Below are 55,763 nucleotides of genomic sequence, written 5' to 3'. Positions count from 1 at the left end.
TCTCAGTCATAGGTTGCGTCCGCAAGTTGTAGTTGCGGACGCAAGCCTGCGCTCGTTCAGCTTCCGATTCTAGGTGCGCTTAAATTCGCGCTTACCATTGGTCTGCTCATTTCGTCCCCCTCCTTTTATCGGGTCTGCCCCATTGTAAAAACCCGATATCGATAAGCGATAATCAAAAATGAGCCAGTGAAGTGATAGAAATTGCCGATCATGCGCCTATCGTTGCAGCAGCTCGAAACGTTCTATTGGGCAGCCCGCCTCGGCGGTTTTCACGCGGCGGCGCGGCATCAGCATCTGACCCAACCCACCATTTCCGCGCGCATCCAGGAGTTGGAAGAGCAACTGGGGGTGCGTTTGTTCGAGCGCGAGCACGGACGGTGCGAGCTGACCATCGATGGGCAGGACGCCCTCGTGCATGCGGAGCGGATGCTTCAGCTGGCCGACGAATTTGGGCGCCTTGGCCAGCGGCGCGACCCCATGCGCGGGCTTTTGCGCCTAGGCGCCAATGAATCGACGGCACTGGCCGGGCTTGCCGAGCTGTTGAGTCGCCTCAAGAGCATGTACGATGAATTGAGGATCGAGCTCACCGTCGACATCGGTGCGGCGTTGAGCCGCAAGATGGCTGCGCGAGAACTCGATGTAGCGATCCTCAATGATTCAGCCAATGCACGGCATGTGATCGAACGGACGATGGGGGTGTCCAATTTGCATTGGGTGGCAGCGCCGTCGCTCGTCGGCGAGCGGAAGGTGACCCCGGAAATGTTGGCATCGTTGCCCGTTATCACCGTTTCGCAGCCGTCCTCGAACCACAAGCTCGTGATGAAATGGTTTCGTTCGGCCGGCGTCGAACCGCAATACGTGAGTTCGTGCAATTCACTTGCAACGATATTGCAGCTCGTGGCCGCCGGTCACGGCGTAGCCGTCATGTCACCGGCGATCATGCGCGCGGAGATTGAGTCGGGTGCCATTCAGACGCTGATCGTGAAGCCGGATCTAGAACAGGAGAAGTATCTAGTTGCGTATCAAGTTGAGCGACGGGGAGAGGGGCTCGAGACCGTCGTTCGGATGGCCGCCGAGATACTGGCGCGCAATGAGGTAGTCATCCCGCCCGCCGTATACGGCGGGCGCTGAAGGCATCGCGGTTGCCTTGCATGGGCGGCCTCCTGTCTTCGCCCTTGACCGCCCGCAGACATATCTTGCCCAAGTCACGGTTGAACAACGTCTCGGAGCAAACCCATCAGCGACCGCGCACTACGCTGGCCTTGGTCTTCCCACCGTTTGAAGGATGACAATTGCCAAGGAGCTCGACCAGCCGTGTCTCGCATTCGGAAAACGAGTACCCGCGCCGGTGCGAGATCATGAACGTGAGGGCGCGCATGTGCCATGCGCGTCGCTGGAGTTCGACGAGTGTTCCCTTCGCGAGATCTTCCTCTACCATATGGCGCGGCATGTGCCCCCAGCACAAGCCTCCCCTGAGCAGATCATGCTTCGCGCCGAGGTCGTTCACCCACCACTGGCGTTCGCTGGCAACCCCCTGTTGTGTCTTTTCGGCATCGGGCTGATTGTCGGTTACGACGAGCTGGATGTGCCGGCCAAATTCTTCCCGCGGGATCTGCCCCGCAATTGCGGCCAGCGGATGCGATGCCGCACAGACGGTCACCATGTGAGCGTCACATAAATGCTGCCTTTCGATAGTGCCTGGGCTCACCTCCGGCACGTCAGTGATTGTCACCGCCAATGCGCAAGTGCCTTCGAGAACCAAACGCTCTCCGCCCTGCATGGTCGTCATGCGCAGATTGCTTGTGACCGTTGGAAAGCCCGCCTGCACGTTGCGCAGGCATTCAATCAGGTGCGCGCGCGGGAAATAGGTATCCACGGCAAGCGAAACTTGCGGAACCCCGGCTTCAGCAATCGCAACCGCGCGCATCTTCATTTCCTCGGTTCGCGAGATCACCCCGCGCGCGTCAGGCAGGAGGCTGCGACCCGCGGCCGTGAGCGTCGCTTTGCGGGTGTTGCGCTCGAACAGCACCACGTCGAATGCGCTCTCGAGTGAGTTAATCGCGTGGCTGATCGCCGACTGTGCACGCCTCAGCTCCCGTGCAGCCCCGGAAAAGCTTCCCCGGTCACACACGGCGACGAAGGCCCGCAGTTGATTGATGGTGACGTTGTCCAGCATATATATCTATAAAGTAGATGGTACTTATAGATATTCAGTCAATTGGCTTCATGAATCAAGAGGCCCAGAATCGTGTTTGTCGCTTTTGTTTCGAAGGATGCACGACATGAACAGACTGAATAGAAGGACCGCCGTGATCACTGGTGGCGGCACCGGTATCGGCCGCGCCGCAGCTAAGCGCTTCATAGAGGAGGGCGCCTTCGTCTTCATCTTCGGCCGCCGCCAGGAAGCGCTCGACGCCGGAGTGGCCGACCTTGGGCCGAATGCCCGCGCGGTGAACGGCTCGGTCTCCAACCTGGCCGACCTCGACCGGCTCTACGCGGCGGTGAAGGCGGAGCGCGGAACCCTCGACATCGTCTTCGCCAACGCTGGGGCGGGAAGCCCGCTTCCGCTAGGCCAGATCACCGCCGAGCACATTGACGACACGTTCGACACCAATGTGAAGGGGACGATCTTTACGGTCCAGAAGGCGCTGCCGCTGATGGGCGCAGGCGGTTCGATCATCCTGACCGGATCGAGCGCCGGCACCACCGGAGCCCCAGGATTCACGGCCTACAGCGCGAGCAAGGCAGCGGTGCGCAACCTCGCCCGCACGTGGGCGGAGGAACTGAAGGGCACCGGCATCCGGGCAAACGTGCTGTCGCCCGGGGCGACGGCGACCGAACTAGCCAAAGAGGCGCTGGGCGAAGAGGGCCAGAAGGCCTACGGTGCGATGACGCCGCTCCAGCGCATGGCCAATCCGGCGGAGATCGGGGCGGTGGCCGCCTTTCTTGCGTCATCGGACAGCAGCTTCATGACCGCCAGCGAGGTAGCCGTTGACGGTGGCTTGGCACAACTCTGATGAGTGAACGCGCCGAGAAACGAAGGAGAAAACATATGAGTTACGCCATCATTGGCTTCGGCAAGATCGGCCATGCACTTGCCAAGGCGTTCGCCCGCAACGGCATCGAAGTGGCCGTTGCAACGACGCGCGACCCCGAAAGCATTGCAGCCGATGCGGCCGCGATCGGACCCACGATTATTCCCCAAACCCTGGCGGAAGCCCTCAAGGCGGACATCATCGTTTTGGCAGTCCGTTTTGAGTCGCATTCGGATGTCGCAAAAGCACTGCCCAACTGGAAGGGGAAGACCGTCATCGACGCGATGAACACGCAAGCCCCGCTTGAGGAACTGGGCGGTCTCCCGTCCTCTGCTTTCATCGCAAAGGTGTTCACCGGCGCCAGGGTGGTGAAAGGCTTCAACCATCTGGTCGCTGCCGTCCTTGACCAGGACCCGGCCGTACACGGTGGCAGGAGGGTCGTGTTCCTCGCGAGCGACGATGACGACGCTGCAGCGGAGATTGGTGCGCTTGCAGAGGACCTCGGTTTCGCGCCCATCCAACTCGGCGGGCTTTCTGAAGGCGGACTCCTTGTGCATGCGCGCGGGAAAAGGTGGGGTCACCTGATCTTCAAGGACTTGATCGCGTGCGACCGATGAACAACCGTTTCCGGTAGTAGAAGCGCCCGGGGTGACGCTCATGCCTGCGCCCACGTCGAGGTGCCATGACGAAGCACCAGGCTATGTAGCCATTGCGAGGCCTCTTCGCAGTCGCCCACGTCGATCACGAACTCCTGCCCCTTGCAAACCGTTTGCACGATGGCACATTCGTCGTCGATACGCCATCGGGCAGGATCGCGGTGGTAGCTGAGAGTCGGCTGCTCCGGGTTTTTCAGCAGCCAGCGTGGCACACGCCAGACGGAACGGGAACAACCGGGCGCAGTAAGCTGCAGCTCAGCCCCCCAGCCTCGAAATGCGCCGGCCGCCGGTACTCGATGGCGCGGACCCACCAGACGCTCGCCGGCGACATAAATCGTGTTGTCCATGCCGATGTGGGCGGCGTGCTGCACGTGCGGATGATCTTCAAGCCACGCCGGGCATCCAGCTGCATCTGCCTTGTGTACGTGTCCGACCTGAAGCCAGCCGAAGAGGGCGTGGACGTTCGGCGCACCGGGTACGTACCGCCACCGCCCCTCGAAGCGCTCAGCTTGACGGAACCACCCGAAGAACAGGAAAACGTCCCCTGGCCCCACGCCCTGTTTGGCGAGGTGCGTCTGCGCTGATCCGACCTGCCCGAGCGACGCACGCCATCCAGGTCGGCGCGCCACACTGCCATCACTCAGATCAGGATCGAGATGAACAGAAGTGCGCGCAGTGATCGCGCCTTCCGTCAAGTCGCTGGCGAGATTGTGCAAAGGACCCATAGGGCCCCTGATGTCGCCGAGCGGCCGGCCGTAACGCGATGGAATGGGCAAGGTCTGAAGCGACCCGTCCGAGAGGATCGGGCTCGGCACCCCGCCATACTGGGAATCAAATCCTTTGCGGCTAAAGATGATTTTCAAACGTCGCTCCAGCCAGTCGCTCGCACTATGCTGGCGCCGCGAGCGGCCATTAAATATACCTGAAGCGAGACGCGCAAGATGTCCAGTTGGCGCTCGTTGCGGAAGCGCCCAAGCGGCTACCTCAGGCAAGTCGCTACGTCGAACCTTTGTGCAATTCATTGGCGCCCGATGTGTGTCTGCTCACCCGCGGCGCCGCTCACGCCGGGAGCTCCTACTTGATCTCCCACGCGACCGTATGATGGTTGACCAGTCCTCTCGCTCCGCCTGGTAGATCGTGAAGCCGGGTGCGCGTAATGCTGCCGTGCCCGCTGATCCCTTTGTATTTGCCGATGCCGGCGACCAGCTCGAAATTAGTAGCCTCAAAAACGTCAAATATGCTGTCGCCGTCGGGGTCCGTCAGCACGCAGCTGCCCACAATTCGGAACTGCTCAGCGATCGTCGTCCAGTTTTGCAGGCACCGCACGACCATGTTGTTGAATGGTCCATCGCCCTTCACATTTTGTATAACGCCGCTGTAGTCCCATACGCCGCCCGTTCCCGCGCCGCTGTCGATGCTACCGAGCGTGCGCACGGTCGCATAGGTGTCGAACTCGGCCTCGCCGCGTTTCGGAAAATCGGCCGCAGCCGCGCAGAACGAGACTGAGGTCATCGCGACCAGTACCGCCGCGTGGAGTCCATATACCCCGTTACTGTCCATGACTGAATCTCCTGAATGGATGGAGCCAATTTCGCTCCAGTACCCAACGGTAGCCGACGCACCGAAAGCGATGGAATCCCGCGAAGATGGAAATCCATCCCGCGAAGACGGGACACGCTTGCGCATGGTGCGTGGTTCCACGTTGACAGAGCGTGGTGATTATTCAGGAAACCGGCAGCAGCAGGTTGAGAGTTGTGCCCGCCGCGGACGACTGGATATCTAGGCGGCCGCCGATGAGATTTGCGCGGTGCTTCATGCTGGCAATACCGCGGCCAGTGCGTTGTCCGCAGAAGCCGACGCCGTTGTCGCGCACCTGGATGTAGATGTGCTTGCCCGTCGCATCCAATCCAGTCTCCACATGTATGCCGGTCGCGTGAGCGTGTTTAATGATATTGCTGAACGCCTCCTGCAGGATGCGTAGGACGTGCAGCACGTTCTGCGGAGTCAGACAGGAAATCTCGGGTACTTCACTCACTTGCCAGTCGAGGTCAATACCTTGTTTGCGCAGACGTTCGTCAAGCCGATAGCGCAGATTCCCCATCACAGGGAGGAGGTCGTTTTCAGTCGGCTCCAGCGAGTCGATGGTTAGTCGAAGGTCGTCGATGCATTCGCGCAAGGCGGCCGCGACATCCGTGCCCGAATACTCCCCGTGCTCGACCAGGTTCAAGGTCGAGATCAGCTGCGCGCCGATGCCGTCGTGCATGTCGCGCATGATCCGGCTGCGCTCTTCCACGACGGCTTGATTGCGTTCCATGGCCTGCATGCGCTCGTATGTGCAAGCCAACTCAGCATGCTTGTCTGCGACGCGCCTCTCCAGTTGTGCGTTTAGCTTTTCGAATTCGTTGAGCGATCTCGCGAAACGGTCCACGAGCATCCATCCAATCACAAGAAACATCGGCAGGTAGGCATAGGGTTGGTAGTGCGGCAGATCGATCGGATAGGGCAAGAGATATTCATTGGCGGAGATGACGAACTTGAAGGATCCGGCAAGAGCCAGGCACAGCGTTTCCACGGTTTTTTTTTGCCAGGCAATGATCCAGAAGATTGCGACATAGAAGACGGTGACCGCAAAGGTCATGAGCCACCATTCCTGGATCGGCCATCCTCCGACTCCGAGAAGGGCGGCGCCGTCAAGCACTGGCGAGACGATCACGTAACCCCATAGCAGTCGCTCCAGGCGCGGTCGGCGCCAGCCGCCATATCGCAGTGCAAAGAAGCACATCAGGACGATGTAGCATTCGAGGGTGCCCCGGACGGCCAAGTCCCAGTACGGAAACGGTAGGACAGGTTCGCTGATCACAAATCTGCCAGCCACGAACAAGGCGAATGCGACCGCGGACAAGCCGGCGTAGCCGTACGTGCTCTCCCGGCGGCGGCGCATCCAAAGCAATCCGATGAAGAGACCCAGAACGCACGAAAGGATAATGACGATGCGGGGGCCGGTGACCACGACGAGGACGCGCCGCTGATAGGCGGCGCGCACTGCCGGCCGCGGTCCAACCGCGATCGTCGATAGTGCTCCACGCGTGCCGCGTTTGACCCATAGTTGCAGATATATGGTGTTGGCGCCTGCGCGCAGAAGGTCAGGTGGTATCGAAACAAGCCGGGGTGGAAAGCCGACAAAGGCCGGCGGAGCCTTCGGCATAGATGGTGCGAGCCGGCCCATGGCGGGCGCGACCGGCGCGACCGCTCCAATTCGGCCGACGAAAGCCCCGTTGACATAAAGCGCTCCCGAGCTCTCCAGCAAAGGCATGTAAGCGGCATAGAACTCGTCAGGCGCGATCGGCAGGTTGAACTGCATCCGGTACCAGCCAGAGCCCGAGTCTCCGGGATGCGAAACACGCCAGTTGTCCGGAAGAGCCTGAGGCCGCCACGCTGCCGAATCTGGCGGCGGCTTAGGCGAGTCGCTCAGGATGAAATCGGCTTGATGGAGCTCAAGCAATGGATGGCCTACGGCCGCGAAGCTCTGAACCGGATGCCCCAAGGCGGTAATGGAGAGCGTAAGAACAACGGCGGTCGACAATACACATATTTTGAGCAATTGCGGCCCAATCGCTCGGGCGATCAAGCTAGATAAGCCCCATCTTGCCGGCCTCATAGACCGCCTCCCCGCGGGAATGCACCGCGAGCTTTTGATAGATCTTCTTCACATGGGAAACAACGGTATGTTGCGAGATGCCGAGCAGCCCAGCGATCTCGCCAAAGCTGAAGCCTTTAGCAATGAAGCTGAGGATTTCCGACTCCCGCACCGAGAGAGGCGGTTCCTCTGAAAGACCGACGGCCGCAGGGCCGCGCGGCCTGAGACGTTTCAGCAGTTGCCTGGCGATTATCGGGCTGATAGGAGACCCGCCCGCGCGCATCTGTTTGATCAGATCTAGGAACTGCTGGGGTAGGCTGTCTTTGAGAATATACCCTGTTGCACCGGCCTCGATGCTCGCAAGCACATGCTCTTCGTCACCGAAAACGGTGATGACCATGATATCCATGTCCGGGTGCCGACGCGCTGTCTCACGGATCAGGTCGATGCCGCTGCCGTCGGGGAGCCCGAGATCCGCCAGCAATACGTCAGGCGTGGCCGTGCTCATCGCCTGCCGCGCAGAAGCGATGTCGCCCACTGCGGCGAACAGCCCAAGTTCGGGGTCGCAGGCCACAATCGCGCAAAAGCGGGTGAGAAACGCAGGATCGTCCTCGACCACCATTACCGTCGTCACGATATCCTCTCAAGTAACGACCGCAGCTTACGAGGATAGCGGTTCATTTACCTTTGAGCATACCGCGAACACGGGATGGCCGGCCAGCGACCCGTAGAACATTAATATAAAACTGCCACTGTCCCTGATAGCAGGGACACAGCAAGCGCGAATGCATTGACGCTTATTTCGCGACCTTCGGTGCTTGTGTTGCGCCCGCGGCAGTCGGTAAAACTTCAGCGTTTCGCCGATGTTCGTTTCCGCCCAATCCACGGAGCTGCAGAGTCGCCACCTGGGGCTGGGACACTGCGGGCTACCACTCGAACTTGCGAGGTGGTAGCCCCGGGACAACCGCATCTAGCAGCTCCGGGGCCGGCTGCGCGAGCGCGAGCGGGCCGCGCGAGACGGGAGCGTCGCTACTGACTCTTGAAATCCTCGAGCAGGATGCGAGCGTCAAGGATTGCCACCCCGCTGGAATAGGCAAGCACAGGATTGAGGTCCAGCTCGACGATTTCCGGAAATGCCGAGCAAAGCGCCGAGATGCCCATCATTAGTTTGACCAGCGCATCCTTATCCGTCGGGGCGGCTCCGCGTACTCCGTTCAGAATCGCACTGGCCCGAATCTCGGCGAGCATCCGGTGCGCATCGTCCTCGGAGAGGGGGAGCGAGCGGAACACGACGTCTTTGAGTACTTCGACCAGGATACCGCCGAGGCCAAACATCATGACTGGCCCGTAAGTCGCGTCACGTACGACTCCAATGATGATCTCGACGCCACCTTTCGGTGCCATTGGTGTCACGAGGACGCCGGTAATGTCGGGGTCTTGTACATGTTTCCGGCTGTTGGCCACGATACTTTCGAAAGCGTGCCTAACCTCATCGTAGCTTCCAACGTTGAGCTTGACCCCACCGGCGTCCGATTTGTGGATGATGTCGCGCGACACGATTTTCATGGCGACTGGCACGGAACCGAGGCGCTCGAACGCACCAAACGCCTCATCCAGCGACGTAGCCAGAATCGCGGGAGCCGGCATCGGGACGCCTGCATCCGCGAGCGCCTGCCGGGCCTCGTGCTCGAGCACAACCGTCCGGTGTTCGCTGCGACAGCACGACAGGACCTTCTCGAATGCCGGAGAGCGCACCGGGCGGTCCTCTGCTTCAGCAGGTGGTCGTCTCTGTGCCTCACCGAATTCCGCGAGGCCCTGCATGCAGCGGACTGCCAGCTCCAGCGAGTCGTACACCGGTACACCGGCTTCACGGATACACGTCAGAGGGGCCGGCCGCAGGTCCGAATACAAGCTCCCATAGAGGCTGTGCACAATGATTGGCTTGCCGCGCGCTTCGAGCATCGCGGCAATGCGCATCGACGTCTGCATCTCAATGGGCGTCAGCGACTGCGAAAACCTCACGCCATATCCGCCATAGAGCCCCGTGATGAGTAGCCCATCCACCTGAGGGTCATCGAGCAGAATGCGGGCACAATCGGCAAATACCGCCGGGTTGGAATCCGTTCCCCCTGCAACGTCCACGGGGTTCACAATCGTGGCCGACGGCGGCAGGATCGCTGATAGGCGCTGGCGCGTTTCATGGCTCAGAGGAGCCAGCGTCAGACCATGTTCACTCAAGGCGTCCGCAGCAATCGTCGCGTGCCCGCCACCATCAGCGAGCACCGCCACGCGGCGCGACGCGAGCGGCTGAAGCAGCGAAAGCGCTTCGGCGAGCGAGAGAATCTCGTCGGACTTGCGAGCGAGCACTGCACCCGCCTGACGCAGAACGCCCTCGCTCACTGCGTAGTCTCCGGCCAACGCGCCCGTGTGCGACTTCGCTGAACTACGTCCAGCACTGGTGCGGCCTGACTTGTAGAGTACGACAGGCTTCCTACGTGTGATGCGACGCAGTGCGTCCAGGAACACCTGCCCATTTTTCATCCCCTCGACATACGCGACAACGGCCTTGGTGTTCTCGTCTTCCGCAAAATAGTCGAGGTACTCGTTGAACTGAATGTCCGATTCATTGCCAATGCCCACGTACGTTGACAGCCCGATGTGTCCGTTGGCCTCGGCCTCCGTCACGAGAGAAAGCGCCATGTTTCCGGACTGGGACAGCAATCCGATACCGCCTTTCTTCAGATTGCTAAAGCCGACAATATTGCAAGCCTTGTGGGTATTGAACACGCCGGACGTGTTCGGCCCGACGATACGGACGTTATAGGCCCGAGCGACTCGCACCATTTCGTCCTGCAGGCGCCGCCCGTCATCGCCCGCTTCGGCAAATCCGCCCGCCAGGACGACCGCGCCTTTCGCGCCTTTTTTTCCACATTGCTCGATGACCTGCGGTAGGGTCGTTGCCGGTGTGCAGACCAGAGCGAGGTCGATGTTGCCGGGTATGTCGCCAAGACTCGCATAACACTTTAGCCCGAGGATTTCAGGTTCTTTCAGGTTTATGGGGTATATCGCCCCGGCGTATCCGTCCTCCAGCAGCTTTTGAATCGAACGGAAACCCCGCTTGGTCTGGTCTTTTGACGCGCCAACGACGGCAATCGAGTCAGGATAGAAAAGGTCGCGAATAGATTGTCCGCTCATCCTTATTCTCCCTTGAACACCGGTTCGCGCTTCTCGGCGAAGGCGTCGATGCCTTCCTGCCAGTCTTTCGTCGTTGAACAGAACATCATGCCTTCCAGCTCTGCAGTCAGCGCCGCGTCAAGGGTTCTCTCGCCAGCGAAGTTCAATTGTTCCTTCGCCAGCTGCATCGAGAACGGAGCCTTGCTGGCGACCTTCTGTGCGAACGCCCGTGCGCTCTGAAGAAAACCCTCATCGGGATACACGCGGTTTGCGAGCCCAATGCGAACAGCTTCTTGCCCATCAATCCGCTCACCAAGGAAAACGAGCTCGCGGGCCTTTGCCAGGCCGACCAACCGAGGGAGGAGATACGTGATTCCGCCGCCGAGAAAATTGCCGATGCTTATTTCGGGCAATCCAATCTTCGCGCTCTCGGCCATCACGACGAAGTCGGAGGCTATCGCGATTTCCGCACCGGCTCCGAGCGCGAAGCCGTTGACAGCCGCGATCACAGGCTTGCCGAGCGTCAGCAGTCGCTTGCACACCACCTGCTCGCCCCGCAGGTATTCGCGGCGCTCGAAGGCCGTGCGGCCCGTCTTGTGTTCCTTTAGGTCCGCTCCGACGCAGAATGCGCGTCCCTCTCCCGTGACGAGTACTACCCGCGCGGCTCGGTCCGCCTCAGCGAGGCTCAATGCTTCGCTGAACTCATCGTAAAGCTGCCGGACGACAGCGTTCAGCCGGTGCGGTCTGTTGAGCCTGACCTCGGCGATCCCGTCCCGCACATCGTAAATTATCGTTTCGAAAACCATGAACGTCTCCGTCATTGCACCTTGATGGGCTCGCTTACGGGGTGGGGGCGTACATCACGGGGCGTGGCGTCTCGGGCAAACATCTCGGACAAACACAAATACAGCCATAAACGTATGTTGCATTGACTGTACATGAGAGCAACATTTGTTGCAATGAGGCGTTTACCCGCAATCGCGCCTTTACCGTGTCAGCGTCACCCGCACTCGCAGGCCATCACCTCTTCGGTCGAATCCGCACTTCGCGCAGGATTCACGCCCCCAATCACCGGCAGCCGACCGGCGGGCCTTGCCTATTTGGATGCGGCTCCGTAACATTTGTTGTCGTCTCATCGAGATCCGCGCTGTGACTCCCAGTTTTGAAGACCTAGCAGCTCTCATTCGCGCCAAATTTCCGGAGCTGAGTCCCCAGTTTCAGGCAGGGGCGGCCTACTTGTTGAATTTCCCGGATGAGGTTGCGGTATCGTCAATGCGGAAGGTCGCCGAAAACGCAAAAGTACAACCGGCGGCCCTCGTGCGCCTCTCTCAACAACTGGGTTTCCCGGGCTGGAACGAGTTTCGGGAAATCTTTGTCGCCCGTCTTCGAACACGCCCGGAACCGCTGAGCAGCAAGGCGCGAACGCTCGTGAAAGGCGGTCACCAAGAAGCCCTCGCCCACGACATGGAGGCGGCGCAGCAACACAATCTCGCAACCGCTTTTGCGCAGAATGGCGCTCGCATCGTGGATGTGGCGAAACTGCTCAGAAAGGCTCCGCATGTTCATATAGCCGGCTTCCGTTCGTGCTTCCCCATTGCGTTCAGTCTTCTGTACGGGTACCGGCTCTTCCGCTCCTCGGTGAGCCTCGTCTCCGGGGAAGCGGGCACGCTCGAAATGCAGTTGCGCAGCATCGCGAAGGGGCATGCCACCGTCGTTATCAGCTTCGCACCGTATTCCCGCGAAGCCGCACGAGTCGCGGAAGCCGCCAAGGAACAGGGCGGCAAGCTCGTCGCCATCACCGACAGCGCGGTTTCTCCCATTGCGCTGAGCGCCGATGAGGTGCTGCTCTTTACGCACGACAGTCCGTCGTTTTTTCCTTCCCTCGTCGCGGCTTCCGCGATCGCCGAGTCGCTGGTCGCGCATTTGCTCGCGCTGGAGGGAAATGCGGCCATCCAGCAATTGTCCGAGGCGGAAGAGGCGCTGCATGCGAAGGGTGCATACGTAAGCTGATTTCGGTCAGTAGCGCCGCCATCTGTCACGTAGTCCCGCCGCCGGGACTACGTGTTTTCCCTCCCGCAATTTTTATTGACGTTCCTTTTTGGCCAAGCACTATTCGCATTGACAACAAACGTTGCGTGCGTTTTATCTGATACATCGCATGTTGCTCCGCACGTAGTGTTGCTGTCATTGGTCCCTCCCCACGTCGTGGAGGTGACGTCGCCAATCACTGCGGAGAGAATCATGGGTCGCCGTTCCTTCCTGAAGTCCGTCATTGCTGTTGCGATGCTCGGCGCGAGCATCGCGCACGCGCAGAACAAAGAACTCGTCGTCGGCACCGACACTTCCTTCATGCCGTTCGAATTCAAGCAGGGGAACAAGTACGTCGGCTTCGACCTTGACCTGTGGGCGGAAATCGCGAAGGACCAAGGCTGGAAGTACAAGATTCAGCCGATGGACTTCGCTGGTCTGATTCCGGCTCTCCAAACCCAAAACATCGATGTCGCGCTTTCCGGCATGACGATCAAGGAAGAGCGCAAGAAGGCTATCGATTTCTCGGACCCGTATTACGACAGCGGACTCGCGGCGATGGTCCAAGTCGGGAACACGAGCATCAAGTCCATTGACGACCTCAACGGCAAGGTCATCGGCGCAAAAACCGGCACGGCCACGATCGACTGGATCAAGGCACACCTCAAGCCGAAGGAAATCCGCCAGTTCCCCAACATCGACGAGGCCTATCTGGCCCTGGAAGCCGGCCGCGTCGACGCGGCCATGCACGACACGCCGAACGTCCTGTATTTCGTCAGCACGGAAGGCAAAGGCAAGGTGAAGGTTGCCGGCGCCCCTGTGAGCGGCGACAAGTACGGCATCGGATTTCCGAAGGGAAGTCCGCTGGTACCCAAGGTCAACGAAGAGTTGACGAAAATCAAGGCGGATGGACGCTACGCCAAGCTGTACAAAAAGTGGTTCGGCTCAGAGCCGCCGAAGTCGTAATCGCTCGGAAATGAGTGCGCGGCGGTGACGACCATCGCGCGGGCTACGAAACAACCAGGAGCGGTCTGTGGAATTCGATTGGTCAGCTATTGCGGCGGCGCTTCCGGACTTGCTCGACGGCGTGAAGCTCACGGTCTTCATTGCATTCGTCGGGCTCGTCGGCGGTTTCATCGTCGGCATGATTACCGGGATGTTCCGAGCGTACGGACCTACGGTGCTAAACGTTCTGGCTCAGGTCTACATCGAACTGATCCGGGGTACGCCAATTGTCGTGCAGGTCATGTTTCTATACTTCGCGCTGCCGGTGCTTGCGCATCTCCGGATCGATGGCCTGACAGCCGCGATCATTGCTATCACGATCAATTCGGGCGCCTACCTTGCGGAAGTGGTGCGCGGCGCACTGTTGTCCATCTCCAAGGGCCTCACCGAAGCCGGTCTTGCGATGGGTCTCTCGATGCCACGTGTCCTCGCGAAAATCGTCGGGCCGCTCGCCTTTCGCCGGCTGATTCCGCCGCTCGGCAACCAGTGCATCGTGAGCCTGAAGGATACGTCGCTATTCATTGTCATCGGGGTGGGCGAACTGACACGAAAGGGGCAAGAAATCATCGCGGGAAATTTTCGCGCCGTCGAGATCTGGACTGCGGTTGCCATCATCTATCTGATTTTGACCGGCGTGATGACGCTCACACTGCGTCTCGTTGAAAAGAGGATGAGCATTCTATGAACATGGTCGAATTCAAGGGGGTTTCGAAGAGCTTCGGCCATGTGCCCGTGCTCAAGGACATCACCCTGCGCATCGAAAGTGGGGAAGTCGTGGTTGTCGTCGGTCCGTCAGGCTCGGGAAAGTCCACGATGCTTCGATGTATCAACGTATTGGAAAAGATCTCGGGCGGGGACTTGCTGGTCGACGGGCAAAGCGTCAGAGGCAGCGCATCCGTCATTCGGAACATCCGCCTCGAGGCCGGCATGGTCTTCCAGCAGTTCAACCTGTTCCCCCAGATGACAGCGCTGGAGAATGTCATGTTCGGCCCGATCCAGGTGCGCGGAGCCTCGAGAGCCGAAGCACGCGACCAGGCAATGGCATTGCTGGACAAGGTGGGCCTCGAAGCGCGCGCCAATCATTACCCGTCCGAGCTGTCCGGAGGGCAACAGCAGCGTGTCGCGATTGCTCGTGCCTTGGCCATCAAGCCAAAGTTGATGCTGTTTGACGAGCCTACTTCGGCGCTGGACCCGGAACTCCGTCACGAAGTCCTCAAGGTCATGCGGGATCTTGCCAACGAGGGGATGACGATGATTGTCGTAACGCATGAAATCGGGTTCGCAAAGCATGTCGGCACGCGCCTGTTGTTCATGGACCAGGGCTGCATCGCCGAGGACGGCCACCCGGCCGCGCTTATCCACACACCGCCGACTCAGCGACTGAAAGACTTCTTGCAGCACGTGTCTTGAGCGAGGTCATGTTTTTATGCAGGTTCTAACTCCCTCTGTCATTTGCGGCTCTGCATACGACATCGGATATGAGCTCGGTTCGCTGGCCAGACCCGTGATGAGTGCATATATGGGTCAGAGCGCGGCGTGGCAAGCAGTCAGCAGATGGCGCGGACACTCATTTGTTCAAGAGCTGCGCCAAGCTGCCCAAACTGTATTCCCCGACTATGTAGCGGAGATCGAAGGCATGGCGGCCGGTATGGGATGGCCCGCCGAGGACATCTTCCTGTGGAACTGCCGGGGGGAGCTGATTCACAACGCGCCGGACGGTTGCACGACGCTCGCTGCCAAGTCAGCTAATGAGCGGCTCATTGCGCACAATGAAGATGGCGACCCCTATCTGCGCGGCCAATGCGCAATCGTGGACGTTCGCCCAACCGGAAAGCCCGGATTCGTGAGCTTCTACTACCCAGGCTCTCTGCCGGGGCATACTTTCGCGGTGAACCGCGCCGGACTGGTGCAGGCTATCAACAACCTGCGAATCAGGCATCCTGCGGTCGGGGTGCCCCGCATGGTGCTCGCCCGCGCGGTGCTCGACGCCGCTTCACTCGATGCCGCGCTCGAGGTTCTCAACGGCGTACCGCGCGCAAGCGGCTTTCACCATACACTAGGTTGTGCAGGGGACCCGCGGCTCTTCAGCATCGAAGCAACGGTACGTCGCTGCTCGGTTATGGAGGTGACCCGCCTGTCCGGGCACGCCAATCACCTGATCCACGATGGCTGTGGCGGTGAGGAGCAGATTGTCACCGCATCGTCCCGCGACCGGCAGAACCGACTCGACGAGCTTCTTCCGGGTCTCCCTGGCGTTAGGGAGTCGAATCTCTTGCACGTACTCTTCGATCAGGCGTCGAAAGGTCTGCCGATTTACCGCGATGAGCCTGCGGACCCGGACGACGAGAACACACTCGCGACTGCGCTGTTCCTCATTCAGGAAACCGGCGTGGAATTCGAAGTGCGCCAGCAAGGCGAACTTCGATTCAAGAGATTTGTGCCGCAAGAATCACACGCACCGGAAGGTGAGGCGAGTTAGGCCTCGTACCACCGTGGCGTATAGATCCACTCGCCATGCGGCCCACCGGGTATGCCCCGTGTCGTCGACGAGCCGACGATGACCATCGTTCGCATATCGACTTGGTCCGACCGCAGTGTGCCGAGCGTCGTGGTGACGAGCGACGCACCAGCCCGGCCGATGTCGCGCCCGAGCACGACGCGAGTCTCCGACTTTCGGTACTCGCGGACGATCTGGAGCGCCTTGTCGAGTTGCCACGGACGCGCGCGCGATATCGGGTTGTAGAAGGCCATGACGAGATCGGCTTCCGCCGCATGGCGCAGACGTTTCTCTATGATGCTCCACGGCTTCAGATTGTCAGAAAGCGACAGCACGCAGAAGTCGTGACCGAGAGGCGCACCTGCTACCGCGGCCGTCGCCATTGCCGCCGATACGCCGGGCACGATGCGCAGCTCTACGGTGGCCCAACGCGGGTCGTGGGCGGTATCGAGTGCTTCGAGCACCGCGGCAGCCATCGCGAACACGCCGGGGTCTCCCGACGAGACAACGGCGACATTCCGCCCTTCACCCGCGAGTTCGAAGGCATGTCGCGATCGCTGCAACTCCTCACGATTGTCGCTGCCGTGCACGCACTGGTCATCGCGAAACGGGCCGGCCATTCTGAGGTAAATCTCATAGCCGAGTATGTCGCTCGCTTCGCTTAGCGCCGTGCGCGCGGCCGGCACCATCAACTCAGCGCAACCAGGGCCGAGGCCCACGACAGTCAGCCGGCCGCGCCCCCGACCGAGGGCGGAAACATCGATTGGCGTCGACGCGAGGCCGAGTGCAATGCGGCTACGATCGAGCAATACATCATGACTGACGCGCAGTGCGACGCTCAGCAATTGCGCCGCGCCACTTTGATCGGCATCGATGAAACGTAGAGGAACGCCAAGCGTTCGCGCGGCCTCTTCGAGACCGCGTTCTCCGATTCGATCAGCGCGCGCGAGCAACGCTGCAAGCGAAAGCTGCGCCAACCGATGCTCGCGCAATGCTCCGAGAATCTCGTCTGCCGATGGCGAGGCGTCGTCCCCGATGGCCGCCACCACACAGCGTGGATGGATCACCAGTTCGTCTTCACGTTCCTCTGACTCCTGAGCTGTCACGCGAATCGTCAGGCGTGACGAGGAGGCGAGGGGAACGTCCACATCGTCGAGCCAGGGAGCATCCCCTTCGATGCGTGCCGTTTCGCCTGCCAGCAGGTCGGACACGAAGCGCTTACCTTGCGCGAGGCTCGCGAGCGCATAACCGTCCGGGGGATCGAGCAGGCAGGTGCCGAAGCGTAACTCGCCGCTCGTCGTAATCGCGGGTGCTACTTCGAGCACCCGCGCGATGTCGCGCGCTATCGCGTTCACGCCGGCTAAGCCCCCAAGCAGCGGCACCACTGCGCTACCGTCCTCCGCGACGGCGAGCACCGGTGGTTCGACGCCTTTGTTCGCGAGCATCGGCGCGACGCATCGAATCACGATGCCCGCGGCGCAAAGCGCGACGATCGGTGTACCTTGACCGTAGAGATCGCGCAGATGCGGACCGAGTTCAGTGTAGGCGACATCGGCGTCAACGCGCGCACGCAGACCATGCACTTGCGAGCCTGGATAGCATTGCTGCACGCGGCGCGCTGTCGCAAGCGCACTTTGCCCGAGCACGACGATGGCGGGCGCGGCGGTCATCCTCGCCATTTTTCCCCCGGCACGACCAACAGAGAAAAGTAGGGCGACGCCATCGGGTCGACTTCGTCGAGCGGCACGATCAGCTGATTGGTCATCGTCGCACGTTCGACGTAAAGGGCTCGCTGGGCGAGGCCGAGGTCGTCGAGCACGCGCCGCACTTTGTCGAAGTTGCGGCCGAGCTTCATCACCACGGCGGCGTCCGCGTCGGCGAGCCGCCGACGCAGTTCGTCCTCCGGCAGTACGCCCGAAAGCACCGATAGTGTCTGGTTGCGATAAACGAGAGGCGCGCCGAGCACGGCCGTGCCGCCCAGCATCGAGCAGACGCCGGGTACGACATCGACGTCGAAACGCGGCGAAAGGCGGTCGTGCAGGTACATGTACGAGCCGTAGAAAAAAGGATCGCCCTCGCAAATGACGGCCACGTCGCGGCCCGCGCCGAGATGCTCGGCGATCAGCGCGGAAGCCGTGTCATAGAAGTCGGCGATGATCGTCTCATATGAGAGGGGCGGCTCGAGCGCCTCGGTTGTCACCGGGTAGACGAGAGGCAGCCGTGTTTGCCCGTCGGACAAATGCGTCTCGACTATGCTGAAGGCATTGCCTTTCTTCCCCTTGGCGACGAAATAGGCGACGACGTGTGCGGCCTTCAGCAGTCGCAAGGCCTTGAGCGTCAGCAGTTCGGGATCGCCCGGGCCGACGCCGATCCCAAAGAGACGCCCTTGGCTACCGATCATCGTGCCTCCTGTGCGGCAGGCTATGAGGCCACGAAATTATGCGAGCGCGGGAGTTCGGGTTATTCATTCTTTCTCTGTGGCGAGTGCATTGACGGCGGCTGCAGCCATCGCGCTGCCGCCTCGCCGGCCATCGACGACGACGAACGGCACGTCGAAGCTGCCGCTCGCGAGCATCGCCTTGGACTCGGCCGCGCCGATGAATCCGACGGGAAAGCCGAGGATCAGCGCAGGCCGAGGCGCCCCGTCGGCGAGCATTTCGAGCAAATGGAAAAGCGCGGTCGGTGCGTTGCCGATGGCGACGACGCTTGAATCGAGGTACGGTCGCCAAAGCTCGACCGCCGCTGCCGAGCGCGTGTTGCCTAGCTCGCGAGCGCGTTCGGGGACGCTCGGCTCTCCTAGCGTGCAGATGACACGATTACCGGCAGACAGCCGCGCCCGGGTGATACCGTCGGCGACCATACGGGAGTCGCAGAGAATGGGCGCACCACTCGCGAGCGCGCGTCGGCCAGCTTCACCGGCCCCGGCTGAAAAGCGCAGGTCGTCGACGATGTCGGTCATCCCGCAGGCATGGATGACACGTACCGCGAGCTTCTCGAGATCGGCCGGAATTCGGGAGAGATCGGCTTCGGCGCGAATCGTCGCGAAAGATTCACGGTAGATGGCCTGGCCGTCGCGGACGTAGTCAAGCATGAGTTTGGCTCCGGGCCGCCGCCTCGCCGAGCAGGCGGGCGGCTTGTTCGATGGTCAGGCGAGCGGCAATGCGCTCGCCGAATCGCTGTGAGGCAACGTCTTTCTCTTGGGGCTCAGCGATTGCAGCGACCTGACCGATGCAATTGTCGCTGCACTCCGACGCGTGATCCGATGCGGTGGTTTTCCGACCCGATACGGCGGATTGCCGATAAAGGTCATAGCAGCCCGGCTCGACGGCGAGAAGCGTGTAGGGCATGCAATGAGCGGCTGCGCACGAGCGCATGCAGCCGCTCAGATGGACTTCGACACCCACCGGCAACCGCTGTGCGAGCACAGTCGCATCCGCTTTGGTATCGGCAACGCCCTTGGCGCAACCAGCCGAGCCCGCGCACGCGACTAATCGCGCGAACGGCTCCCTGGCATCGCGAACAAGACCTAGCGCATCGAGGCCAGCTTCGACGCTTGGTATTGAGGACTCCCTAACATCGGTCAGCAGCACGCTTTGCCACGGTGTCACCGTCAGTAAACCATTGCCATGCCCCAGCGCGAGTTGCGCGAGGCCGCGCAGTGCCGAGCTATCGATGCGGCCGAGCGGCGGTTGGCCGCCGACATGCCACAAGCCGATATCCCGCTGCCTATGCGCACCGAATCGCAATGTCGGATCCGCATTCGCCCGGCGCCATGCCTCAACATCGGCTCCACGTCGCAGCGGGAAATCGAGGCGAGCCGTAATGCGCTCAAGGACCGCTTCCTCGCCGTATGCCGCGAGCAAGTGACGCATCCGTGTATCGTCAGCGCGGGCGAGATCGAGGAACGTGTCGAGCGAGGCGCGCACGAATGCGGCTGCGTTTTCGTGCCTGACCGCGGCGAGCGCGCAGGGGTACGCCGAGGACGGACTGCCTGCGAGACCAAATGCGAACCAACCGTCGTCGCCTTGAGGCGGCATCGCCGACAGCCAGATGTCGTGAGGATGATCGATCACCGCGAGGCGTTCGCCGCCGTCGAGTAGCAACGCGAATTTCGGCGAGAGCGCGGAGAACCGGGGTTCGTTTTGCAGCAGTGAGAGAATCTCTTCGGCAAGCGGCCTCGTATCGCATAACGCCTGCATGTCGCGGCCGGCGGCCGGGCTGATCATCAAATTGCGCACGTCATCGGTTGCGGCCGCCCGCGCTCGCTGAGCGGCGGCCTCAGCGGCCTCAGCGGCCGCCGCGCTCGGCGACGATGGCGGCGCCGCCATCGGATCGAAAGGCGTCTGCGGCGGCCCGAGCCTGGCCTGCATCAGTCGCTGGATCAATGCAGTTTCGTGGCCCGCGCGCACGCCGCGCAGTTGCAAATTGGCTCGATTCGTCAGCTCTATGACACCCGAGGCATGATGATCGATTGCCTCGGCCATGGCGAGCGCCTGCTCGGCGCGCAATTGGCCGCCGGGCAGCTTGATGCGGCACAGGCCGCCGTCGCGCGCGGCGACGATGCGCGAAAGCGATGGACAGGCCGAGGGCCGAAGCGAGGAAGACGGATCGTGGCTCAAGGCTCGACGGAGTTAGGCATCGCGGCGGCGAGGAGCACCGGCGAAGCGGTATTATGCCGCTTTTCGTAGCGACCACGAAGCCGCGGACTGGCCGACGGCGAGGGTTTGGAAGTTCTAGCAAGCGGAGATCGATGGAAGGGGATGCCATGCCGGCTTGGCTGACCGTGGTGGGAATTGGCGAAGACGGATTTGCCGGTCTTGGACGGGCCGCACGGCGCGCGCTCATCGACGCCTCGATCATCATCGGCGGCGATCGTCATCTGGCTTTGCTGCCGGGCCGCATCCGCGCGCGGCGCGAGCCGTGGCCGAGGCCGTTCGACGTCGCTCATGTTCTCGCGCATCGAGGCGAGCCGGTCTGCGTTCTGGCAAGCGGCGACCCGATGTGGTTCGGCGTCGGCGCGACGCTGGCGCGCGAGGTACCGGCTGATGAGTGGCGCGTGCTGCCCGCGCCGTCATCATTGTCTCTCGCCGCTTCGCGGCTTGGCTGGGCTCTCCACGAGGTCGCCGTGGTGTCGCTCGTCGGTCGTTCGCTCGCTACGCTCAATCGCCATCTTTATGACGGCGCCCGCGTTCTCGTCTTGAGCGGCAACGCAGAGACGCCCGCGGCGATCGCGGCGTCGCTGCGCGAGCGAGGATTCGGCGCAACGAGAATGACTGTGCTTGAACACCTCGGCGGTGAGCGGGAACGGCGCATCGAAACGAGCGCGAACGCCTGGGGGGCCGCCGAGGTCGCTGCCTTGAACGTCGTCGCGCTCGAGTGTCGAGCACAAGGCGGCTTCTCGTGGCCACTGACATTCGGACTGCCCGACGAGGCTTTCGTCAGCGACGGCCAACTCACCAAACGCGACGTTCGTGCCATCACGCTCTCGCGTCTCGCGCCTCGGCCGGGGGAACTGCTATGGGATGTGGGCGCGGGTTCCGGTTCGATCGGTATCGAATGGATGCGCGCCCATCCGGCCTGCCGCGCCATCGCGATCGAAGCGAATCGAGAGCGGCAGCGCTTTATCGAGCTCAACCGCGACGCGCTCGGTGTGCCGGGCCTGCAATTGGTCGCGGGGCGCGCGCCCGAGGCGTTGGGCGACTTGCCCATGCCCGACGCAATCTTCATCGGCGGCGGCGCGACCGTCCCGGGCGTGCTCGAAACGTGCTGGACGCGGTTGCGCCCCGGCGGTCGGCTCGTCGCCAATGCGGTGACGTTGCAGGGCGAAGCGGCGCTCATGGCCTGGCGCGAGCGATGCGGCGGCGCGCTTACACGCATCGCGCTCGGCGTTGCGGAGCCGCTCGGCGGATTCGATACGTGGCGGCAGGCGCTGCCGATCACGATACTCGAAGCAGCGAAGCCTCGTGACGACGAAGCTCGCCTGGGCGCGGATGACGGTGACCGATGATGCGCGAGGAAACGCCGGAAACGCAGCGGCCGTTGCGTAGCGGCTATACCACCGGAAGCTGTGCGACGGCGACGTCGCTTGCGGCGGCGCGGCTGTTGCTCGGCGGCATCGCGAGCGAGGTTGCGGAAATCGTATTGCCGAAGGGACAGCATGTTCCGATGCAGCTCGTCTATTGCCGCTTCGTGAACGGCTATGACGGCACGCTGGGTACGGAGGCAGGTACGGTCAAGGACGCGGGCGACGATCCCGATGTCACGCATGGGGCTGTCGTATTCGCGCGCGTACGGCTGAGCGCCGATCCGGGCGTACGCTTTCACGCGGGCGCGGGGGTCGGCATCGTGACGCGCGCCGGTCTCGTCGTGCCGGTCGGCGAACCGGCGATCAATCCGGTGCCGCGCCAGATGATGCGCGAGCACCTTGCCCAACTGGCCGCCGAATACGGTTACGAAGGCGGATTCGAAGTCGAAATCGGCGTCGAGGGCGGCGAAGCGCTCGCGCTGAAGACAATGAATCCGCGCCTCGGCATCGTCGGCGGGTTGTCGATTCTCGGTACGACCGGCATCGTTCGGCCGTTTTCGTGCTCGGCCTATATTGCGTCGATTCATCAGGGCATCGACGTGGCGCGCGCAAACGGCTATCGGCATGTCGCCGCTTGCACGGGCAACGCGAGCGAGGACGCGATGCGCGCGCGCTATGGGCTGCCCGAAATCGCGCTGATCGAAATGGGCGACTTCGCCGGCGCCGTTCTCAAACACTTGCGTCGCGCGCCCGTCGAACGTCTCAGCATTTGCGGCGGGTTCGGCAAGCTGAGCAAGCTTGCCGCTGGCCACCTCGATCTGCATAGCAGCCGATCGAGCATCGATCTGGAACTGCTGGCTCGGTGGGCAGGCGATCACGGCGCTGACGCTGCGCTGCAGGCCGCGATCCGCGCGGCGAATACGAGCCAGCAGGCGCTCGTTCTCGCCAAACAGCAGGACATACCGCTTGGCGACGTCGTTTGCCGGCATGCGCTCGAGGTCGCGCGTCACGTCGCGCCACCGGAAGTCGCCGTCGAAACGTTCGCGATCGATCGCCAAGGCAATTTTGTCGGGGAAGCACGATGACGCGAATCTTGCTGCTCGGTGGTACCGGTGACGCGCTGCGGATCGCACGTGGGCTGCGTCCAGAGCATGTCTATAGTCTCGCGGGGCTCGGGAAACTGCCGCACGAACCCGCATGTGTGATACGTGTCGGCGGTTTTGGCGGAAGCGTGGGACTCGCGCGATATGTCGACGCCGAACGCATCAGCCTCATCGTCGACGCCACGCATCCGTACGCCGCGAGAATCAGCGCGAATGCATTCGCTGCTAGTCGCGCCACGGGTGTGCCGTATTGGGCACTGCATCGTCCCGCCTGGCAACCGCGGCCAAGTGACGATTGGCGCCTGGTCGACGATTGGAGCGATCTCGTGACGGGGCTATCCGGCTTCGCTCGGCCTCTCTTCACGCTGGGACGCGAGCCGCTCTCGCATCTCGATGAAATCCCTGCGCATCAATACTGGACGGTGCGATGTCTCGATGCGCAGGCTGGCAATGAGCGCTGCGTTGTGATCGGCGCGCGCGGACCGTTCACGGTCGAAGGCGAGCGCGCACTGTTCGACGCGTGCGGAACCGACGTGGTCGTCAGCAAGAATAGCGGCGGCAAGGCGACGGAAGCGAAGCTCGACGTCGCGCGCGAGCGCGGCTTGCCGGTGATCATGCTGCGCCGTCCCTCGCTGCCCGAGGGCGATCGCACGTTCGAGGAAGTTTCGGCACTGATGAGTGCGCTCGACGAGCTCGGTGTGATGTCGAGCGAGAGCGGCACTAGTGCAGTCAGAGCCGCCCCATAACGGAGTACAGGATGACAGTGTTTTTTATCGGCGCCGGACCCGGCGATCCCGAGCTCATTACCGTGAAGGGGCAACGGCTCGTGCGGACTTGTCCCGTCATTCTTTATGCAGGGTCGCTCGTTCCTCCCGCGGTGCTCGAGGGCAACGTCGCCGAGCGCGTGGTGAATACGGCAGAACTCGATCTCGACGAAATCGTCACCTTGATCGTCGAAGCGCATCGCGAAGGGCAGGACGTCGCGCGCTTACATTCCGGGGACCCGTCGCTTTATGGAGCGATCGGCGAACAGATTCGCCGCATCCGCTTAGTTGGCATTCCTTACGAAATCGTGCCCGGCGTCACGGCGACGGCCGCCTGTGCCGCCGCGCTCGGCTGCGAGCTGACGTTGCCCGACGTCTCGCAAACGCTGATTCTCACGCGCTTCGCAACCAAGACGCCAATGCCGGAGGGCGAACGGCTCGGCGATCTCGCACGCCATCGCGCGACGATGGCGATTCACCTCGGCGTGCGGCACCTCGCACGCATCGTAGAGGAGATTCGCCCGCATTACGGCGACGATTGTCCCATTGCCGTCATCTATCGTGCCAGTTGGCCCGATGAGGAGCGTGTGCTCGGAACAGTGGCCGATATCGTCGACAAGGTCCGGCAGACCGACATCGAACGGACCGCGCTGATCCTCGTCGGCCGTGTGCTCGCGGCCGAAGGGTTCGCCGATTCATCGCTCTATGCGAAGGCGAGCGGCGAGGCAGAGCCGCGCTGAAGTACGCCTCATTCGCAGCTTTGCCGGCCGGCGATCTGCGGCAAGCCATCCGCAATTTCGTAATAGTCGCCCTTTTTAGCAACGCACACGTGCCGCGTGAGCCGTAGCCCGGTCGGCTCATCGATCGTCCCCGCGGCGATTGCAATCCGCCGCTTGTCGCTGCTTTCCGAAAACAACTGCGCGCCGCATCGAGAGCAGAAGCCTCGTCGTGCAACAGGCGAGGAGCGGTACCAACGCAGCTTGCCCGTGCCGACGATCTCGATGTCGGCCGAATCGCATTCGGTATAGGCCGCGAAGTGGCTGTGCAGGCGGCGGCAGAGCGGGCAGTGGCAAGCGATGACATCGCGCAACTCGCCCCGAACCGTGTATCGCACTGAGCCGCAAAGACAGCCCCCCGTGGCTCGAATCGGTCTTTCCGTGGCCTCTGGCATGCAGGTTCTCCTTGCATTCGTCGATGATTGGACTATAGTTCTGGAACTATCGTTCAATCAAGGTTCGATCATGTTTGACTGGGTCCGTGACATTTTCGATAATCTGGCCGCGGAGCGTCGGCGTCGCGCAAATTTGCGATTGTTCGGCAGCTTGAGCGACGACGTTTTGCGCGACATAGGGCTTGAACCCGGTCGGGTCGAAGCAGGTTTCACCTCGCTTCGCTCTCGGTCTCGGCCTCGGCGCGACAATGACACCGTTCGTTCTCGCCAGGCTACGCGGCTGCTCCGTGGTTGAACGATGGAACCCTTGCCAAATTGACGGATATCGCCTTCGACGTCGCCGCGCGGTGCATGGCCGAGCTCGGTCATCCGCACCGCTTACAGATCTTCCAGCTTCTTGTGAAAGCGGGAGAGGGCGGCCTTGCGGTGGGCGAAATTCAAAAGCAAGTCGGCATTCCGAAGTCGACACTTGCGCACCATATTGCTCAGCTCGTCGCGACAGGACTCATGACGCAGGAGCGTCAGGGCAGGATACAGCGATGCCGCATTGCGCCCGAGCGGGCACGCGCGCTCGTGACGTTTTTCGTCAACGACTGTTGCGAGGGACTGCCGGGGATCGAAGGGTTGTTCGATTGACCCCGGCGAGCCCGGCGATCGTGAGTCAACCGGAAGCGTGCCGAGGAAAGAAAGGCTCAGTGTGACGACGAGCCCGGCATCAGCACGAGTCGATGCACGGCCGGACCAGGCAAGAACGGGCTCGCATTGCCGTGCACCCAGTTCTCGTGGCCCGCTAGAAAATAGGGCGACGCTGGATTCCCCGATTCGCCACCCGGCATTTCGAAGATCGCTTGGGCTTCATGTCCCGGCGATATCACCATGCGCTCCGAGGCACCGAACGAGGGCGACTGGATTCGCGGCATGTTGATGTCGCCCGGCAGCGGATCGCGCGGCGCTTCCAGACGGGACTCGATTATCGGAACCCACGATGGAATCATCCGGGCGAAGGGGTGCTTGATCGATGCGCGATTGCGATCGCCCCAGCGCGCCTCGTCGAGCGTCGTGCCGTTTTGCGTCACTGACTCGATGGCTCGATCGATGCGGTCGAGCGCGAACGCATGCCAGCCGTCGAAACGCCACGGCACCCAGGCTCGATGCTGGGCCAGCGCCTCCATGACGGCGAGCGAGCGCGAGGTGGCGTGGCGATAGTTGAGATCGGGCTGCGTCTTTGCCAGCTCCGCGTCGAGGCCGCCGAACCACGCCTCGTAGAATGCGGAGTAAAACGCGCGCACCAACGTGTAGCCGACCGCATCGGCGTCCGCGCGACCGTTCCATTGTTCGATGAGACGCCGGAATTTCGCACGCTGCGGATGCCCCTCGAGTGTGGCTTCGTCGAGCGTTTCGAGCGCTAGCTTCCGCCAAGGCTCGATCCAAAGCGCGCGATCGTCCGTTTGCAGGGCGAGCATATCGTGCTCGCTGAAACGATCGCGCGCGAACAGCGCATCGCGGATTTGCGTGGCACGCGCACCGACGTCGCTGCCGCTGTCGCCGATTTTTGCTTGCTCCACTCCGGCGAGCTGTCGGTTGTTCGCCGTCCATATCCGTCCACCCGGAGGGCCGACGAGTCGGGGGTATTCGGGCGGGTTCAGATAGCCGTTCCAGCCGCGATATTCGTTGCTTCGCACGGGGAAATCAGTCAACGCCGTCGTCGACGCATGCGTCGGTAGCCGGCGAGGCAGCGGGCCGGCGACGGTCCAGCCGATATTGCCTTGCGCATCGACGACGGTCAGGTTTTGCGTAGGAATGCCGCAACTCGCGCCGATCGTCAAAGCGCTCGCAACATTGTCCGCGTCGGCGAGCCGGGCCAATCCGAGGTTGACTGCCCGCGCGTCGTGCGCCACCCAACGTATCGCGTAAGTGTGCGCGCCCGTTTTCAGCATTGGCCCCCATTGAGTATCGGCAACGTCGAATTCGACCGGGGCTGCTCCGCTGACGGCGATTCGCTCGCGATGTACCGATGCGCGCGCCCAGTGCCCGTCGGGCGTTCGATAGCGCAGCGGGTCTTGCGGATCGACCTCGAGGTCGATGACGTCGAGGAAATTGCCGTAGCTGTTCGTGAAGCCCCAGGCGATTTTGCCGTTGCTGCCCGCGACGATTGCCGGCGTACCGGGCAGACTCACGCCGGTGATGCGTCGGCTCTTGCCCTGAGGATCCTTCGTGTCGACGGAAAGCCGGTACCAGATGTTCGGCAGCGATAAGCCCAGATGCATATCGCTCGCGAAAATGGCGGCACCGCTTGCGCCGTGCGCGCCATCGACTGCCCAGTTGTTACTCCCGACCATTGCCGCAGGCGCGGCCGCCATGTCCTCTCCTTCAGATGCTTGCGCATGAACGGGCGGCGCGCTCACCCAATCGGGGGTGGAGGGAGGAACGGGGTAGCTTTCGACGGTTGCTGCGTGGGTTTTGTTCGCGGTGCGGGACGGCACGCGATCGAGCGGCGCATCCCAATGGCTCGACGTCGGCAAGAGGAACGGCAGCAATCGGGCCGGCACGCTCTCGCGCAGTGCCGCGCGCGAGAGCGTGTGCTGCAATTCTTCGTACTGCAGATCGAAGTACATGGCGTAGATCACGAGCAGCGTGTCTTCCGCGGTCCAAGGCTCGGGGCGGCTTTTCAGCAGCCAATATTCGAACGGCCTTGCACTGAGCGAGGCCAAACCGTCGTTGACTCCGGCCGTGTACCGATCGAGCAGCAGTCGCGAGTCGTCGTCGAGCGACGCGACGATTGCGTGCGCGCGGGCGCGGAAGCGATGGAGTCGATGAAGCCGATCGAGATCGAGCGCGGGCGGGCCGATGAGCGCGGCCAGTTCGCCAGCCGCGACGCGTCGCAGCAGGTCCATTTGGAAATACCGATCCTGCCCGTGCACGAAGCCGGTGGCATAGGCGATATCGGCGGTGGTGCTCCCCTCGAGTGTCGGCACACCGAGCTTGTCTCGCTCGATGGTGACTTGCGCCTGCAGGGCGGGCGCGACACGCGTTCCGTCGATGGTGGGCAGACTCGAGTGCACGAGCGCACGTCCGCCAATGGCGATCGCCAAAAGCAAGACCAATAAAACGGCCAGCGCGCGCATGGCGAAGCGGGGCAGGTGTGTTGGCTTATCGAGCGTTGCTAGTGGTCGGTCTGGCGTGGACATCGTCGTTCCACAGTTCTCGTTGACTGACCGCTATAATAGACGCTTCAATCAGAGCTTCTCGTGAAACCATCTATCGCGCTGAACGCGCACCGTGAGGAAATTCGCAGGATCGTGGAGGATAACCGTGCGTCGAACGCACGCGTGTTCGGCTCGGTGGTCCGCGGCGAAGACACCGAAGAAAGCGATCTCGACCTTTTGGTCGAGCCAAGGCCGGGCATGTCGCTGCTCAATGTCGGGATCATTCGGTACAAATTGGCGGATCTGCTCGGTGTCAAGGTAGACGTTCTAACGCCGAATGCTTTGCCTGACAAGTTCCGGGCGCGTGTTCTCGCGGAGGCGCAGCCGGTATGAGCAGCAAAGCGCCCCGCCTTCGCGATTATCTCGGCCATATCGTCGAGGCAATTGACCGAATCGAACCATGAATTCGAAAGCCATCGTTGCGATTCACGGTGGTGCGGGCACGATCCTGCGCCAGGACTTGAATGTGGAAACCGAGGCGCACTATCGGGTTGAGTTGAACGCCGTACTCGCCGCGGCGCAGGAAGTCTTGACCAAAGGGGGCAGTGCGCTCGACGCCGTGAGCATCGCGGTGCAAATGCTCGAGGACTGCCCGCTTTTCAACGCGGGATGTGGCTCGGTCTACACCGCTGACGGCAAGCACGAGCTCGACGCCGCAATCATGGATGGTGCGACGCTCGCGGCCGGCGCCGTTTGCGGCGTCACGCGACTGCGCAATCCCGTGATTGCCGCGCGCCGCGTAATGGAAGCGACCGACCATGTGATGCTGGCCGGCGCCGGCGCCGAGGTGTTCGCGATGGCTGAAGGGCTCGAACTGGTCGAGCCCGGCTACTTCGATAGCGAGTTTCGGCTCGCGCAATGGTTGAAGGCCAGGCAAGCCACAGGAGCCGTTCTCGATCACGATTCGGGCGCGTTGATGTTTCGCACGGAGAACGGCAGAGCAGCCGCACGCGCGCCGGAACCGCTTGACCCGGACACGAAGCTCGGCACGGTAGGTGCCGTCGCGCTCGATCGAAACGGCCATCTCGCGGCGGCAACGTCGACGGGCGGCATCACGAACAAGCGGCCCGGGCGTGTCGGCGACAGCCCGATCATCGGCGCCGGCTGCTACGCAAACGACGCGACCTGCGCGGTATCGTCGACGGGCACCGGTGAAATGTTCATTCGGCTCGTCGCTGCTTACGACGTCGCGGCTCAAATGGAATATCGCAAAGTGTCGTTGCGCGAGGCCGCGCATGATGTCGTCATGAACCGGTTGCCGCGCATCGCGGGCCGGGGTGGTGTCATCGCCGTCGATGCGCTCGGCAATCTCGCGATGCCGTTCAATACGGAAGGCATGTATCGCGGTTACGCGCGAGTGGGAGAGGCGCCCGTTACCGCGATCTATCGCGAAGAAGCGACGTAACGACGCGGCGACACGCGCTCGAAACCTCCGTTACTCGATCCGATCGAGCAAAGCCGCTTCCCGCCGTCGCAACGTCTCCTGAATGGCCGCGAGCCCTCGATTCAGTTCGTCGAGATGTTCGAGCAGCCATTCACCGCCGCGTGTATCGAGCGTCGCGTGCAGCAGTTTGCATTGGCCGACCAGCCTCTCGTCGCAATCGGTGAGAGCCTTCAGCGTATCGGCCTCCCGGCGATAGCGTTCAGTCATGCGATCGTTCTCCGGCACGGGCTGCGATTGCAAGCGGCCTCCGATCATGCTGATGCTCGCGGCGAGCCGCTCGAGCTGCTGCGATGCCGCGCTCACCGAGGGATCGGGGAATGGCCTTTCGCGCGACGGTATGCCGAAATTGGCGCGGCGATACTCGGCCGCGGCAAGCTCCACACTCGTACGGGCCATGCCGAGCAGCCAGGCGGCTTTGCTGCGCACGAGCTGATCGTCGGCGCGCAGCTGATTCTCGCGCCGGTAAAAGTTGTAGCCCCATCCGTAGAAGAGATTGATCGCGGTTTGCCGCAGCACGCCGTCGTCGTAAAAGCCCGAGTCCATTTTTCACGCGCCCGTCGGAAGACCAGTGTCACCCGCCAGCGGATAAACGCCGGCGGCCGAGCCGCCGATCTGGAACGGCACGCCCGCCGCGGCGTTCGGCGCGGAAACGAGGCCTTTTTCGGCCATTCGCAATGCGAGGTAGTAGCGGACGGCTTCGATCGGCGTGAGGCCGATCGCCTGCAGCGAAATCAGCTCGCGCATCCGCTCGTCCTTCGGCACGATCAGCACCTTCACGTCGTTGAGCAAAATGCCGAATGTCCGCAGGAAATCCGACAGGTGCATCTTCACCGAGTCTCTGATCTCGGTGATGTGCTCGTTGATGCTTTCCATTTTCGTGACCTGGACGATCTGGTTGATCGCCTGCTCGATCGCGGGGCCCGCATATTCGGCGACTTCCTGGGTATCGATGAAATTGCCGTTGAACGGCATGTGCGTGATCAAGTCGAGCGCTGCCTCTTTCGAGTCAATGTGAATGTAATAGTCGACCTGATAGGCCATCTCGGCCATTTCGGCGCTCGTGGCAACACCCTGGTTGCGAATGAGCAGCTTCGAGCGGTTCACGTAGATGACTTCGAAGACCCACGGCGACGATCCGCCGAAAAAGCCCTGCGCAATCGAGCCGAGAAGCGGCTTGTCGGGCGTGGTCAGCGCGTATTGGCCCGTCTCGTAGACGTTGAGCACGGCGCCGCGTGACTTCAGCACACAGAAATGATTGCTCTCCACGGTTAAAAGCGATCCCGATACGATACTTTCGTCGGCAATCTTCACCGCGAGTCCCTTGGTCCCCAGCATGTCGGTGCCGTCGCGCTGCAGCGACGTGATTACCTGTCTTGTAATGGCCATGCGATGCTCCGGGTGATCGTTCGTTGGATCAACTAAAAGGGAAGCGGTTGCCGCCAGGGTTTTCTCGGCGTTCAAAGCATAGGCTGACAACAAAAAATGTCAATTGGTCGAATGTGGGGCGGCGAACCTGCCGGGCGAGCAGACGTAACGGTCCGACCGCAGGCTTAGTGGCGCAGATTGACGACTGACCGGATCGACCTGATCGTCGGTTATTCCGTCCGAGGCCGGCCTATACGGTCACAAGACCCAAAACTCAGCAAGCACAATTCACATTTACGGAGCGCCGCGCATACTGCTCGTCGCCGTCTCGGCCGAGCCACCGAGAAGGGAGACGGACAGGGCTAGGGTAATGCGAGCGCAAGGGAAACCAAGAGCGATCGAACCGGACGTATGAGCAACGATGCAAGGCCCAGACAACAATTCTTGCAGTTTGACAGCGAACCCCGATCGGGGGCTGGCGACATTAGCAGCGCTACATCCACTCGCAGCAAGTTCAGCAATTTGGTCGTCTACGTGGACGAGAGTGGCGACCATGGCATGCAGACGTTGGACAACAACTATCCAGCGTTCGTGCTGGCATTTTGCGTCTTCTACAAGAAGCACTACAGCGAGCGGGTCGTGCCGGCGTTGCACAAGTTCAAATTCAACCACTTCGGGCACGACCTGATCGTCCTTCACGAACACGAGATACGTAAGGAGAAGGGAGACTTCCGGTTGTTTGTCAATCGCGAACACAAGCAGCAGTTCATGACTGAGCTTACCAGCGTCATTGAAGTCAGCAACTTCGTTCTGGTGAGCTGCGTAGTTGACAAGATAAAACTCCGAGAGCGCGGTCGTGCGAATGACAACCCGTACCATCTTGCGCTCGGTCTCTGCCTTGAGACGCTCTATGCATTCGTGCGGGAAAAGAAAGAGGAAACCGCATTGACGCACGTGATCGTCGAGCGTCGCGGCAAGAGGGAGGATAACGAACTTGAACTTGAATTTCGCCGCGTTTGCGATGGCGCGAATCGGCTTGGCATATCGCTGCCGTTCGAGATTGTCTTTGCCAACAAGAAGGTCGACTCGCCGGGCTTACAGCTGGCCGATCTTGTCGCTAGGCCAATTGGAATGAGCGTGGTCAGGCCCGGCCAGGAAAACCGTGCGTTCGACGTACTGAAGCGGAAGTTCTATTGCAGTGGCGGCCGCGAGCGCCCGGGTGAAGGCTTCGAAAACTGGGGCCTTAAGGTTTTTCCGCCTTCAGAAAGCGAAAAGCCTCGGTGAGCTCACCGAGGCTATGACGCCGACCAGGAACTCCCAGTCCACTTGCGACGCATTCTAAATGCGGTAGGGGAATTTGACAAGCCCTGCTCACGCTTTTCAGGAGGACGATAGCGGGAAACTTCATCTCAGAACTATCGCTGGCACGGAGTTGCTTCGCCGCTGATCGTCGCCGCAGTCAACCTGCGTCGATTGGCAACTCAGTCATCGAAATGCTAGACTTCGCCGCGCCGGAAAACCTTTCAACGACATGACACTTCGACGACACGCACGCCTGACCGCATGGCTTGGCCTCATTGCCATGTGGCTCATCGTCTGCGTGCCGATCGTGAGTCAGCTCGTCGTCGCGTCTCACGAGGGTGAGCCCGTCGCGGCGCTGTGTTCCGCTACCGAATCGCCGGACGTTTCCCATCATTCAGCGCCTGATTCGCTATCAGCGTGCGGCTACTGCGATCTGCTGGCGACGCATGCGGCGATGCCGGCGTTGCCTGCTGTCGCGGCCCCAATGCTGACGCTGGTCGTGATCATGACCGCGCCGGTGCTGTCCGTTCGGTTCACGCCGCTCGGCGCATTTCCGTCCGGCCGCCCCAGAGACCCACCTCTCGTTTCCTGATCGCCGTTCACCTCGACCGTCCGCGGCGCCCTTTGAAGGCGCATACGGTCGTTTGTCCAACGCTTTCAGGAATATGCAATGTCCTTGTTTTTATGGGCATGCGAATCCGCTTGCCGGCGCAAGCGGATTCGGCATGCGACGCTCGCCGTTGTGCCGATCTCGTTGCTGCAGCACTTCGCGTACGCCGATGACAAGACCGCCGAAGTCGTTTTGCCCTCGGTGACCGTGACGGGCAGCGCACAGTCCGCCGGATCGTCATCGTCTCGCCCCATCGATCCCAATGTGCCCGCGACAGTCGAGACGGTCACGCGCAAACAGTCCGACAACTGGAACGTCGTCAACACCGAGGACGTTCTGAAATACATGCCGAATCTTGCCGTGCGAAAGCGCTTCATCGGCGATCCGAATTCGATCATCGCGGTGCGCGGCACGAGCAACGCCCAAAGCGCGCGAGGACTCGTCTACGCCGACGGCTTGCTGCTCAGCAACCTGCTCGGCAACAGTTGGTCTTTCGCACCGCGCTGGTCGATGGTGTATCCCGATTCAATCGAGAGAGTCGACGTCATTTATGGGCCGTACTCGGCGCTCTATCCGGGCAACTCGCTCGGTGCCACGGTACTCGTCACCACACGCATGCCGACGAAGTTCGAAGCCGACGCGGACGTGAAGGCATTCACGCAGCACTTCAGTCTCTACGGCATCAACGAGAATTTCAACGGCACGGAAACGACGGCGACCGTCGGCAACAAAATCGGCAAATTCGCGTTCCGGCTCGGCGTCAATCATCTCGCGAATACTAGCCAACCGTTGCAGTTCGCGACGCTCGCGCAATCGTCGGCGCCAGCGCGGGCAGGCGATACACCTGTCGACGGGGTCTACTTCTACAACAACCAGACCATGAGGCCGACTGCGGTGCTCGGTGTCAACGGCGAAGGGATCCAGCACTCGGTGCAGGACCAATTCACGCTGCGGGCGCAGTACGACTTCACGCCGACCGTGCAAGGCGCTTTCACGCTCGGCTATTGGCATCAGACCTATAACAGCCGAACATCGACGTTTCTCACCGACGCGAATGGCAATCCCGTCTACAGCGGGAAGGTCGACATCGGCGGCTACGAGTACACCATTCCGGCGGCCGCGCTTGCGCCAAGCCTCGGTTTCAACGAAAACTGGCTCTACGGCGTTTCGCTGCGCACCCATCAGGCAACGGGGTGGAACGCGGAGGCGATCGCCTCGTACTACGACGTGACGAACAGCGTGGCGCGTACCGCCAGCGCGGGCGGGCCCGGCAACGGCCCGGGCGTCGTAACCTACGGCGACGGCACCGGCTGGAAGACGCTCGACCTCAAAGCAACGTGGACGCCCGCGTCACCGGCTGCCGGCTGGGGCGGGCATTGGCTGACGTTCGGCTATCACTACGACAACTATTTCCTCGACAACGAGACGTACAACACGACGAACTGGCGCGATGGGGCGGCAGGCTCTTTCGCCAATGCTTTTGCCGGCCGGACGCGGACCCAGGCGCTGTTTGCGCAGGACGCCTGGCGTGTTTTGCCGCGCTGGAAGTTCGTCTACGGCGTGCGCTACGAGAACTGGAGCGCCTATGGCGGCCGCCAAGCCGTCGGCGCGATGGGACTGCCCTATCCCGAGTCGAACGATCACCACCTTTCGCCGAAAGCTTCGATCTCGTTCGATGTGACCAACGACCTGACGCTGCGGGCGTCAATCGGCCGCGCATACCGCTTTCCGACCGTCAGCGAATTGTTCCAAGGTCAGATCAACGGCTCCTCGATCGTCAACAACAATCCGAACCTCAGGCCGGAAGACGATCTGTCGAAGGAGCTCGCCGCCGAATGGGCGCGTTCGAATGGCCTCGTTCGGATGTCGTTGTTCCAGGACGATGTGAAGAACACCATCTTCAGTCAGACGGACACGACGGTCATCCCCAACGTCACCAGCTTTCAGAACATCGGCAGGGTGCGCTCGCGCGGCGTGGAGCTCAGCTACCAGGGCGAGGACGTATTCGCGCGCGGACTCGATCTCGTTGCAAGCGTCGCTTATACGCAATCGAAGATTGTCGCCAACGTGCAGAACCCGGCCTCTGTCGGCAAATACTTCTATCGTATCCCGCTGTGGCGGGCCAATCTCGCCGCGACGTATCACCTCGACGAGCGCTCGGCGTTGACGTTGGCGGCGCGCTACTCCGGGCGCCAGTACAACACGCTGACGAACACGGACTCGAATCCTGATGTGTACGGCGGCACCAGCACCTATACGGTGGCCGACGCACGCTTCACTTTCAAGCCGACAAAGAAAAGCGAAATTGGCGTGGGCGTCGACAACATCTTCGACGCGCGCTACTTCGTCTATCACCCGTACCCGGGACGGACGTTCTATATCGACGCGAAGCTGAGGATGTGATGACAACGAACAACGGTTATCGAACGCTGTGGCGCTGGCATTTCTATGCGGGGCTCTTCGTCATGCCGCTGCTGATCGTGCTGGCGGTCACTGGCACGCTCTATTGCTTCCAACCGCAGATCGAGCGTGTGATCTACCGGGACCGGCTCGTAGTCGAACCGCAGGCGCAACCCCGGCTCCCGGAGGAGGCGCTGTTGGCGCGCGCGGCGGGCATCCTGCCAAAGGGCGCTGTGGCCAGCAGCGCGCGTATCGCGAACGACCCGACGCTTAGCGCGGAGTTCATCTTCCGTCTGCCGGATGGCGAACGCGAAAGCGTGTACGTGAATCCATACACCGGCGCGGTGCTGGGCACATTGAGTGTCGAGCATCGTTTCATGCAAATCGATCGGATGTTGCATCGCAAGCTGCTGTTGGGCAAACCGGGCGAACTGCTGATGGAGTTGGCGGCGTGTTGGACGCTCGTGATGATCGGCACGGGAATCGCGCTTTGGTGGCCGAGGGAGTGCGCTCGCGCAGGCCGTAAGTTCTGGCCGAACTTCTCGATGAAGGGGCGCGCGTTGTGGAAGAGCGTGCACGCGGTGCTGGGTGTCTGGCTCGCGGTCGGGGCGTTGGCCTTCATCGTGACCGGATTGCCGTGGACCGGTTCATGGGGCAAGCAGTTCAAGTCGCTTGCGACGAGCGCCAGCCTGGGTGCGCCGCCTGGAGCTTGGGGTGGGCTGCGGCTGCATTCTCAGGCGCGCGATGGAGGGCGCCCATCGATCGACTCCGCGGATGCGCACCATGTCGATCATGCCGATGCTGTTGCTGGTGCTGGTGCCGATGCGAGCCGGATGGGTTCGATGCCAGGGATGACGATGGACGACATGCCGCTTGCCAATGTGCCATGGGCAGTAGGGGCCGTGCCCGTGCCCCGCGTGCCGGCGCATGCGCATGACCCGCGGGCGCGCCTGCCGCTCGACCGTTTAATCGAGGACGTGCGCAGGTTTGGGCTGACGCACGCATACGAGATCGCGTTTCCGCAGAGCCCAGATGGCGTTTATACGGTCACCTATTTCCCGCCGGATCCGCGCGGCGAGCGCACGCTCTATCTTGATCAGTACAGCGGTGCGGTATTGAAGGACATCCGCTACCGTGACTATGGAGCAGTGGCAAAGGCGATTTCATTTGGCACGTCACTGCACATGGGACGCTACTTCGGGCTCGCGAACCAAATCGCCTGCACCTTGATTTCACTGGGGCTCGCCGCGATGGCGGTCACTGGATGCGTGATGTGGTGGAAGCGGCGGCCAGTCGGAAAACTCGGGGCGCCCGGCCGAGAGCACGGCATGCCGCCGATGCGCGTATGGAAGGCCGGGCTTGCGTTGCTAGGCATCCTATTTCCGTTGATGGGAGCAAGCCTCGTTGCAGTGTGGGTAACGGACCGCGCATTGTTTGGGCGACCGGCCGAGCGCTGAGCGAGCTGTGGCTGAATCAGTCCGCGCTCGATCGACGTCCGCGTTCGAGCGACGGCTCGTCTACCCCGGCGCTCACCTGCGCGTGAGCGGCTGCGAGAGCCTTTGCGCATGACTGATCAGATCGTCGAGCATCGAGGCACGCTTCTCGGCAGGCGTATCTCGGCTCGTCATGAAGCAGAGCGCGGCACTCGCCAGCCCTGTCCAATCGCGGATGGGCGCGGCCATGCAAAGCCGGAACGTATTCGACAATCCTTCGGTGCAGCAATATCCCTGTTGAGCCGCGCGCTGGACATCGCGTAGGAAGTCTTCGAACGCTATGCGTTGGCCGTTGTCGAGAACGAAATCTTCGTCGGGAATCAGTGCACGTATTTCGTTCGCATTCAGATGCGCAAGGAGCAATCTTCCCGTTGCGGTCCAGGGAATCGGCACCTTGACGCCGATCTCGGAGCTGATATTGAACGGCCGTGAACTGTTCTCCGAGAGCACCACCGTGTACTTGTTGCCCTCGAGCGTGCAGAGCTGCGCTGTCTCGTCGTGCTTCCTGACGAGCGCGAGGATGGCCTGATGCGCGCGGCTGATGAGATCGTTACGCGCTGCGTAGTCCGAGCCGTAATAGTGCATAGCCCGGCCGAAAAACACCTCCCCCTCCGGCGTCGTCTCGAGCCAGCCCGCCTCCGTGAGAATTGCAACGAGCTCGTAGACGCTCGAGCGCGGCGCGCCGGTCGCATCGATGAGCTCGCGCATCGTCAATGGACGCCGCGCGAGATGGAGTTGCTGGCATATCTCGATCACACGATCGACGCCTCGCGCTCTCATTGGAGTTGCCGCGGACGTCTCGATTGCGCCTTCAGTGCTCGGGTTCCTCATCGAATTCATGGATCTGTAGTAATCAATTCGGGCGATCTACCCCGGCCGCCCGCGTCTGAACATCGGTCGCGAATCGGGATTGCCAGCGCCAACGCGATCAGTGTTCGAGCACCCGCTGCAGGAATTGTCTCGTCCGCTCGTTTTGCGGATTCGCGAACATCCGCTCGGGCGAGCCCTGCTCGGCGACGAGACCCTTGTCCATGAACACCACCCGGTCCGCGGTCTTGCGGGCGAAGCCCATTTCGTGCGTGACGACGACCATCGTCATTCCATCGCGCGCAAGACCCCGCATGACTTCCGTCACTTCGCCGACGAGCTCGGGATCGAGCGCCGACGTCGCCTCGTCGAAGAACATGATGCTCGGCTCGACGGCCAACGCGCGCGCGATCGCAACACGCTGTTGCTGGCCGCCCGACAACTGACTCGGATAGTGCTCGGCACGGTCGGCCAACCCAACGCGATCGAGCGCCTCCATGCCGCGCTTGCGCGCATCGGCCGGTGCCATCTTGCGCGCCTTGATCAGCGCGAGCGTGACGTTGCCGAGCGCAGTCTTGTGCGGAAACAGATTGAATTGCTGAAACACCATGCCGACGTGGCCTCGAATTTCCTTGGCCCGGCGCGACTCGTGCAGCGGGACATCGTTGACCCACACTTCACCGGTATCGGCCGTCTCGAGCCCGCTCATGATGCGCAACACGGTGCTCTTTCCGGAGCCCGAAGCGCCGATCAGCACCAGCACCTCGCCCGGACGCACATCGAGATCGATGGACTTGAGGACTTGCGTCGAGCCGAATGACTTGCTGACCTGCATCAGATTGATGACGGGTTTCGTTTCGGCGGTGGCATTCATGGTCATGTCGGCAAGCTCCTTCGATCATGGTGGCGCACCCACTGCGAGAGCGGGAAACAAACGATGAAATAAAGCAGGGCAACGAGTCCATAGATCTCGACTGGCTTGCCAATGCGATCGACGATGGCCTGGCCTCCGTGCATCAGCTCCGACATGCCGATCATGCTGACGATCGACGTGTCCTTGATGAGGGACAGGTACTGTCCGATGAGGGGCGGCAGGACGATCTTGCCGGTCTGCGGAAGCACGACCGAGAAGAACGTCTGGCTCCTCGAGAGGCCGAGGATCTGGGAGGCTTCCCATTGTCCCTTGGGCACCGCCTCGATCCCGGCACGGAAGATCTCGCCGATATAAGCACCTTGATAAATGCTGAGGCCGGCGACGCCAGCCGCGAACACATCGATGGCGTAGCCGAAATACGAAACGCCGAAGTAAATGAACATCAAGGTGATCAGGACCGGCGTACCGCGGAAGAGCTCGGTGTAAAGCTTCGCGATGCGCCCCGTGTCCCAGGGGCCGAACGTACGCAGCACCGCTGCGAGCAGCCCGGCGATCGTCGAGCCTGCGATCGCCGCGGCCGACAATAGCAGCGTGACGGCCAGACCCTGAAGCAGGATCGGCAGGCTCGTCGTCAAAAGATCCGTCGACATGTCCGCTCTCCGGTTAGGGCTTCAAGTGCGATGTGCCTGACGCAGGAATGGAAAGCCGCGGCGGGTGCGCCTGGGCATCGCAAGCGGCGGATGAAAAGCTTTCGCGCCGATTCGCTCGGCGAGCCAAGACAGAACGTTGCTCAACACCAGATAGGCGACGAGCGTAATGGAGAATGTCTGGATATATAGCAGCGTGCGCGAGTTGATCACGATCGCGGTGCCGGTCAGCTCGGGCAGGGCGATCGCCGAAAGCAGCGATGTCCCGAGCAGCAGCTGAATCAGATTGTTGACGATGGCGGGATAGACGGCGCGCGCCGCTTGTGGCAATACGACGGAGAGAAAAATTTGCGACCGCTGGAGTCCGAGCAGGCTCGCCGCTTCGATTTGCCCGCGCGGCACCGATTGAATGCCGGCCCGGAATACCTCCGCCAGATAAGCGCCGACATTGACCCCGAGCGCAATAACGCCCGCGGTGTAGGCGCTGAGGTGAGCACCGAGCGAGGGCAACCCGAAGAAGACGATGAAAATTTGCAGCAGCACAGGCGTATTGCGGATCAGCTCGATATAGCCGCGCGCGACGGCGCGCAGCGCGAGGATCGGCGATGCGCCTGCAAGAGCCGTCGACAAGCCGAGCGCGATCGCAAGCAAGAAGGAGAGGAGCGTGACCTGAAGCGTGAGCCACGCGGCGTGGATGAAATCGGGCACATAGCCCCACAACGTGAGCCATTGGTAAAGCATTGCTTCTCCTTCCTTCTCGACGATCCCCGGCCGACGGCGAATCAGTCGAATCAGACTCGCTCAGAACTGCGGATTGAGCGGATAGCGCGGATCGGCGCCGAACCACTTCTTGTAAAGCTGAGCGTTGAGCTTCGAAGCGTTGATGTTGAACAGGAACAAATTCAAGTAGTTGAGCCAGGTCTGATCGCCGGCTTTCACCCCGAACGCGTTGTATTCGAGCGGCACGAGCGCTTCATTCGTGACCGTCAAATTCGAATCGAGGCTGGCTTGATAAGCGAGGAAGTTGTTGTCCTCGATCATCGCATCCGCCTGACCTTGCTTGACCGCCAGAATGGCGGCCTGCGAGCTGTCGTATTCCTGGATTTTGATCGGCATGTTCAGCGCGCGCACCTCGTCACCGTTCGTCGAGCCTTTGACCGTCGCGATCGTGCGGCCCGACATGTCCTTCACGGATTGAATGCCGCTGTTCTTGCGAACGAGCAACGCCTCGCTCGCCACGACGTACGGCGACGTAAACGAAATTTCCTTCGCACGTTCGAGGTTGCGGGTGAAGTTGCAGAAGACGACGTCCACCTTACCCGTCTGCAGATTGGGGATCCGGTTCGCGCTTGTCGTATTCACCACTTCGAGCTTGACGCCCATTTCCTTCGCCAGTTCCTTGGCAAGATCCACGTCATAGCCGTCCGGCTGCCCGTCTTTGTTGTAAAAGCCGAAAGGCGCGAACGTGAGGCAGTCGCCCACGCGCAAGGTGCCTCGTTGCAGAACGGACTGCAGCGCCGATGCGCTGGAAGCGTCCTGCCCAGGCGTCGAGACCTTCGTACAGGCGGCGAGCAGCATCAGGGCAGCCGCGGCCGCAACAACCAGAAGATTTGCGCTGTGTCTGACAACTCTCATGTTTGCAGTCCTGTCCGGTGCGGAATGATCCTTGGAAGAAGCGGTGACGAGACGGGCTTCGCGGCGACTGGCACGAGGGGCGCCGCGCCCGTTTTCGTCGTTCGTCCGAAATATCGGACTCTCGTCCGGTATTGCGGATACAGCTCAGTCTTTCACGGAAAAATTGTTGTGGCAACGGGGTAAACGCGCGGGTCAGCCATCGCTGCGCAAACGGACGTTTCGGGTTTCCGCTATCGCTGCGGGGCCGACCGATAGTTACCGCGCGAACGGGTGCGCATGTCGTCTCGGCTTACCGAGACACCATCGCGTCGAGTACTTCGCCGATCTGCTTCGTCAATCCATCCATTCGCGAGGCACTGACGCTGCCATATCCCAGCACTAGTCCGTTGTAATGCGCCTGCGTGCCGTCCAGGCAAAATCGCGAGAGCGGCCGCAGCACCAGACCGCGGGTCCGCGCGACGCGGCTGACTTCGGTATCCGCAACGGGCAAATCCAGTCTTGCCGACAAATGCATGCCTCCGGCCCCGCCCGATACGGTCAACGCACCACTCAAATTGCGCTCGAGCGCTTCGTGCAGCGCCGTTCGCCGCTCGGCGTACAGCCGCCGCATCCGCCGCAGATGGCGCGTAAAGTGTCCCGCTTCGATGAACTCGGCCAGAGCGAGTTGCTCGGCTACGCGTCCACGCAACATCAGGCGGCTTGCCGTATGACGCAAGACGGGCGCGAGTGCGGGCGGCACGACCATGAAGCCGATGCGCAGCGCAGGAAACATCACCTTGCTGAACGTGCCTAGGTAGATCACAGGAGCGTCCTCGGCCAAGCCCTGAACGGCGGAAAGCGGCGTGCTGTGATGACGGAATTCGCTGTCGTAATCGTCCTCGATTATCCACGCGCCAGTTGCGCTTGCCTGGGCCACCAACGCCAGCCGTCGGTCCAGGCTCATCACGGCTCCGAGCGGGTACTGATGCGACGGTGTGATGTAGATCAGCTTCGGTGGGGTGTCACGCCAGTCTTCGAGGCGCGGCGCAAGGCCGTTCGCATCGACGCTGATCGGTACCAGTTGCAGGTTGGCGGCCTGAAAGGCGTTGCGAGCGCCGTCGTAGCCGGGGTTTTCGATCCAGGTCGTATCGCCGGCGTCGGCCAGCGTGCGCGCGCAAAGGTCCAGGCTGCTTTGCGTGCCGCCGGTAATGAAAACTTGCTGCGCCTCGCAGCGTACGCCGCGCGAGATACGCAGGTATTCGGCAATGGCCTTACGTAGCGCCATATCGCCTTGGACCGGCATGTAGCCGAGCTGAGCCGGGCCGATGTTGCGCCAAGCGCGTTCCATGCAGCGCCGCCATTGCGCAAGCGGAAACTCGTCGAGCGCAGGCGTGCCGGGCAGGAATGGCAGCGGATCGTCCATGCCGGCGTCCTGCGGGATCATGTTCGCCACGCGCCGTGAGAGCACCGGTGCGTCGCTGGGCGCGGCGAGTGGCGTCTGCTGCACGCCAACCGCGGCCACTATCGTGCCCTGCCGCGTGCCGACCAAGAAACCTTCGGCCGTCAGTCGCTCATATGCGTAGAGCACCGAATTGCGTGCCATCCTCAACTCGTCGGCCAGCGAACGCGACGACAAAAGGCGCGTGCCTTCCTCGATCTTGCCGCTCAGAATTGCGGCCCGCAGGCACGCGTAGAGCCGACGTTGCTGAGGCAGTCGCGCCGACGCGGCCTCCCCGGTCTCACGCACGAACGTCGACAGCAAGACACCGTAGTCCATCGTGGCTCCAATTGTGCGGTTGCTGGTGGGTCTACACATGGTGCCATGATTTTCTTATCGTTGGTCGTCGCAACTACCGATCACGATGTCTCGCCATGACCACCATCGAAGCCACGCCCCCGTCAGCACGCACCCGTGTGCGCCGTGTCCCGAACCGCGGGCACTACGATCGCGCGACTCTTTACGCGATCATCGATGCTTCCTACGTGTGCCATCTCGCCTTTGCCGATGACGATGGGGTGCACTGCATTCCCACGGCGTGCTGGCGCGAGGGCGATCACCTGTACATCCACGGCTCAAATGGAAGCCGCATGTTGAAGCTCGTGGCCGCCGGGGCGCAAGTGTGCGCAACCATTACGCATTTGGATGGTTTGGTGTTGGCGCGCTCGGCCTTTCACCACTCAATGAACTACCGCTCCGCTGTCATCTACGGCGCGTTCGAATTAGTGGACGGGCCAGCGAAGGCCGCAGCGCTGAATGCTTTCGTGGAATTCATCGCACCCGGCCGGTCTCGCGAGGTGCGCCCTGGCGACGCTAACGAGCTGGCCTCGACCACCGTTCTGCGCATTCCGCTCGACGAGGCCGCATCGAAAATCCGCACTGGTGGTCCGAAGGACGACGACGCCGATATGAATCGTCCGGTCTGGGCAGGCGTGCTGCCGCTTGCGCTGCAGCCGCTAGCACCGTTGGTCGACGCGGCGCCTACGGGTACCCCCGATTACGTGAGGCATTGGCAAGGCGAGAGGCTCGCGTCTGACGTTCAAGGGGAACGGCTGAACGCCCGGACACCGGACACTACACAGCAATGACGCAGTTGCGCCCGTGTTGTTTGGCGCGGCTCAGGCGCTCGTTGGCGGCGCGAATGATTGCCTCGCTCGTCTTGCCGTCATGCGCAGATTGCGCAATGCCGATGCTCACCGTTGCGGAGAAACGCTCTCCATTTTCCTCGAACTGCGTCGCCTGCACGGCCGAGCGGATGCGTTCCCCGATCATCAATGCGATATCGAGCGTCGCGCACGGCAACAAAAGCAACCACTCGTCGTCAGCCATGCGGGCAGTGCCGTTATAGGGGCGTAGTGTGTTGAGACCGATATCGATGACACGCATCAAAACATCGTTGCCAGCCTGTTGGCCGAAGGTGTCGTTGATCTGCTTCAAGTTGTCGAGGTCGAGGGCCAGCACGGCGAACGGGGCGCCACCGTTCTTGACGCGCTCGATCTCGTGTTCGACCCGCTCGACGAACGCGCGACGACTGACAGCGCCCCTCAACGAATCGAGAGCCGCCATCTGATTGAGCCTCTGGTTACTGCGCTGGAGTTCCTGCAAGGCGCTTTCAGTGCGCGCCACCGATTCGCGCAGCCGCGCCAAGAGCTCCTCCTGGCTGTAGATGGTCGAAAACGAGCGCGTTGTATGGAACGCCTGGACGATGCCGAAACTGAGCAGGAAGAAGCCGCCTGCAAAGATCGCATGCGCGAGCCACCACATGTGATTCCACGGCTTGCCGAGGATGAAAGCGAGCGAGGCGAGCGCGAATGCAGTTACCGATATGCCGAAGATCTGCATCAGCGGCGAGCGAATCTTGCGCGCGAGCATGCATGCGACGTTGACAAACGAGATCACCATCGCACCGCCTTCGAGCGACAATCGGGTGCCGAGCGCACCCGCGATCGGCGAGCTCGCAAGCACTCCCACGAGCACATCCACAATGACGAAAATCACGAACCAAGTTGCCCACGACTTCCGATCGCCGCGGCGCACGAGGGGGTCGGGCGCGGCTTGATACGAAAAAAGTCCCACTAGAAGTAGTATTGCCATGACGAGGCGAGATGCCGGCCCATACAGCAAAAAGAGCCACATGGCGTGATGCGCGAGCGGAGTGAACGCGCCGTGGAGCGCATAGATGATGACGAAGCCCGCGAAGCCCAAGGTAAGCCAGCGCAGGATTGGCTCGCCGGAGTGCCTGTAGCACTGCCATGTGACATAGCTGACAAAGAGACCCTCCAAGGTCGCCGCGGCAATGGCGATCTCATGGAACGTGTGGTCTTCGAAGGTCAGCCGCGGGTCCTGAAAGAAATACAAATAAGCGATCAGATAGGCAGGCAGGAGCGCGAACGCAATCAACAAGAAGTTCGCATACCAACCTGTTGCGCGGCGAACGAGAATTGGCGGGTCGTCTATAGCGGTCGTAACCTGCGTTGTTTCGATCATAATGTTGGCCCACTTCTCCGAACTTCATGAACGCGCGGCGAGCAATCCGCACCCCATGGCGAATTGTAGGAAAGATTGCGGACCTGTGTTTGACGAGAATATGCACGCCATTGCGGCACACATTGGCAGGAACGTCTGAAATTTCGGCCGCTCTGGCGGTAGACGAAATTGATTTGGTTAATAGAATTGAGGCCATGGCGCCGTCGAGTAGCCTGTGGCGCGCTCGCGCCCTCCAACGAACACGCTCAGGAAGCCGCGACATTGAGCGGGCGGTATGGCGCCACATCTAACGGGAGCGGGCGGGCCGGGGCCGGCCAGACACGGTTCCTGCCCGCGGCTTTCGCGTTGTACAGCGCTTGATCCGCGGCACGGATGACGGCGGCGACATCGCTGTCGCGCTCTGGCGTCCAACTCGCTGCGCCGATACTGACGGTCGCGTGCCCGAACTCGCTGCCCCTGTGCTCGATCTCCAGCTCAGCGATGGCACGGCGGATTTTTTCGGCGATCTGCACGGCAGCGGCGGCAGGCGTGTCAGGCAGCACTACGACGAATTCTTCTCCGCCATAGCGACCGGCGCTGTCGGCAGGTCGGCGGATATTCTCGAGAATGCATCGAGCGATGGCGGCGAGCACGTCGTCCCCGGCCTGATGGCCGTATGTGTCGTTGTATGCCTTGAAACGGTCGATGTCGATGAAAAGCAGGGAAAACGCGGCACCCGTACGCCGCGCGCGACTCCATTCGCGCTCGACGATCTCGTCGAGGGTTCGCCGGTTGTTCAGCCCTGTGACGCCATCCGTCCTCGCGAGCACCTCGAGCTTTATTTCGAGCTGCATCCGCCGCCGCAACTGCACGGCGAGCATGCACGAAGCTCCGACGAATGCCAAGGCGAGCGCGGCGGTCAGCGAGCCGATCGTCAACGCCCGTCGGCGCCAGACCGCGTAGATGTCCGATTCAGCCTCGGCCACCATGATGATCAGCGGCAGGTCCGGAAAGTTGCGGAAGTAGTAGAGCCGCCGCACGCCGTCGATCGACGCGGTGTCGGAATAGCTTCCCTCCGGCATTGAAACGAAGTGCCTGTACGTGCTGGCCTTGCTGATGTCCCGCCCGATGATGCTCGGATCGAATGGCTGCCGCATGACCATGATCCCATCGCGGCCGATCAGGGAGATGGCGCCGTGCGGTCCGAGCGATAGGCCGGTGAAGAGCTGGTGAAAGTACTCGAGGTTGATAGCCATCAGCACCACGCCGGCGAACGAGCCATCGGGATGCGACAGGCGATAGCTGATTGCCATACTGGCAGTGCCGTTGCGCAGCCGTGACCTGTACGGGTCCCCGACGAAGAGGCCCGCATGAGGATTGTCACGCTGCACCGTGAAATATTGGCGGTCCGCGAAGTTGCCCTTGCGCGGCACCTCGCCCGCCGAGTCCATGACGATATTGCCCGAGGCGTCGAGCACGAGCATCGAGCCCAGGTATTTTGCCGTGGTCGCGCGATCGAACAACACCGCATGACGCAGCCGAGGGGGCAAGGCCATCACGTCGGCCTGGTTGAGGCCATCCACGACCGCCTGCATGGAAAGCGCATAGAGCTCGAAATTGCGCTCGATGTCGCGCTCGGCGATCAGCGCGACATTGCGCGACGTTTCGCGAGCGCGGGCGAGCGAATCCTGCCGGCTCTGGTAGAGGACGGTGGCGGTCAAGCCGAGCATGGTCAACGCGATGAGCAAGCCGGCCACGATAAACACTCGGGGCTCGGCCAGACCTTGCGCCAGTCTGCTTGCCGAACTCAAGTGCGCGCTATTTTTTTTCCTCGTCGTCTCCATCGTGTATTCGGGCGTTTTTAAGGCCTTCCTGAAATGCGCTGGACAGCGCGCGGAAGACCGGGTCAGTATCGCCGAGCTGCGCGCACTACGATTGATCAAATAGGGATGTTTTGTCCCGCTATTTCCGCATGCCGCGATGGGCGTCGCCGACGTTATCAATCGAGCGTTCGACTACCCGCAAGTCGCCGTCCGCGTCGGAGGTCGCGAGGAGGAGGGCTTGCAGACAGGCGGAGCGAACCTTCAAAGTCCTTCGAGATAGCCTTCGCGCCTCAGCAGATCCGACAGGCTGTGGTCCTCCATCGCGTACACGCCGCGCGATGCACGCCAGACCAAACCCTTCTCCTGCAAGGCGGCCAGGGCTTGCTGGACATTCGCCGACGATAGTTCGCCGTCGCCAGGTTCCCCCCCTGACGCGAGGCGATACTTTTCCATCGTTCGCGACTCGAACGGCGCGTACCCTTTGCCGGCCGCGGCTAAAACACGTAACACGGCCGACTGGATCGGCGTGAGGCTGTGGAACACCTCGAGTAAGTCATCGTTGGCTTGCGCGATCTGTTCCTCGACGAGCTGTGAGAAACGTCGTTCGACATCGCCGGGCTCGAGCGCAAGGTCGAACCGGAGCTGGTCGGCCGCCGCACCGAGGATTTCAGGGCGATTCCCAGCCTCTCTGAAGAGGGGGGTGACGACTTCCGGAGAGAGCTTCGCGGGCAGCTCCGTGGTGTTATCGCAGAACCATTTCACGTAGCCTTCATCGAGGGGCGGAAAATCGATCAGCGGAGCACCGAAGAATGCCTGGTCCTTGCTCGAGCGCAACATCGCGAGCTTGTCCCGGTTCGACCCTGTGCAAACGACTCGCAGACCGAAATGCGCCGCGTTAAGTTCGTCGCGCGCGGCCTTGAGCGAAAACATCGCATCGTTGCCGGTCTGGGTCGTAATCGCCTGCTGCGCTTCGTCGATGATCAACACGATCGGGCCATTGGCGTCATCGGAAAGCGCGGCGAGCGCCTGCACGAGGGAAACGTCCTTTCCAAGACCCACCCGGTCAAGCGAAAAGTCGACGCTGCCGATCTTGGCGCCCGTGATACCCAGGCTCTTTGCGACCTTGGTTACCACGAATTCGCTTTTTGCCAGTTCAGTTCGAATAGCGGCGACGATGACCTCGCCAGGATCCGCTTTGCGGTCCGCCCACAGGTCGACGTAAATGACGCGAGCGCCGAGCGTTTCCAAGGCGGGCGCAAAATCCGCCCGCACGAACGTGGTCTTGCCGGTGCGTCTCGGAGCGGCTAGAAACAGGCCCGACGAGGAGGCCGATGTGGGAGAAACGTGCAGGACCTGTCGCGCCAAACGCTCGGCCAGCGCCTTGCGATGAAAAATTTGCCCGCCGTCAAAAAGTGGCGAAGTCGCCGCCATAGAACCCTCCGCGTCGCGGTACCGCCCGATTATTGCAAATTATAGTCAATTATAGAGGATTATGTGGCATGTCGGCCCCACGCGAGTGAGGGCCGACCGGGGCGACCATCGTGCCAAGCGGCATGCGTAGCCATTATCGACCGGATGTTGGACGCACCGGGCCTCATATCGTTTGACGATTCACACTGTTTGTACCCTTTCTCATGCATAATGCCGCGCGGCTGGGCTGCTCAGTTGTGGTCGGCTTGGCCGCGGTTTGATGACTCATACGAAAAGACCTATCACAGGGGTGCTACCTCCATGAAGAAAACCTGCAAAGTCAGTCTGTTGGCTGCGACGCTATTTCTGGCGGCTGTTTCGGCGAGAGCGCAAACGTTTGCGACCGGCGATAGCCGGACGGTAACAGAGCCGACCTATCCAGTCGTTTGCCAGACTCTTTACGCAAACTTCTCGAGCTCTCAACGTTCGTCGCCTCCGACCACCGACGACACAACGCGCGTGCAGAATGCGCTGACTCAGTGCGCGGGGACGGGCCAGAGCGTCGTGCTCGCGGCTTCGGGCTCCAACGATGCGTTTTACACGGGCAGCCTGACGATCAACGGCGCGGGCCTCGTCATCAGCTCGGGCACGACGCTTTTTGGCAACAATTACGGAAGCAATGCCAACTTGCTGTCCTTCTCGGGGACTAACGCCTCGTTGATGGGACCAGGAACGGTTGACGGCCGCGGCGATCTCATTACGGGAACGCCGAGATTGGTGCAGGCAAGCAAGATCACCAACTTCATCGTCTACAACGTTACGCTCGCCCAAGCTGCGCATCCCAATCTGTACGTGGAAGGCGGTAACGGCTTTACCGCCTGGAACGTAGCGATTCGTACGCCGGCGACGCGCAAGAACGCCGATGGCATCGACATCGACAGTCTCACCAACGCCACGGTGACCAATTCGGACATCGAGGCCGGCGATGACGGGATCGCCGTCAAGACCAATTCCGGCAACATCTCGAACGTGACAGTCTCCAACACGAAGTTGCACGGTACGCATGGTCTTTCCGTCGGCAGCATCGACAAAAACACCGTCTCGAACATTCTTTTTCAGAACAACTACGTCTATGGGAATGACTTGAGCGGGACTCCATCGACCGATGCCAACGGCATTAACGTCAAGACCGGCCCATGCACGCTGACCGTGCAACAGGTGAGCTACGTCAACACGTGCATGATCAATGTGAAGCATCTGATCGTCATGGATACCAACTACAACACGTGCACGACTGGCGGGAGCCCGACCTTGTCGGATATCTTCGTCAATGGCGCTTATTCGACTGAGTCGGTATCGGGCGCTTATACGAAGATCGACGGGCGTAACTCGAGCTACCCGGTCAACGCCTATCTGGCTAATGTCAGCCTTGATGCCACCGCGCAAAGCGGCGACCAGTACGCAAATGTCGGCCTGTACAACTCGAACGATGTTCCGTCGGGGACCGGCGTGACCACGTCGAGCTTCACGACGACCGGCAGCGTTCCGGCCTGCTCGTTCTGACGCCGTCGTTTTCACCAGCATAGTCATGCAGCGGGATCGATGGTCCCGTCTGCATGGCTCGGTCATGGGATATCGATGCTGATTCAGCGCCAAGCGGAAAAGGCCCGGTACGGGCGACACGTCTGCGTCGTCGCTGCAGCGATCCTCGCCTTATCGATAGGTGTGCTGCATCTCAGGCGTGGGGAGCAGCAGCTCGTTGCGACGAGTCAGTCCCGTGCGCCGATCGCAGGGGCCACGGCTTTCGGGCTCGGAGATTCGGCCGGCGCGACAGAGAGCGTTGCTCTGAGCGACTCAGGCCTGGCAATCGGCGAAGGCCATCGGCTGATCCTCAACGGCGCATTGCTCGATCTGATCGATTCGTTTCTGCTGCAGAACGCGGATGACGATCGCGTAGATCAATTGAGGCGCTATCTGAAAGGCAAACTACCGACGGCCGCGTATGGCGAAGCGGTCGGAATCGTCGAACGCTATCAGACCTATATGAAAGCGCATGACGATTTGCTTGCGGCGCAAAACCTGGGGCATGTCGGGGACGCATCCGCTATCGATATCGACCGCATTGCAATTTGGCGCCAGCAGCGCGACCGTTTGCGCAGAAGCATACTCGGCGACGATATCGTGCAAGCCTGGTATCAGAACGACGACGCGCAGCTCGACCAGGTCCTGCAAGAGTGGCGGCAGCGCCTGGAAGATAGCGAAGCGCCGCAGGCGCCAGCGCAGGCGCCGCGATATCCGGTCCCGCATTGGCACGACAAGCAAGCGGAAGATCATCATCGCCAGTACATGCTGCGCGTACTCGAAAAGGCGGTCACGAGCTTTGCCGACCGGCGGCGAGCGCACGACGGGAACCCGTTGCGGTAGCATCACTGAACTTGCTCGAGAGCGGGTCTATACGATGACGCCACTCAAACGCTACTTTGCCGCCTTATTGCTCATTCTCCTCATTGGCCTGTGGCCCCTCATTTCGGTTTCGGTCGCCGGGGCGGTGGCTGACGCCAACGGCTGCGGGCTCGACGAAGGGAGCATCCATCCTTGCGTCATCCTCGGTCACGACTTCGGTGAACTGCTGTACGCAATGGAGGTTCTAGGTTGGGCCGGCTTGGTGACGATGCCGATCGCCACGTTGCTCTTTTGGGTTTGGGTCTTGATGCTCGTTCTTCATCTAGTCAGAAGGAGAAAGCGGGCGGGGCGATAACGGATTTGACGGCGGGTGATGCATCGCCCATCGCTCCTCAACCCCGACGCTTCTTCATCAACACGATCGTCTCGAACAGCGAGTATTCAGGCGCCGGCGTCTTGTCGGCGCCCACCGCATGGTAGTAGCTCATCGTGATCGTTGTGTTTCCGCCGCGCTCGCCTGGATCGTGATCGAACACGGCGATCCCATATGCACTTGCGGTATCGCGTCGCGCAGACCAGATGGCGTCCTCGAGGGCGTCCGCCGGATTTCTCACATAGGTGTTCGGCGACGAGCCCGGAACGGGGCGGTTAGGTCTCGTGAAGACCTTCGCACGCGGCTTCCCGCTAGTCGGGTTTTCGGCGTAGACGTCGGAGGGCGCGCTCGTGCCGCCGCCGCCCAGGATCAAATGGATCGTGCCGTGCGTTGTGTCGAAGGTCGATGTGTTCGGATCCGCCGGCAACACTGGGCGAGGCTGCAGCGTTTCCACCACTTCTCCAGTCACCGCATCGAAGCCTGCGCGATGATTGCAGCCGCGTACCGGATAGCTTCGCTCGTAGTCGTGGTCGTGCCCGCATAGCACGAGGTCCACGCCATAACGATCGAAAAGCGGCAGCCAGGCTTCTCGAATGCCTTTGTCGCAGCCATTGCCGTTCTTGGCGGTGGTGAGGGAATCCTGGTGCATCTGCACGACGATCCAATCGATATCCTCGTCCGCTGCCGCTTTACGCAACGTTTTTTCGAGCCAGCGCGTTTGCTCGCCGTTGCTGTATCCGCGAACGTAGAACGACGTGCCAGGTTCGATGGGCTGCTCGCCGGTGGCTGGAGCGGGCACGAGCGGGTCGGGACCCGCGACGAAAGCACCCGCATCCTGGTAGACGACATCATCCGCATCGAGCGAAACGAACAACACTGAGCTCACGCGGAAGCTGTACCAGCGTCCCGGAAACGCCGTACCGTTGTCGGGCAGCATGTAGCGCGTCAAATACGAGTCGAAGCCTTGGGCCCCGTTGTTGAACTCGATCTCGTGGTTACCAGGGCACGGCATCCACGGTCGATTGGCCGCCGACGCTTGATTGTTGTTGCCGAAGTCGCGCCAGACTTCCGGCTGATGTTGCGGGTTCAGGTTCGCGTAGCAAAGATCGCCGTTCAACAAATGAAAGAGCGGCGCGAACTGCTCGACGGCCTGCACGGCAAACCGGCTTTGCGGCGACGACAGGACCCATGCGGTGTTTGGCGTCGCGAGGTCGCCGTAGCTCGTCCAGCGAAACGGCGCTCGGCCGTGCGGAGCGGTCTGAAAGCTGGCGGTGAAGGGCGTGGCCGCGTTGCTGTCGTTGTCGGCGCTCACAGCGTATTCGTAGCGCATGCCGGGCTTCAGATAACGCACGCGGACGTGGTACGTGAAGACCGTCTCGCCGTTCAACCCATCGGTATAGAGGCGCTGAATCGCGGGAATCGAGCGAGCTTTGGTCTCGTCTGCCCCGCGCACGCGCGCGCAGGGATTGATGGCTTGCGCAGCGGAAGCCCAGGAGATGACGACTTCCGTGCAAGGGTCGTCGCCCCATGTCAAGTGGACCTGCTCGGGGGTGCCATCCAGGCTTGACGGACCGGCGCTGCTCGGTGACGGGAACGTCCCTGCCGCCGTCGCAAGTCCCGATGCGCCCGCGAGCTTGAGAAAGTCGCGGCGGGAAAGGGTGTGGATGCAGTCGCCGAGCTGCTTGCCGAGATATTTCTCTTGCGCCATGTCGAGAATCCTCCGTTGGAAGGAGATTCTCGCAAGCGTTCTTGTAACTGAGATGACAGTGCGCTCGCCGGCAATATTCTTGTGCCAACGGTTAGGCGTAGGTGAAAAAGCCAGGGCTTGATTCAGCTACTGGAAGACGACCGTGCGATCACCGTTCAGGAACACCCGCCGCTCGATGAATGCCTTGACCGCGCGGGCAAGCGTGATGCACTCGACGTCCCGCCCAACCGCAAGCAGTTGTTCCGGCCGGTAAGCATGATCGACGCGCTCGACGACTTGCTCGATGATCGGCCCCTCGTCGAGATCGTCGGTCACGAAGTGCGCGGTTGCGCCGATCAGCTTCACGCCGCGGGCGTGCGCTTGATGATACGGTTTTGCACCCTTGAAACCGGGAAGGAACGAATGGTGAATATTGATCGCGCGGTTAGCGAGCTTCGCGCTCGTCTCGGGCGACAGCACTTGCATGTAGCGGGCGAGGATCAGCAGCTCAGCACCGCTCGACTCGAACAGGTCGAGCCACTTGACTTCCTGCTGGGCCTTCGTCTCCGGCGTGATCGGGAAGTGGTGGAACGGCAAGTCGTGCTGCTCGGCGAGGGCTCGGAAATCGGGGTGATTCGATACGATGCCGACGATTTCCATCTTCAGCTCGCCCATTCTCCAGCGGAAAAGCAAGTCCGCAAGGCAGTGCTCGAGCTTTGACACCATGATGAGCACCTTCGGACGCGCATTGACGTCGTGGATCGCCCACTGCATCTCGAAGCCGGCGGCGATCGGTGCGAATTCTTCGCGCAGCGCATCGATGCTCAGCGTCGTGCCGTCGGTCGGATGAAACATGCAGCGAACAAAGAAGCGGTTGCTCAAATCGTCGTCGAATACGGTCAACGCGTCGACGTAACAGTGATGCCGGTCGAGAAACCCGACAGCGGCCGCGACCTGCCCGGCGGCGCTCGGGCACGACAGCGTCAGGACGAATTGGTCGGGGCGTTGAGCAGTCATCTTTGTCCTCTGGTCTCGATAGGCGGTTTCGTGGCACGCGCCCGCCGGGCGGAGCGCGATGCACAAGTTAATCAGCCCAGCAGAGGAACGGATAGAACCGACCCGTCGTATCGCAGGAACCAGCGCGCCAGGAGCGATGGCCAAGCACCTCGGCACTCGCTGAAAAAGCGATCCAAGTATCGGTATTCGGCGCAGTGGCCATTCGCGAGCGCGGGCGGGCTGCTTACGCGGGCGACTTCGACTTTGCGACGCCTTTTTCTGCGGCGAGTGAGCCGATTTTCCGCTGGCGTAAAGGGCAATCCGGCGGAAAGACCGAGCTACTTATCTGCCAGCAGAGTTTCCGCCGCGACATGCGGGTATCCCAAGTCGCGCGCCACGGCTTCGTGCGTCACATTACCTTGGCAGACATTAAGCCCTCGGCGAAGGTGTATGTCGTCCCGCATCGCATGCTTCCAGCCCTTTTCCGCGAGGGCGATCGCGTGCCCGATCGTTGCGTTGTTCAATGCGAAAGTCGAAGTACGCGCTACGGCGCCGGGCATGTTGGCCACGCAGTAGTGCACGATACCGTCGACGAGATACACCGGCTGCGCGTGCGTGGTGGGGTGCGAAGTCTCGAAACAGCCGCCTTGATCGATGGCCACGTCGACCATGACTGCACCTTTCTTCATGTGCGCCACATGCTCCCGCGTGACGAGCTTAGGAGCGGCGGCGCCGGGGACGAGCACGCCGCCGATGACAACGTCCGCGTCGAGCACGGCTTCTTCGATGCTGTGCGCGTTCGAATACGCGGTACTGATGCGATTGCCGAATACCAGATCCAATTGGCGCAGGCGATCGACGCTCTTATCGAGCACAGTCACGCGCGCCCCCAGCCCGATGGCCATCTGCAACGCGTTCGTGCCGACCACGCCGGCGCCGATGACCACGACATGCCCTGGCGAGACGCCCGGCACGCCACCCAACAGTACGCCGCGCCCACCGTGCGCGATCTCGAGATAATGCGCGCCGGCCTGCACGGCCATGCGTCCAGCAACCTCGCTCATTGGCGCGAGTAGCGGCAACCCACCGCTGGGACCCGTGATGGTCTCATAGGCGATGCACACGGCACGCGAATCGACCAGGGCCTTCGTCTGCGCTGGGTCCGGCGCGAGGTGTAGATAGGTGTAAAGGATCTGCTCGGGGCGCAGCATGCGGCATTCGTGAGGCTGTGGCTCTTTGACTTTGACGATCATGTCGGCCCGCGCGAAGACTTCCTCGGCTTGGGCGACGAGGTGTGCGCCCACGCAGCGGTATTGCTCGTCGCTGAGCCCGATCGCTTCGCCAGCGCCGGCCTGCACGAGCACATCGTGTCCACGGGAAGTCAGCTCTCTTACGCTCGCGGGCGTAAGCCCAACACGGTATTCATGATTCTTGATTTCTTTAGGCACGCCGACACGCATGGTTTGCTCCCAAAGTTACACAGTTTCGAGACCGGTCGATGAGGCTCCCCGATCATCTGCGGAAAGCGCGCTTCTCATAGTCGGCGAACCCACTAATCTCGATAACGAGACCGATACCGATTTAGATCACCTCGAGCACGAAGTGCGCGGTCAGCGCGCCGCTCGTCACCAGCGTTGCTAACCAGGATAGCGCGCGCAGCAACCAGTGCATGCTCAAGTCGCCAATCGCCGCGCGTTTTGTGCTCAGCAGCAAAAGCAGAATCAGAACCGGGGCAACGGTCAGACCGTTGAGCAAGGCGCTCCAATAGAGCAGCTTCACGAAATTCAATTGCAGCAAAGCGAGCGATACCCCGGACAATGCGCAAAGCGTTGTCAATCCTGCCTGCGTGAAGGCGATACGCCTGTCCCTTTCTTGCCCGCGCTGCCAACGGAACATGCTCGCCGCCGCATTGGCAGCGGAGCCAGTGAGCGGCGGCAAGGCCAGCAACGCGGTCCCAATCAGAGCGAGGCCGAGGACGTGGGGTGCCGATCCATGCAGCAGCGGCTCAAGCACGCGGGCGACATCGTCGGCGGTATCGAGCCGGCTCCCCGCGACATGGAGTGTCGCCGACGCCGCAAGCATGATGAAAAAGCCGACGGCATTCGATAGTGCGGTTCGTACGAACGTTTGCGCACGAACGCGGCGAAGATGGCGCTCGGTCCTATCTTCATCGCCGCTCGAATTGTCCTTCGGTCTTTGATCCGCGAGTTCTTCGATTTCCTGCTCAGCTTGCGCAAAGAGCAGATATGG

General features: G+C 61.6%; 52 protein-coding genes (1 of these 52 only partly in view). 24 read left to right on the top strand and 28 right to left on the bottom strand.

Features of this window, described 5'->3' with window-relative positions:
- Nucleotides 1–210 precede the first annotated feature (210 nt).
- A complete protein-coding gene (locus B0G57_RS25620; RefSeq protein WP_020566215.1) occupies nt 211–1,131 on the top strand; it encodes a LysR family transcriptional regulator in 921 nt (306 codons plus the stop codon).
- Nucleotides 1,132–1,237: 106 nt separating this feature from the next.
- On the opposite strand, the gene B0G57_RS25615 is transcribed toward B0G57_RS25620, so the two are convergent.
- Nucleotides 1,238–2,176 (bottom strand): LysR family transcriptional regulator, encoded by a 939-nt coding sequence (locus tag B0G57_RS25615; RefSeq protein WP_018440986.1) that lies wholly within the window; start codon nt 2,174–2,176, stop codon nt 1,238–1,240.
- A 106-nt stretch (nt 2,177–2,282) separates the two neighbouring features.
- On the opposite strand from B0G57_RS25615, the gene B0G57_RS25610 reads away from it, so the two are divergent.
- Both B0G57_RS25610 and B0G57_RS25605 read left to right on the top strand, forming a co-directional pair.
- Nucleotides 2,283–3,017: an SDR family NAD(P)-dependent oxidoreductase gene (locus B0G57_RS25610; protein ID WP_026229724.1), complete on the top strand. Its 735-nt coding sequence runs from the start codon at nt 2,283–2,285 to the stop codon at nt 3,015–3,017.
- 35 nt (nt 3,018–3,052) lie between these two features.
- Nucleotides 3,053–3,652 carry an NADPH-dependent F420 reductase gene (locus tag B0G57_RS25605; protein WP_018440988.1) on the top strand — a complete coding sequence of 200 codons (600 nt, stop codon included), beginning with the start codon at nt 3,053–3,055 and terminating at the stop codon, nt 3,650–3,652.
- A 38-nt stretch (nt 3,653–3,690) separates the two neighbouring features.
- On the opposite strand, the gene B0G57_RS25600 is transcribed toward B0G57_RS25605, so the two are convergent.
- From B0G57_RS25600 to B0G57_RS25570, 6 genes are all read right to left on the bottom strand, one after another.
- Nucleotides 3,691–4,554: an Nmad3 family putative nucleotide modification protein gene (locus tag B0G57_RS25600; RefSeq protein WP_026229725.1), complete on the bottom strand. Its 864-nt coding sequence runs from the start codon at nt 4,552–4,554 to the stop codon at nt 3,691–3,693.
- A gap of 211 nt (nt 4,555–4,765) precedes the next feature.
- On the bottom strand, nt 4,766–5,251 hold the full coding sequence (locus B0G57_RS25595; protein ID WP_102606688.1) for a hypothetical protein: 486 nt from the start codon (nt 5,249–5,251) through the stop codon (nt 4,766–4,768).
- Nucleotides 5,252–5,414: 163 nt separating this feature from the next.
- On the bottom strand, nt 5,415–7,052 hold the full coding sequence (locus B0G57_RS25590) for a sensor histidine kinase (protein WP_018440991.1): 1,638 nt from the start codon (nt 7,050–7,052) through the stop codon (nt 5,415–5,417).
- Nucleotides 7,053–7,320: 268 nt separating this feature from the next.
- On the bottom strand, nt 7,321–7,950 hold the full coding sequence (locus B0G57_RS25585; protein ID WP_018440992.1) for a response regulator: 630 nt from the start codon (nt 7,948–7,950) through the stop codon (nt 7,321–7,323).
- Between the two features lie 407 nt (nt 7,951–8,357).
- A complete protein-coding gene (locus B0G57_RS25575) occupies nt 8,358–10,523 on the bottom strand; it encodes an acetate--CoA ligase family protein (RefSeq protein ID WP_018440993.1) in 2,166 nt (721 codons plus the stop codon).
- Between the two features lie 2 nt (nt 10,524–10,525).
- Nucleotides 10,526–11,281 carry an enoyl-CoA hydratase/isomerase family protein gene (locus tag B0G57_RS25570; protein WP_233216005.1) on the bottom strand — a complete coding sequence of 252 codons (756 nt, stop codon included), beginning with the start codon at nt 11,279–11,281 and terminating at the stop codon, nt 10,526–10,528.
- A gap of 325 nt (nt 11,282–11,606) precedes the next feature.
- Here B0G57_RS25570 and B0G57_RS25565 point away from each other — a divergent pair, with 325 nt between their 5' ends.
- The 5 genes from B0G57_RS25565 to B0G57_RS25545 all read left to right on the top strand — a co-directional run bounded on the left by B0G57_RS25565 (nt 11,607) and on the right by B0G57_RS25545 (nt 16,014).
- A complete protein-coding gene (locus tag B0G57_RS25565) occupies nt 11,607–12,512 on the top strand; it encodes a MurR/RpiR family transcriptional regulator (protein ID WP_051090041.1) in 906 nt (301 codons plus the stop codon).
- Nucleotides 12,513–12,743: 231 nt separating this feature from the next.
- Nucleotides 12,744–13,496 (top strand): glutamine ABC transporter substrate-binding protein GlnH, encoded by a 753-nt coding sequence (gene glnH, locus B0G57_RS25560; RefSeq protein ID WP_018440996.1) that lies wholly within the window; start codon nt 12,744–12,746, stop codon nt 13,494–13,496.
- A 67-nt stretch (nt 13,497–13,563) separates the two neighbouring features.
- Nucleotides 13,564–14,220, top strand: coding sequence for a glutamine ABC transporter permease GlnP (gene glnP, locus B0G57_RS25555; protein ID WP_018440997.1), 657 nt, complete (start codon nt 13,564–13,566; stop codon nt 14,218–14,220).
- Nucleotides 14,217–14,945, top strand: a complete 729-nt coding sequence (glnQ, locus tag B0G57_RS25550; protein ID WP_018440998.1) for a glutamine ABC transporter ATP-binding protein GlnQ — start codon at nt 14,217–14,219, stop codon at nt 14,943–14,945. Before glnP ends, glnQ begins: the two co-directional genes overlap by 4 nt.
- 16 nt (nt 14,946–14,961) lie before the next feature.
- Complete coding sequence (locus tag B0G57_RS25545) at nt 14,962–16,014, top strand: C45 family autoproteolytic acyltransferase/hydolase (protein WP_026229729.1); 1,053 nt, start codon at nt 14,962–14,964, stop codon at nt 16,012–16,014.
- On the opposite strand, the gene cobJ is transcribed toward B0G57_RS25545, so the two are convergent.
- The 4 genes from cobJ to cobG form a co-directional block, all read right to left on the bottom strand.
- Complete coding sequence (cobJ, locus tag B0G57_RS25540) at nt 16,011–17,702, bottom strand: precorrin-3B C(17)-methyltransferase (protein WP_020566218.1); 1,692 nt, start codon at nt 17,700–17,702, stop codon at nt 16,011–16,013. The genes B0G57_RS25545 and cobJ overlap by 4 nt on opposite strands.
- Entirely contained in the window at nt 17,699–18,433 is a 735-nt protein-coding gene (locus tag B0G57_RS25535; protein WP_018441001.1) for a precorrin-2 C(20)-methyltransferase, read from the bottom strand. The genes cobJ and B0G57_RS25535 overlap by 4 nt, the downstream gene beginning before the upstream one ends.
- Nucleotides 18,434–18,496: 63 nt before the next feature.
- On the bottom strand, nt 18,497–19,123 hold the full coding sequence (locus B0G57_RS25530; RefSeq protein WP_018441002.1) for a precorrin-8X methylmutase: 627 nt from the start codon (nt 19,121–19,123) through the stop codon (nt 18,497–18,499).
- Nucleotides 19,116–20,651 (bottom strand): precorrin-3B synthase, encoded by a 1,536-nt coding sequence (gene cobG, locus B0G57_RS25525; RefSeq protein ID WP_018441003.1) that lies wholly within the window; start codon nt 20,649–20,651, stop codon nt 19,116–19,118. Before cobG ends, B0G57_RS25530 begins: the two co-directional genes overlap by 8 nt.
- Before the next feature lie 146 nt (nt 20,652–20,797).
- Between cobG and cbiE the strand changes: the two genes are divergently transcribed.
- From cbiE to cobM, 4 genes are read left to right on the top strand one after another with little or no spacing between them, the layout of a single operon-like run.
- Complete coding sequence (gene cbiE, locus B0G57_RS25520) at nt 20,798–22,039, top strand: precorrin-6y C5,15-methyltransferase (decarboxylating) subunit CbiE (protein ID WP_018441004.1); 1,242 nt, start codon at nt 20,798–20,800, stop codon at nt 22,037–22,039.
- Complete coding sequence (locus B0G57_RS25515) at nt 22,039–23,142, top strand: cobalt-precorrin-5B (C(1))-methyltransferase (RefSeq protein ID WP_026229730.1); 1,104 nt, start codon at nt 22,039–22,041, stop codon at nt 23,140–23,142. The genes cbiE and B0G57_RS25515 overlap by 1 nt, the downstream gene beginning before the upstream one ends.
- The gene (locus B0G57_RS25510) at nt 23,139–23,906 is read left to right on the top strand and encodes a cobalt-precorrin-6A reductase (protein ID WP_018441006.1); all 768 of its coding nucleotides are present in this window, start codon (nt 23,139–23,141) and stop codon (nt 23,904–23,906) included. The genes B0G57_RS25515 and B0G57_RS25510 overlap by 4 nt, the downstream gene beginning before the upstream one ends.
- Before the next feature lie 11 nt (nt 23,907–23,917).
- On the top strand, nt 23,918–24,664 hold the full coding sequence (cobM, locus tag B0G57_RS25505) for a precorrin-4 C(11)-methyltransferase (RefSeq protein ID WP_018441007.1): 747 nt from the start codon (nt 23,918–23,920) through the stop codon (nt 24,662–24,664).
- 8 nt (nt 24,665–24,672) lie between these two features.
- Here cobM and B0G57_RS25500 read toward each other — a convergent pair whose 3' ends face one another.
- Nucleotides 24,673–25,095: a GFA family protein gene (locus tag B0G57_RS25500; protein ID WP_051090042.1), complete on the bottom strand. Its 423-nt coding sequence runs from the start codon at nt 25,093–25,095 to the stop codon at nt 24,673–24,675.
- On the opposite strand from B0G57_RS25500, the gene B0G57_RS32420 reads away from it, so the two are divergent.
- Entirely contained in the window at nt 25,001–25,390 is a 390-nt protein-coding gene (locus B0G57_RS32420; protein WP_108912770.1) for a DUF1127 domain-containing protein, read from the top strand. The genes B0G57_RS25500 and B0G57_RS32420 overlap by 95 nt on opposite strands.
- Nucleotides 25,391–25,410: 20 nt before the next feature.
- Nucleotides 25,411–25,731 (top strand): ArsR/SmtB family transcription factor, encoded by a 321-nt coding sequence (locus B0G57_RS25490; RefSeq protein ID WP_018441010.1) that lies wholly within the window; start codon nt 25,411–25,413, stop codon nt 25,729–25,731.
- Between the two features lie 56 nt (nt 25,732–25,787).
- Here the strand turns inward: B0G57_RS25490 and B0G57_RS25485 are convergent, their stop codons facing one another.
- Nucleotides 25,788–28,283, bottom strand: a complete 2,496-nt coding sequence (locus tag B0G57_RS25485) for a penicillin acylase family protein (RefSeq protein WP_223258529.1) — start codon at nt 28,281–28,283, stop codon at nt 25,788–25,790.
- 60 nt (nt 28,284–28,343) lie between these two features.
- On the opposite strand from B0G57_RS25485, the gene B0G57_RS25480 reads away from it, so the two are divergent.
- Together B0G57_RS25480 and B0G57_RS25475 are read left to right on the top strand one after the other, a co-directional pair.
- Nucleotides 28,344–28,634 carry a nucleotidyltransferase family protein gene (locus B0G57_RS25480; RefSeq protein ID WP_018441012.1) on the top strand — a complete coding sequence of 97 codons (291 nt, stop codon included), beginning with the start codon at nt 28,344–28,346 and terminating at the stop codon, nt 28,632–28,634.
- 67 nt (nt 28,635–28,701) lie between these two features.
- Nucleotides 28,702–29,706, top strand: coding sequence for an isoaspartyl peptidase/L-asparaginase family protein (locus B0G57_RS25475; RefSeq protein ID WP_018441013.1), 1,005 nt, complete (start codon nt 28,702–28,704; stop codon nt 29,704–29,706).
- A gap of 30 nt (nt 29,707–29,736) precedes the next feature.
- Here B0G57_RS25475 and B0G57_RS25470 read toward each other — a convergent pair whose 3' ends face one another.
- Entirely contained in the window at nt 29,737–30,288 is a 552-nt protein-coding gene (locus B0G57_RS25470; RefSeq protein ID WP_018441014.1) for a hypothetical protein, read from the bottom strand.
- 3 nt (nt 30,289–30,291) lie between these two features.
- Nucleotides 30,292–31,131: an SPFH domain-containing protein gene (locus tag B0G57_RS25465; protein WP_018441015.1), complete on the bottom strand. Its 840-nt coding sequence runs from the start codon at nt 31,129–31,131 to the stop codon at nt 30,292–30,294.
- A 390-nt stretch (nt 31,132–31,521) separates the two neighbouring features.
- Here B0G57_RS25465 and B0G57_RS25460 point away from each other — a divergent pair, with 390 nt between their 5' ends.
- From B0G57_RS25460 to B0G57_RS25445, 4 genes are all read left to right on the top strand, one after another.
- Nucleotides 31,522–32,394 (top strand): DUF3800 domain-containing protein, encoded by an 873-nt coding sequence (locus B0G57_RS25460; RefSeq protein ID WP_020566220.1) that lies wholly within the window; start codon nt 31,522–31,524, stop codon nt 32,392–32,394.
- Nucleotides 32,395–32,641: 247 nt separating this feature from the next.
- The gene (locus B0G57_RS25455) at nt 32,642–33,004 is read left to right on the top strand and encodes a DUF2946 domain-containing protein (RefSeq protein ID WP_026229731.1); all 363 of its coding nucleotides are present in this window, start codon (nt 32,642–32,644) and stop codon (nt 33,002–33,004) included.
- A gap of 78 nt (nt 33,005–33,082) precedes the next feature.
- Nucleotides 33,083–35,425, top strand: coding sequence for a TonB-dependent receptor (locus B0G57_RS25450; RefSeq protein WP_018441018.1), 2,343 nt, complete (start codon nt 33,083–33,085; stop codon nt 35,423–35,425).
- On the top strand, nt 35,425–36,879 hold the full coding sequence (locus tag B0G57_RS25445; protein ID WP_018441019.1) for a PepSY-associated TM helix domain-containing protein: 1,455 nt from the start codon (nt 35,425–35,427) through the stop codon (nt 36,877–36,879). The genes B0G57_RS25450 and B0G57_RS25445 overlap by 1 nt, the downstream gene beginning before the upstream one ends.
- A 72-nt stretch (nt 36,880–36,951) precedes the next feature.
- On the opposite strand, the gene B0G57_RS25440 is transcribed toward B0G57_RS25445, so the two are convergent.
- The 6 genes from B0G57_RS25440 to pdxR form a co-directional block, all read right to left on the bottom strand.
- Nucleotides 36,952–37,695 (bottom strand): IclR family transcriptional regulator, encoded by a 744-nt coding sequence (locus B0G57_RS25440; RefSeq protein WP_018441020.1) that lies wholly within the window; start codon nt 37,693–37,695, stop codon nt 36,952–36,954.
- Between the two features lie 148 nt (nt 37,696–37,843).
- Nucleotides 37,844–38,602, bottom strand: coding sequence for an amino acid ABC transporter ATP-binding protein (locus B0G57_RS25435; RefSeq protein ID WP_018441021.1), 759 nt, complete (start codon nt 38,600–38,602; stop codon nt 37,844–37,846).
- Nucleotides 38,599–39,246: an amino acid ABC transporter permease gene (locus B0G57_RS25430; RefSeq protein WP_018441022.1), complete on the bottom strand. Its 648-nt coding sequence runs from the start codon at nt 39,244–39,246 to the stop codon at nt 38,599–38,601. Before B0G57_RS25430 ends, B0G57_RS25435 begins: the two co-directional genes overlap by 4 nt.
- 21 nt (nt 39,247–39,267) lie before the next feature.
- Nucleotides 39,268–39,984, bottom strand: a complete 717-nt coding sequence (locus B0G57_RS25425; RefSeq protein ID WP_018441023.1) for an amino acid ABC transporter permease — start codon at nt 39,982–39,984, stop codon at nt 39,268–39,270.
- 60 nt (nt 39,985–40,044) lie between these two features.
- The gene (locus tag B0G57_RS25420; RefSeq protein ID WP_026229733.1) at nt 40,045–40,878 is read right to left on the bottom strand and encodes an ABC transporter substrate-binding protein; all 834 of its coding nucleotides are present in this window, start codon (nt 40,876–40,878) and stop codon (nt 40,045–40,047) included.
- Between the two features lie 289 nt (nt 40,879–41,167).
- On the bottom strand, nt 41,168–42,634 hold the full coding sequence (pdxR, locus tag B0G57_RS25415) for a MocR-like pyridoxine biosynthesis transcription factor PdxR (RefSeq protein WP_018441025.1): 1,467 nt from the start codon (nt 42,632–42,634) through the stop codon (nt 41,168–41,170).
- A 95-nt stretch (nt 42,635–42,729) separates the two neighbouring features.
- Between pdxR and B0G57_RS25410 the strand changes: the two genes are divergently transcribed.
- Nucleotides 42,730–43,443: a pyridoxamine 5'-phosphate oxidase family protein gene (locus B0G57_RS25410; protein WP_083925635.1), complete on the top strand. Its 714-nt coding sequence runs from the start codon at nt 42,730–42,732 to the stop codon at nt 43,441–43,443.
- On the opposite strand, the gene B0G57_RS25405 is transcribed toward B0G57_RS25410, so the two are convergent.
- From B0G57_RS25405 to B0G57_RS25395, 3 genes are all read right to left on the bottom strand, one after another.
- Nucleotides 43,430–44,842, bottom strand: coding sequence for a GGDEF domain-containing protein (locus B0G57_RS25405; RefSeq protein WP_018441027.1), 1,413 nt, complete (start codon nt 44,840–44,842; stop codon nt 43,430–43,432). The genes B0G57_RS25410 and B0G57_RS25405 overlap by 14 nt on opposite strands.
- A 245-nt stretch (nt 44,843–45,087) precedes the next feature.
- On the bottom strand, nt 45,088–46,665 hold the full coding sequence (locus B0G57_RS25400) for a sensor domain-containing diguanylate cyclase (RefSeq protein ID WP_018441028.1): 1,578 nt from the start codon (nt 46,663–46,665) through the stop codon (nt 45,088–45,090).
- Nucleotides 46,666–46,905: 240 nt separating this feature from the next.
- The gene (locus B0G57_RS25395; RefSeq protein WP_104489602.1) at nt 46,906–48,075 is read right to left on the bottom strand and encodes an ATP-binding protein; all 1,170 of its coding nucleotides are present in this window, start codon (nt 48,073–48,075) and stop codon (nt 46,906–46,908) included.
- Between the two features lie 498 nt (nt 48,076–48,573).
- Here B0G57_RS25395 and B0G57_RS25390 point away from each other — a divergent pair, with 498 nt between their 5' ends.
- From B0G57_RS25390 to B0G57_RS25380, 3 genes are read left to right on the top strand one after another with little or no spacing between them, the layout of a single operon-like run.
- Nucleotides 48,574–49,617, top strand: coding sequence for a glycosyl hydrolase family 28 protein (locus B0G57_RS25390; protein ID WP_223258530.1), 1,044 nt, complete (start codon nt 48,574–48,576; stop codon nt 49,615–49,617).
- Nucleotides 49,618–49,656: 39 nt separating this feature from the next.
- Complete coding sequence (locus B0G57_RS25385; RefSeq protein WP_018441031.1) at nt 49,657–50,478, top strand: hypothetical protein; 822 nt, start codon at nt 49,657–49,659, stop codon at nt 50,476–50,478.
- Between the two features lie 34 nt (nt 50,479–50,512).
- The gene (locus B0G57_RS25380; RefSeq protein ID WP_018441032.1) at nt 50,513–50,812 is read left to right on the top strand and encodes a hypothetical protein; all 300 of its coding nucleotides are present in this window, start codon (nt 50,513–50,515) and stop codon (nt 50,810–50,812) included.
- Between the two features lie 37 nt (nt 50,813–50,849).
- Here B0G57_RS25380 and B0G57_RS25375 read toward each other — a convergent pair whose 3' ends face one another.
- The 4 genes from B0G57_RS25375 to B0G57_RS25360 form a co-directional block, all read right to left on the bottom strand.
- Nucleotides 50,850–52,538 (bottom strand): fibronectin type III domain-containing protein, encoded by a 1,689-nt coding sequence (locus tag B0G57_RS25375; RefSeq protein ID WP_018441033.1) that lies wholly within the window; start codon nt 52,536–52,538, stop codon nt 50,850–50,852.
- A gap of 126 nt (nt 52,539–52,664) precedes the next feature.
- Nucleotides 52,665–53,534 carry a formyltetrahydrofolate deformylase gene (gene purU / locus B0G57_RS25370; RefSeq protein ID WP_018441034.1) on the bottom strand — a complete coding sequence of 290 codons (870 nt, stop codon included), beginning with the start codon at nt 53,532–53,534 and terminating at the stop codon, nt 52,665–52,667.
- Between the two features lie 317 nt (nt 53,535–53,851).
- Nucleotides 53,852–54,973 carry an alanine dehydrogenase gene (gene ald / locus B0G57_RS25365; protein WP_020566225.1) on the bottom strand — a complete coding sequence of 374 codons (1,122 nt, stop codon included), beginning with the start codon at nt 54,971–54,973 and terminating at the stop codon, nt 53,852–53,854.
- A 121-nt stretch (nt 54,974–55,094) separates the two neighbouring features.
- On the bottom strand, nt 55,095–55,763 hold the 3' portion of the coding sequence (locus B0G57_RS25360) for an NRAMP family divalent metal transporter (protein WP_018441036.1). The gene runs 648 nt beyond the window's last position; the window shows 669 of its 1,317 coding nt (coding positions 649–1,317); its start codon lies off the right edge, out of view; it ends in the stop codon at nt 55,095–55,097.

The sequence above is a fragment of the Trinickia symbiotica genome (assembly GCF_002934455.1).
GTDB lineage: Bacteria > Pseudomonadota > Gammaproteobacteria > Burkholderiales > Burkholderiaceae > Trinickia > Trinickia symbiotica.
Note: the sequence above shows the minus strand (reverse complement) of the source record. Positions and strands in the feature narration are given on the sequence as shown.

Coding starts and splice junctions, on each gene's coding strand:
- B0G57_RS25620 (WP_020566215.1), top strand. CDS start 211: ATGCGCCTATCGTTGCAGCAGCTCGAAACGTTCTATTGGGCAGCCCGC.
- B0G57_RS25615 (WP_018440986.1), bottom strand. CDS start 2,176: ATGCTGGACAACGTCACCATCAATCAACTGCGGGCCTTCGTCGCCGTG.
- B0G57_RS25610 (WP_026229724.1), top strand. CDS start 2,283: ATGAACAGACTGAATAGAAGGACCGCCGTGATCACTGGTGGCGGCACC.
- B0G57_RS25605 (WP_018440988.1), top strand. CDS start 3,053: ATGAGTTACGCCATCATTGGCTTCGGCAAGATCGGCCATGCACTTGCC.
- B0G57_RS25595 (WP_102606688.1), bottom strand. CDS start 5,251: ATGGACAGTAACGGGGTATATGGACTCCACGCGGCGGTACTGGTCGCG.
- B0G57_RS25590 (WP_018440991.1), bottom strand. CDS start 7,052: ATGCAGTTCAACCTGCCGATCGCGCCTGACGAGTTCTATGCCGCTTAC.
- B0G57_RS25585 (WP_018440992.1), bottom strand. CDS start 7,950: ATGGTGGTCGAGGACGATCCTGCGTTTCTCACCCGCTTTTGCGCGATT.
- B0G57_RS25575 (WP_018440993.1), bottom strand. CDS start 10,523: ATGAGCGGACAATCTATTCGCGACCTTTTCTATCCTGACTCGATTGCC.
- B0G57_RS25565 (WP_051090041.1), top strand. CDS start 11,607: ATGCGGCTCCGTAACATTTGTTGTCGTCTCATCGAGATCCGCGCTGTG.
- glnH (WP_018440996.1), top strand. CDS start 12,744: ATGGGTCGCCGTTCCTTCCTGAAGTCCGTCATTGCTGTTGCGATGCTC.
- glnQ (WP_018440998.1), top strand. CDS start 14,217: ATGAACATGGTCGAATTCAAGGGGGTTTCGAAGAGCTTCGGCCATGTG.
- B0G57_RS25545 (WP_026229729.1), top strand. CDS start 14,962: ATGCAGGTTCTAACTCCCTCTGTCATTTGCGGCTCTGCATACGACATC.
- cobJ (WP_020566218.1), bottom strand. CDS start 17,702: ATGACCGCCGCGCCCGCCATCGTCGTGCTCGGGCAAAGTGCGCTTGCG.
- B0G57_RS25535 (WP_018441001.1), bottom strand. CDS start 18,433: ATGATCGGTAGCCAAGGGCGTCTCTTTGGGATCGGCGTCGGCCCGGGC.
- B0G57_RS25530 (WP_018441002.1), bottom strand. CDS start 19,123: ATGCTTGACTACGTCCGCGACGGCCAGGCCATCTACCGTGAATCTTTC.
- cbiE (WP_018441004.1), top strand. CDS start 20,798: ATGCCGGCTTGGCTGACCGTGGTGGGAATTGGCGAAGACGGATTTGCC.
- B0G57_RS25515 (WP_026229730.1), top strand. CDS start 22,039: ATGCGCGAGGAAACGCCGGAAACGCAGCGGCCGTTGCGTAGCGGCTAT.
- B0G57_RS25510 (WP_018441006.1), top strand. CDS start 23,139: ATGACGCGAATCTTGCTGCTCGGTGGTACCGGTGACGCGCTGCGGATC.
- cobM (WP_018441007.1), top strand. CDS start 23,918: ATGACAGTGTTTTTTATCGGCGCCGGACCCGGCGATCCCGAGCTCATT.
- B0G57_RS32420 (WP_108912770.1), top strand. CDS start 25,001: ATGACATCGCGCAACTCGCCCCGAACCGTGTATCGCACTGAGCCGCAA.
- B0G57_RS25500 (WP_051090042.1), bottom strand. CDS start 25,095: ATGCCAGAGGCCACGGAAAGACCGATTCGAGCCACGGGGGGCTGTCTT.
- B0G57_RS25485 (WP_223258529.1), bottom strand. CDS start 28,283: ATGTCCACGCCAGACCGACCACTAGCAACGCTCGATAAGCCAACACAC.
- B0G57_RS25475 (WP_018441013.1), top strand. CDS start 28,702: ATGAATTCGAAAGCCATCGTTGCGATTCACGGTGGTGCGGGCACGATC.
- B0G57_RS25470 (WP_018441014.1), bottom strand. CDS start 30,288: ATGGACTCGGGCTTTTACGACGACGGCGTGCTGCGGCAAACCGCGATC.
- B0G57_RS25465 (WP_018441015.1), bottom strand. CDS start 31,131: ATGGCCATTACAAGACAGGTAATCACGTCGCTGCAGCGCGACGGCACC.
- B0G57_RS25460 (WP_020566220.1), top strand. CDS start 31,522: ATGAGCAACGATGCAAGGCCCAGACAACAATTCTTGCAGTTTGACAGC.
- B0G57_RS25455 (WP_026229731.1), top strand. CDS start 32,642: ATGACACTTCGACGACACGCACGCCTGACCGCATGGCTTGGCCTCATT.
- B0G57_RS25450 (WP_018441018.1), top strand. CDS start 33,083: ATGTCCTTGTTTTTATGGGCATGCGAATCCGCTTGCCGGCGCAAGCGG.
- B0G57_RS25445 (WP_018441019.1), top strand. CDS start 35,425: ATGACAACGAACAACGGTTATCGAACGCTGTGGCGCTGGCATTTCTAT.
- B0G57_RS25440 (WP_018441020.1), bottom strand. CDS start 37,695: ATGAGAGCGCGAGGCGTCGATCGTGTGATCGAGATATGCCAGCAACTC.
- B0G57_RS25435 (WP_018441021.1), bottom strand. CDS start 38,602: ATGACCATGAATGCCACCGCCGAAACGAAACCCGTCATCAATCTGATG.
- B0G57_RS25430 (WP_018441022.1), bottom strand. CDS start 39,246: ATGTCGACGGATCTTTTGACGACGAGCCTGCCGATCCTGCTTCAGGGT.
- B0G57_RS25425 (WP_018441023.1), bottom strand. CDS start 39,984: ATGCTTTACCAATGGCTCACGTTGTGGGGCTATGTGCCCGATTTCATC.
- B0G57_RS25420 (WP_026229733.1), bottom strand. CDS start 40,878: ATGAGAGTTGTCAGACACAGCGCAAATCTTCTGGTTGTTGCGGCCGCG.
- pdxR (WP_018441025.1), bottom strand. CDS start 42,634: ATGGACTACGGTGTCTTGCTGTCGACGTTCGTGCGTGAGACCGGGGAG.
- B0G57_RS25410 (WP_083925635.1), top strand. CDS start 42,730: ATGACCACCATCGAAGCCACGCCCCCGTCAGCACGCACCCGTGTGCGC.
- B0G57_RS25405 (WP_018441027.1), bottom strand. CDS start 44,842: ATGATCGAAACAACGCAGGTTACGACCGCTATAGACGACCCGCCAATT.
- B0G57_RS25400 (WP_018441028.1), bottom strand. CDS start 46,665: ATGGAGACGACGAGGAAAAAAAATAGCGCGCACTTGAGTTCGGCAAGC.
- B0G57_RS25395 (WP_104489602.1), bottom strand. CDS start 48,075: ATGGCGGCGACTTCGCCACTTTTTGACGGCGGGCAAATTTTTCATCGC.
- B0G57_RS25385 (WP_018441031.1), top strand. CDS start 49,657: ATGGTCCCGTCTGCATGGCTCGGTCATGGGATATCGATGCTGATTCAG.
- B0G57_RS25380 (WP_018441032.1), top strand. CDS start 50,513: ATGACGCCACTCAAACGCTACTTTGCCGCCTTATTGCTCATTCTCCTC.
- B0G57_RS25375 (WP_018441033.1), bottom strand. CDS start 52,538: ATGGCGCAAGAGAAATATCTCGGCAAGCAGCTCGGCGACTGCATCCAC.
- purU (WP_018441034.1), bottom strand. CDS start 53,534: ATGACTGCTCAACGCCCCGACCAATTCGTCCTGACGCTGTCGTGCCCG.
- ald (WP_020566225.1), bottom strand. CDS start 54,973: ATGCGTGTCGGCGTGCCTAAAGAAATCAAGAATCATGAATACCGTGTT.